63 protein-coding genes, 1 tRNA gene and 1 pseudogene are annotated in these 54,769 nt (G+C 43.8%); 35 read left to right on the forward strand and 30 right to left on the reverse strand.

Annotation, left to right across the window (positions count from 1 at the left end):
- Positions 1–254: 254 nt before the first annotated feature.
- From D1B31_RS05135 to D1B31_RS05150, 4 genes are all read right to left on the reverse strand, one after another.
- Positions 255–1,592, reverse strand: a complete 1,338-nt coding sequence (locus tag D1B31_RS05135; protein ID WP_118919685.1) for an MATE family efflux transporter — start codon at positions 1,590–1,592, stop codon at positions 255–257.
- A gap of 51 nt (positions 1,593–1,643) precedes the next feature.
- A complete protein-coding gene (pheA, locus tag D1B31_RS05140; protein WP_118919686.1) occupies positions 1,644–2,474 on the reverse strand; it encodes a prephenate dehydratase in 831 nt (276 codons plus the stop codon).
- A gap of 131 nt (positions 2,475–2,605) precedes the next feature.
- Entirely contained in the window at positions 2,606–2,827 is a 222-nt protein-coding gene (locus D1B31_RS05145; RefSeq protein ID WP_118919687.1) for a hypothetical protein, read from the reverse strand.
- Positions 2,828–2,852: 25 nt separating this feature from the next.
- Positions 2,853–3,701, reverse strand: coding sequence for a deoxyribonuclease IV (locus tag D1B31_RS05150; protein ID WP_118919688.1), 849 nt, complete (start codon positions 3,699–3,701; stop codon positions 2,853–2,855).
- A gap of 139 nt (positions 3,702–3,840) precedes the next feature.
- On the opposite strand from D1B31_RS05150, the gene D1B31_RS05155 reads away from it, so the two are divergent.
- On the forward strand, positions 3,841–4,131 hold the full coding sequence (locus D1B31_RS05155) for a hypothetical protein (RefSeq protein ID WP_118919689.1): 291 nt from the start codon (positions 3,841–3,843) through the stop codon (positions 4,129–4,131).
- Between the two features lie 117 nt (positions 4,132–4,248).
- On the opposite strand, the gene D1B31_RS05160 is transcribed toward D1B31_RS05155, so the two are convergent.
- The gene (locus D1B31_RS05160; protein ID WP_158587468.1) at positions 4,249–5,007 is read right to left on the reverse strand and encodes an NERD domain-containing protein; all 759 of its coding nucleotides are present in this window, start codon (positions 5,005–5,007) and stop codon (positions 4,249–4,251) included.
- 189 nt (positions 5,008–5,196) lie between these two features.
- Entirely contained in the window at positions 5,197–6,024 is an 828-nt protein-coding gene (locus D1B31_RS05165) for an undecaprenyl-diphosphate phosphatase (protein ID WP_118919690.1), read from the reverse strand.
- Positions 6,025–6,252: 228 nt separating this feature from the next.
- Between D1B31_RS05165 and D1B31_RS05170 the strand changes: the two genes are divergently transcribed.
- From D1B31_RS05170 to D1B31_RS05180, 3 genes are all read left to right on the forward strand, one after another.
- Positions 6,253–6,873, forward strand: a complete 621-nt coding sequence (locus D1B31_RS05170) for a hypothetical protein (RefSeq protein WP_118919691.1) — start codon at positions 6,253–6,255, stop codon at positions 6,871–6,873.
- Entirely contained in the window at positions 6,870–7,250 is a 381-nt protein-coding gene (locus tag D1B31_RS05175) for a DUF2500 domain-containing protein (RefSeq protein WP_338036454.1), read from the forward strand. The genes D1B31_RS05170 and D1B31_RS05175 overlap by 4 nt, the downstream gene beginning before the upstream one ends.
- Before the next feature lie 216 nt (positions 7,251–7,466).
- Positions 7,467–7,799 carry a replicative helicase loader/inhibitor gene (locus D1B31_RS05180; protein ID WP_118919692.1) on the forward strand — a complete coding sequence of 111 codons (333 nt, stop codon included), beginning with the start codon at positions 7,467–7,469 and terminating at the stop codon, positions 7,797–7,799.
- 196 nt (positions 7,800–7,995) lie between these two features.
- Here D1B31_RS05180 and D1B31_RS05185 read toward each other — a convergent pair whose 3' ends face one another.
- A complete protein-coding gene (locus D1B31_RS05185; protein WP_118919693.1) occupies positions 7,996–9,090 on the reverse strand; it encodes a DUF4236 domain-containing protein in 1,095 nt (364 codons plus the stop codon).
- Between the two features lie 103 nt (positions 9,091–9,193).
- On the opposite strand from D1B31_RS05185, the gene D1B31_RS05190 reads away from it, so the two are divergent.
- The 4 genes from D1B31_RS05190 (at position 9,194) to D1B31_RS05205 (ending at position 12,231) form a co-directional block, all read left to right on the forward strand.
- On the forward strand, positions 9,194–9,625 hold the full coding sequence (locus D1B31_RS05190) for a VanZ family protein (RefSeq protein ID WP_158587469.1): 432 nt from the start codon (positions 9,194–9,196) through the stop codon (positions 9,623–9,625).
- Positions 9,626–9,737: 112 nt separating this feature from the next.
- Positions 9,738–10,085, forward strand: a complete 348-nt coding sequence (locus D1B31_RS05195) for a PadR family transcriptional regulator (protein WP_118919695.1) — start codon at positions 9,738–9,740, stop codon at positions 10,083–10,085.
- Positions 10,066–10,701, forward strand: coding sequence for an HAAS signaling domain-containing protein (locus D1B31_RS05200; RefSeq protein WP_118919696.1), 636 nt, complete (start codon positions 10,066–10,068; stop codon positions 10,699–10,701). The genes D1B31_RS05195 and D1B31_RS05200 overlap by 20 nt, the downstream gene beginning before the upstream one ends.
- 69 nt (positions 10,702–10,770) lie before the next feature.
- Positions 10,771–12,231 (forward strand): DUF4153 domain-containing protein, encoded by a 1,461-nt coding sequence (locus tag D1B31_RS05205; protein WP_118919697.1) that lies wholly within the window; start codon positions 10,771–10,773, stop codon positions 12,229–12,231.
- Between the two features lie 45 nt (positions 12,232–12,276).
- On the opposite strand, the gene D1B31_RS05210 is transcribed toward D1B31_RS05205, so the two are convergent.
- The 4 genes from D1B31_RS05210 to D1B31_RS05225 form a co-directional block, all read right to left on the reverse strand.
- Positions 12,277–12,942, reverse strand: coding sequence for a DUF975 family protein (locus D1B31_RS05210; RefSeq protein WP_118919698.1), 666 nt, complete (start codon positions 12,940–12,942; stop codon positions 12,277–12,279).
- 182 nt (positions 12,943–13,124) lie between these two features.
- Positions 13,125–14,156 (reverse strand): LLM class flavin-dependent oxidoreductase, encoded by a 1,032-nt coding sequence (locus D1B31_RS05215; protein WP_118919699.1) that lies wholly within the window; start codon positions 14,154–14,156, stop codon positions 13,125–13,127.
- 349 nt (positions 14,157–14,505) lie between these two features.
- On the reverse strand, positions 14,506–15,033 hold the full coding sequence (locus D1B31_RS05220) for a MerR family transcriptional regulator (RefSeq protein ID WP_118919700.1): 528 nt from the start codon (positions 15,031–15,033) through the stop codon (positions 14,506–14,508).
- A 61-nt stretch (positions 15,034–15,094) separates the two neighbouring features.
- Positions 15,095–16,060: a MerR family transcriptional regulator gene (locus D1B31_RS05225; RefSeq protein WP_118919701.1), complete on the reverse strand. Its 966-nt coding sequence runs from the start codon at positions 16,058–16,060 to the stop codon at positions 15,095–15,097.
- A gap of 301 nt (positions 16,061–16,361) precedes the next feature.
- On the opposite strand from D1B31_RS05225, the gene D1B31_RS05230 reads away from it, so the two are divergent.
- On the forward strand, positions 16,362–16,799 hold the full coding sequence (locus tag D1B31_RS05230) for a ferritin family protein (RefSeq protein WP_118919702.1): 438 nt from the start codon (positions 16,362–16,364) through the stop codon (positions 16,797–16,799).
- A 75-nt stretch (positions 16,800–16,874) separates the two neighbouring features.
- Positions 16,875–17,363: a L,D-transpeptidase family protein gene (locus D1B31_RS05235; protein ID WP_118919703.1), complete on the forward strand. Its 489-nt coding sequence runs from the start codon at positions 16,875–16,877 to the stop codon at positions 17,361–17,363.
- A 122-nt stretch (positions 17,364–17,485) separates the two neighbouring features.
- Here the strand turns inward: D1B31_RS05235 and D1B31_RS05240 are convergent, their stop codons facing one another.
- A complete protein-coding gene (locus D1B31_RS05240; RefSeq protein ID WP_118919704.1) occupies positions 17,486–17,995 on the reverse strand; it encodes a DoxX family protein in 510 nt (169 codons plus the stop codon).
- A 183-nt stretch (positions 17,996–18,178) separates the two neighbouring features.
- Positions 18,179–18,376 (reverse strand): hypothetical protein, encoded by a 198-nt coding sequence (locus D1B31_RS24115; RefSeq protein WP_118919705.1) that lies wholly within the window; start codon positions 18,374–18,376, stop codon positions 18,179–18,181.
- Between the two features lie 72 nt (positions 18,377–18,448).
- On the opposite strand from D1B31_RS24115, the gene D1B31_RS05250 reads away from it, so the two are divergent.
- Complete coding sequence (locus D1B31_RS05250; RefSeq protein ID WP_118919706.1) at positions 18,449–19,213, forward strand: thermonuclease family protein; 765 nt, start codon at positions 18,449–18,451, stop codon at positions 19,211–19,213.
- Positions 19,214–19,286: 73 nt separating this feature from the next.
- Here the strand turns inward: D1B31_RS05250 and mntR are convergent, their stop codons facing one another.
- From mntR to D1B31_RS24120, 3 genes are all read right to left on the reverse strand, one after another.
- Complete coding sequence (gene mntR, locus D1B31_RS05255; protein WP_118919707.1) at positions 19,287–19,718, reverse strand: transcriptional regulator MntR; 432 nt, start codon at positions 19,716–19,718, stop codon at positions 19,287–19,289.
- A gap of 900 nt (positions 19,719–20,618) precedes the next feature.
- Complete coding sequence (locus tag D1B31_RS05260) at positions 20,619–22,457, reverse strand: M6 family metalloprotease domain-containing protein (protein WP_118919708.1); 1,839 nt, start codon at positions 22,455–22,457, stop codon at positions 20,619–20,621.
- Positions 22,458–22,846: 389 nt separating this feature from the next.
- Positions 22,847–22,990 (reverse strand): hypothetical protein, encoded by a 144-nt coding sequence (locus D1B31_RS24120; protein ID WP_158587470.1) that lies wholly within the window; start codon positions 22,988–22,990, stop codon positions 22,847–22,849.
- Positions 22,991–23,317: 327 nt separating this feature from the next.
- On the opposite strand from D1B31_RS24120, the gene D1B31_RS05265 reads away from it, so the two are divergent.
- Positions 23,318–24,253 carry an NAD(P)H-dependent flavin oxidoreductase gene (locus D1B31_RS05265; protein WP_192894740.1) on the forward strand — a complete coding sequence of 312 codons (936 nt, stop codon included), beginning with the start codon at positions 23,318–23,320 and terminating at the stop codon, positions 24,251–24,253.
- A gap of 86 nt (positions 24,254–24,339) precedes the next feature.
- The gene (locus D1B31_RS05270; RefSeq protein WP_118919710.1) at positions 24,340–25,011 is read left to right on the forward strand and encodes a hypothetical protein; all 672 of its coding nucleotides are present in this window, start codon (positions 24,340–24,342) and stop codon (positions 25,009–25,011) included.
- A 98-nt stretch (positions 25,012–25,109) separates the two neighbouring features.
- Here the strand turns inward: D1B31_RS05270 and D1B31_RS05275 are convergent, their stop codons facing one another.
- Both D1B31_RS05275 and D1B31_RS05280 read right to left on the reverse strand, forming a co-directional pair.
- Positions 25,110–25,244 (reverse strand): BA3454 family stress response protein, encoded by a 135-nt coding sequence (locus D1B31_RS05275; protein WP_118919711.1) that lies wholly within the window; start codon positions 25,242–25,244, stop codon positions 25,110–25,112.
- A 422-nt stretch (positions 25,245–25,666) separates the two neighbouring features.
- Positions 25,667–25,897 (reverse strand): hypothetical protein, encoded by a 231-nt coding sequence (locus tag D1B31_RS05280; protein ID WP_118919712.1) that lies wholly within the window; start codon positions 25,895–25,897, stop codon positions 25,667–25,669.
- A gap of 221 nt (positions 25,898–26,118) precedes the next feature.
- Here D1B31_RS05280 and D1B31_RS05285 point away from each other — a divergent pair, with 221 nt between their 5' ends.
- The 9 genes and pseudogenes from D1B31_RS05285 to D1B31_RS05325 all read left to right on the forward strand — a co-directional run bounded on the left by D1B31_RS05285 (position 26,119) and on the right by D1B31_RS05325 (position 32,811).
- Positions 26,119–26,847, forward strand: coding sequence for an SDR family NAD(P)-dependent oxidoreductase (locus tag D1B31_RS05285; protein WP_118919713.1), 729 nt, complete (start codon positions 26,119–26,121; stop codon positions 26,845–26,847).
- Positions 26,844–27,863: an S-adenosylmethionine:tRNA ribosyltransferase-isomerase gene (locus tag D1B31_RS05290; protein WP_118919714.1), complete on the forward strand. Its 1,020-nt coding sequence runs from the start codon at positions 26,844–26,846 to the stop codon at positions 27,861–27,863. Before D1B31_RS05285 ends, D1B31_RS05290 begins: the two co-directional genes overlap by 4 nt.
- 9 nt (positions 27,864–27,872) lie before the next feature.
- Positions 27,873–28,235 (forward strand): VOC family protein, encoded by a 363-nt coding sequence (locus D1B31_RS05295; RefSeq protein WP_118919715.1) that lies wholly within the window; start codon positions 27,873–27,875, stop codon positions 28,233–28,235.
- A 175-nt stretch (positions 28,236–28,410) separates the two neighbouring features.
- The gene (locus tag D1B31_RS05300) at positions 28,411–29,640 is read left to right on the forward strand and encodes an MFS transporter (RefSeq protein WP_118919716.1); all 1,230 of its coding nucleotides are present in this window, start codon (positions 28,411–28,413) and stop codon (positions 29,638–29,640) included.
- 16 nt (positions 29,641–29,656) lie between these two features.
- Positions 29,657–29,899 carry a DUF2164 domain-containing protein gene (locus tag D1B31_RS05305; protein ID WP_118919717.1) on the forward strand — a complete coding sequence of 81 codons (243 nt, stop codon included), beginning with the start codon at positions 29,657–29,659 and terminating at the stop codon, positions 29,897–29,899.
- A 9-nt stretch (positions 29,900–29,908) separates the two neighbouring features.
- Positions 29,909–30,006: pseudogene (locus tag D1B31_RS05310) on the forward strand (multidrug resistance efflux transporter family protein); the annotation flags it as partial.
- Between the two features lie 147 nt (positions 30,007–30,153).
- Entirely contained in the window at positions 30,154–31,074 is a 921-nt protein-coding gene (locus D1B31_RS05315; RefSeq protein ID WP_118919718.1) for an oxidoreductase, read from the forward strand.
- A 136-nt stretch (positions 31,075–31,210) separates the two neighbouring features.
- On the forward strand, positions 31,211–31,678 hold the full coding sequence (locus D1B31_RS05320) for a CBS domain-containing protein (protein ID WP_118919719.1): 468 nt from the start codon (positions 31,211–31,213) through the stop codon (positions 31,676–31,678).
- A gap of 44 nt (positions 31,679–31,722) precedes the next feature.
- Positions 31,723–32,811: a metallophosphoesterase gene (locus D1B31_RS05325; RefSeq protein WP_118919720.1), complete on the forward strand. Its 1,089-nt coding sequence runs from the start codon at positions 31,723–31,725 to the stop codon at positions 32,809–32,811.
- Between the two features lie 77 nt (positions 32,812–32,888).
- Here D1B31_RS05325 and D1B31_RS24125 read toward each other — a convergent pair whose 3' ends face one another.
- From D1B31_RS24125 to D1B31_RS05335, 3 genes are all read right to left on the reverse strand, one after another.
- Positions 32,889–33,047, reverse strand: coding sequence for a hypothetical protein (locus D1B31_RS24125; protein WP_158587471.1), 159 nt, complete (start codon positions 33,045–33,047; stop codon positions 32,889–32,891).
- Between the two features lie 72 nt (positions 33,048–33,119).
- On the reverse strand, positions 33,120–33,356 hold the full coding sequence (locus D1B31_RS05330; protein WP_118919721.1) for a transcriptional regulator SplA domain-containing protein: 237 nt from the start codon (positions 33,354–33,356) through the stop codon (positions 33,120–33,122).
- Positions 33,357–33,448: 92 nt separating this feature from the next.
- Positions 33,449–34,927: an alkaline phosphatase family protein gene (locus D1B31_RS05335; protein WP_118919972.1), complete on the reverse strand. Its 1,479-nt coding sequence runs from the start codon at positions 34,925–34,927 to the stop codon at positions 33,449–33,451.
- A gap of 192 nt (positions 34,928–35,119) precedes the next feature.
- Between D1B31_RS05335 and D1B31_RS05340 the strand changes: the two genes are divergently transcribed.
- Positions 35,120–35,866, forward strand: a complete 747-nt coding sequence (locus D1B31_RS05340) for an endonuclease/exonuclease/phosphatase family protein (RefSeq protein WP_118919973.1) — start codon at positions 35,120–35,122, stop codon at positions 35,864–35,866.
- 33 nt (positions 35,867–35,899) lie between these two features.
- The gene (locus D1B31_RS05345) at positions 35,900–36,457 is read left to right on the forward strand and encodes a YkoP family protein (RefSeq protein WP_118919722.1); all 558 of its coding nucleotides are present in this window, start codon (positions 35,900–35,902) and stop codon (positions 36,455–36,457) included.
- A 44-nt stretch (positions 36,458–36,501) separates the two neighbouring features.
- Here the strand turns inward: D1B31_RS05345 and D1B31_RS05350 are convergent, their stop codons facing one another.
- A complete protein-coding gene (locus D1B31_RS05350; RefSeq protein ID WP_118919723.1) occupies positions 36,502–37,344 on the reverse strand; it encodes a metallophosphoesterase in 843 nt (280 codons plus the stop codon).
- Between the two features lie 98 nt (positions 37,345–37,442).
- On the opposite strand from D1B31_RS05350, the gene D1B31_RS05355 reads away from it, so the two are divergent.
- Positions 37,443–38,612, forward strand: a complete 1,170-nt coding sequence (locus D1B31_RS05355; protein WP_118919724.1) for an MGDG synthase family glycosyltransferase — start codon at positions 37,443–37,445, stop codon at positions 38,610–38,612.
- Positions 38,613–38,760: 148 nt separating this feature from the next.
- Here D1B31_RS05355 and D1B31_RS05360 read toward each other — a convergent pair whose 3' ends face one another.
- Entirely contained in the window at positions 38,761–39,144 is a 384-nt protein-coding gene (locus D1B31_RS05360) for a RidA family protein (RefSeq protein WP_118919725.1), read from the reverse strand.
- 204 nt (positions 39,145–39,348) lie between these two features.
- On the opposite strand from D1B31_RS05360, the gene D1B31_RS05365 reads away from it, so the two are divergent.
- Both D1B31_RS05365 and D1B31_RS05370 read left to right on the forward strand, forming a co-directional pair.
- Complete coding sequence (locus D1B31_RS05365) at positions 39,349–40,002, forward strand: GntR family transcriptional regulator (protein ID WP_118919726.1); 654 nt, start codon at positions 39,349–39,351, stop codon at positions 40,000–40,002.
- 328 nt (positions 40,003–40,330) lie between these two features.
- Complete coding sequence (locus D1B31_RS05370; RefSeq protein ID WP_118919727.1) at positions 40,331–41,674, forward strand: serine hydroxymethyltransferase; 1,344 nt, start codon at positions 40,331–40,333, stop codon at positions 41,672–41,674.
- Between the two features lie 58 nt (positions 41,675–41,732).
- Here D1B31_RS05370 and D1B31_RS05375 read toward each other — a convergent pair.
- A tRNA-Arg gene (locus tag D1B31_RS05375) sits at positions 41,733–41,806 on the reverse strand.
- A gap of 360 nt (positions 41,807–42,166) precedes the next feature.
- The gene (locus tag D1B31_RS24585) at positions 42,167–42,307 is read right to left on the reverse strand and encodes a hypothetical protein (protein WP_192894732.1); all 141 of its coding nucleotides are present in this window, start codon (positions 42,305–42,307) and stop codon (positions 42,167–42,169) included.
- Between the two features lie 187 nt (positions 42,308–42,494).
- On the opposite strand from D1B31_RS24585, the gene D1B31_RS05385 reads away from it, so the two are divergent.
- Positions 42,495–43,379 carry a YitT family protein gene (locus D1B31_RS05385; RefSeq protein WP_118919729.1) on the forward strand — a complete coding sequence of 295 codons (885 nt, stop codon included), beginning with the start codon at positions 42,495–42,497 and terminating at the stop codon, positions 43,377–43,379.
- Positions 43,380–43,458: 79 nt separating this feature from the next.
- Here the strand turns inward: D1B31_RS05385 and D1B31_RS05390 are convergent, their stop codons facing one another.
- On the reverse strand, positions 43,459–44,121 hold the full coding sequence (locus D1B31_RS05390; protein WP_240035179.1) for an FMN-dependent NADH-azoreductase: 663 nt from the start codon (positions 44,119–44,121) through the stop codon (positions 43,459–43,461).
- Positions 44,122–44,287: 166 nt separating this feature from the next.
- On the opposite strand from D1B31_RS05390, the gene D1B31_RS05395 reads away from it, so the two are divergent.
- Positions 44,288–44,533 (forward strand): hypothetical protein, encoded by a 246-nt coding sequence (locus D1B31_RS05395; RefSeq protein WP_240035180.1) that lies wholly within the window; start codon positions 44,288–44,290, stop codon positions 44,531–44,533.
- A 33-nt stretch (positions 44,534–44,566) separates the two neighbouring features.
- Here D1B31_RS05395 and D1B31_RS05400 read toward each other — a convergent pair whose 3' ends face one another.
- Positions 44,567–45,349 (reverse strand): hypothetical protein, encoded by a 783-nt coding sequence (locus D1B31_RS05400; protein ID WP_118919731.1) that lies wholly within the window; start codon positions 45,347–45,349, stop codon positions 44,567–44,569.
- 170 nt (positions 45,350–45,519) lie between these two features.
- On the opposite strand from D1B31_RS05400, the gene D1B31_RS05405 reads away from it, so the two are divergent.
- Positions 45,520–46,710, forward strand: a complete 1,191-nt coding sequence (locus D1B31_RS05405; RefSeq protein WP_118919732.1) for an alanyl-tRNA editing protein — start codon at positions 45,520–45,522, stop codon at positions 46,708–46,710.
- Positions 46,711–46,897: 187 nt separating this feature from the next.
- Here the strand turns inward: D1B31_RS05405 and D1B31_RS05410 are convergent, their stop codons facing one another.
- On the reverse strand, positions 46,898–47,686 hold the full coding sequence (locus D1B31_RS05410; protein WP_118919733.1) for a TIGR00266 family protein: 789 nt from the start codon (positions 47,684–47,686) through the stop codon (positions 46,898–46,900).
- 179 nt (positions 47,687–47,865) lie between these two features.
- On the opposite strand from D1B31_RS05410, the gene D1B31_RS05415 reads away from it, so the two are divergent.
- Both D1B31_RS05415 and D1B31_RS24590 read left to right on the forward strand, forming a co-directional pair.
- Entirely contained in the window at positions 47,866–48,522 is a 657-nt protein-coding gene (locus tag D1B31_RS05415) for an exonuclease domain-containing protein (RefSeq protein WP_118919734.1), read from the forward strand.
- A 17-nt stretch (positions 48,523–48,539) separates the two neighbouring features.
- Positions 48,540–48,698: a hypothetical protein gene (locus tag D1B31_RS24590; RefSeq protein ID WP_192894733.1), complete on the forward strand. Its 159-nt coding sequence runs from the start codon at positions 48,540–48,542 to the stop codon at positions 48,696–48,698.
- A gap of 35 nt (positions 48,699–48,733) precedes the next feature.
- On the opposite strand, the gene D1B31_RS05420 is transcribed toward D1B31_RS24590, so the two are convergent.
- Positions 48,734–48,913, reverse strand: a complete 180-nt coding sequence (locus D1B31_RS05420; protein WP_118919735.1) for an H-type small acid-soluble spore protein — start codon at positions 48,911–48,913, stop codon at positions 48,734–48,736.
- A gap of 598 nt (positions 48,914–49,511) precedes the next feature.
- Between D1B31_RS05420 and D1B31_RS05425 the strand changes: the two genes are divergently transcribed.
- The 3 genes from D1B31_RS05425 (at position 49,512) to D1B31_RS05435 (ending at position 54,194) form a co-directional block, all read left to right on the forward strand.
- Positions 49,512–49,748: a group-specific protein gene (locus D1B31_RS05425; protein ID WP_118919736.1), complete on the forward strand. Its 237-nt coding sequence runs from the start codon at positions 49,512–49,514 to the stop codon at positions 49,746–49,748.
- Between the two features lie 130 nt (positions 49,749–49,878).
- Positions 49,879–51,825 carry a lipoteichoic acid synthase gene (gene ltaS / locus D1B31_RS05430; RefSeq protein WP_420846066.1) on the forward strand — a complete coding sequence of 649 codons (1,947 nt, stop codon included), beginning with the start codon at positions 49,879–49,881 and terminating at the stop codon, positions 51,823–51,825.
- An 89-nt stretch (positions 51,826–51,914) separates the two neighbouring features.
- A complete protein-coding gene (locus D1B31_RS05435) occupies positions 51,915–54,194 on the forward strand; it encodes an ATP-dependent DNA helicase (protein ID WP_118919737.1) in 2,280 nt (759 codons plus the stop codon).
- Positions 54,195–54,256: 62 nt separating this feature from the next.
- Here the strand turns inward: D1B31_RS05435 and D1B31_RS05440 are convergent, their stop codons facing one another.
- Positions 54,257–54,727: a hypothetical protein gene (locus D1B31_RS05440; protein WP_118919738.1), complete on the reverse strand. Its 471-nt coding sequence runs from the start codon at positions 54,725–54,727 to the stop codon at positions 54,257–54,259.
- Positions 54,728–54,769 lie beyond the last annotated feature (42 nt).

Genomic DNA, 54,769 nt, shown 5'->3' on the forward strand with positions numbered 1-54,769 from the left:
GTAAGTATCCTGTCATTTAACCAAAAAAAATAATCCACCCTTGAGTTAACGGCTCCGGTGGATTATCTCTTTCACCCAATTGCCGGCCCCCTTAAAGGGACCTTTCTATTGGTTGACCGGGCATGCTGCGAACATGGCCGGTCTTTTTTAGTTTATGTTCATCTTCTTTTCCATTATACCATGAAATCTTCAAAAGAAAACATGGGAAAGCGTTCCCGCCATGATCAAATCTTTTGTGAAGTTGGCAAATTGGGTTATGCAACCTGGCTGCCCGCTTTTGTCATCGTGATGTTGTTCCAGTTCGTCCGGTAATATCTCGCCATCAGAATGAGGCCGAATACGGATAAATAGGTGTAAAGAGCGATCCATGCCCCGTAACTTGACAGGTTGAAAACAAAAACCAAGAGATACGTAAGCGGAATAAAGAAACCCCATGCCAGAGCGAGTGAGGCTCTCATCAGGAAGGTGGTATCGCCAATTCCGCGCAGGCCTCCTGAATAAAAGCTGAAAAACCCATCAAACAGCTGGAGGAATGCCGAGATCATAATCAGCTTTGCCGTAAGCTGATAGACGAGCGGGTCATTTGTATAAATCCGAGCCAATGGCTCTGCAAAAATGAATTCTGTTGTCCCAAGCAAAAGGATAAACAGGCTGCCCATGATGGCGGTCTGGGTTCCCATGCTCTTAGCGGTTGACGGGTACCTGCGCCCGATTTCCTGGCCGACGAGAATTGTTGCAGTTGAACCGAAAGCCGCAGCGGGCATAAAGCCAAAGCTCATGATGCTCAAGGCTATTTCATTCGCGGCAAGCGCGTGCGTGCCAAGCCTTGTAACAAAAGCAGTAAATACAAACATCGCCATACTTTTTGAAAACTCCTGCATGCCGAGTTTGAAGCTTTCAATTGAAATGAATTTAGCCTCAATGAACCGAAGAACAGGTTTGAGAGACGGCTTTACCGTTTTGATAAAGGCATAAGCAGTGAACAGCAAGCCGATCACCTCACCAATAAATAGCGCCCAAGCCGCTCCCGTCAAGCCTAGTTCAGGAAAGCCGAGTTTTCCGTACGTAAGCGAATACGTAAAGAAAATCATTGCCGCATTGGCCAAAAGGGAGGCGAACATTGGTGTGCGGGTATTGCCGATTCCACGGAAAAAGCCATGGATGGTGAAGCTGAAGATCGAAAAAACAATAGCAAAGAAGCGGATTTGTAGATAGCCGTTTCCTTCAGCTATCATTTCAGATGAGCTGCCGAGAACTTTGAAAATTGCTTCCGTGGCAAAAAAGCCAGCAAGGATAATCAGAACCCCGGCCGCTCCACCGAGCAATAACGCAATAAACGTCCGTTCCACTCCCTTTTCCATTTCCCCGGAACCATAGCTTTGCGCAACAAGGTAATTGACCGTATGGCCAATCCCGGAGCAAAGCGCCCATACGTTGTACATAACAATGTTTGAAACACCGACAATCGCAATCGCGAGCGCTCCAAGGTTTCCGACCATAATCAGATTAATGGTTCCGGTCACCGTCATGGAAGCGAACGAAGCAATCGATGGGATTGCCAATAGTAATATTGTTTTCCAGTTTTTTAACATTCAGTTTCTCCTAAGTTGTTTAAATGGTCTTTTTGCAAAATTGGAACCCGTTTATAATCGGGTAGTGTTATAGCTTCCGAGAACTTGCACTTCGTGGCCGAACGCCCTTAATATTTTCAGTGCTTTGCTCGTTCTTTCTGCGTCCTGTCCGGTTTCCGCCTCGAGGAAGAAATGGTATGTGCCAAGCCGCTTCTTCGTTGGGCGGGATTCGATCCATGTCAGGTTGATGGAAAGGGCTGAAAATACATTCAAAATCGAGGATAAGACGCCGGACTGGTCCAATGCAGGAGCAATCAGCAGCATGATTTTATCCCGTTTGTGAAAAGGCAGAAATTCTGCGCTTCTTTTGCCGACAACGATGAAGCGGGTATGGTTTTCGCCATTATCCTGTACCGAGTTGTTTGCAATTTGTAAATCGAAAAGTCTTGCCGCTGCGCTGGATGCAATCGCACCGGCATCAAGGCGGCCTTGTTCCTTCAACGCCCTTGCGGCGGAAGAGGTGCTGTCGAATTCCTTCGTTTTCACTGCCGCTTTCCTTATGTAATCCTTGCACTGGGCAAGGGCGGGGGAAATCGACCAGACCTCGCGGATCTCGCTGACTTTTGCTCCTTCATTGACAAGGAGCTTGAGGGATACTGGGAAAACGACTTCTTCTTCAATAAAAAGATTATTCGCCAATAGTCCGTCGGCTGTTATATTGATCGTTCCTTCAATTGAATTTTCAATCGGGACAATGCCTTTTTCAACCTTCCGATCGCCGACCGCCTCCAGCACTTCAAGGATGGAGTCACATAGTTGCCAGTCGGCTTCGCCATTTTTAAAGGTTTTAAAAGCTGCTTCTTCTGAAAAACTACCGTGCGGTCCTAAATATGCTACTTTCATCTATATACACTCCTTTTGCCATGCTATTAAGTATACACAAAGGACTGGTCAGGTCTAGACTTTTTCTGATCTTTGCAAAAGAAAGTGAAAACCAGGCATGTCTCTATGCCCGGTTTCTGATTAATACCATGTTATTCCAATATTACTCCGTCCTGGTAGCCCGCCATGAAGCTGCCGAGCGTTTCCTCCAGGTTTTCATTGTCTTCGGGGATTTGAATGATAACCTCATTTCGTCTTTCAACAGCGGTAATACTCACATTTTCGTACCGATTTATTTCTAGCTGAAGCTTTAGCGCTTCGGCGATCTCTTCGGCACTGTAATCATTTTGTATTAAATAACGGACATTTCTCATGTTTTTACAGCCTCCTCATTTTGTCTTAGGTAGTTTTTGCAGGAGGCAGTCGATCTAACCGTTTTAAAGTTGTCATTTCTTCCTCGTGGGATATTCCGAGGTCGGACGGTGTTTCCAGAATGAAGGGGATGTCACTGAATGCTGCAATGATGCTTTCCATCTGCTTGGGCATGATGTGCCCGCCTTTATAGATATTTGCGTGCCGGTCCCTTCGTGAACCGAACGGATGCATTGAATTATTCAAGTGGATGGCTGTTAAGTTAGCTGCATAGCCAAGTTCAACGGCCTTTTGCTTAAATACATAGGTGTCTTCACCATTCCACATGCCGCTAGCAAAAGCATGGCATGTATCCAGGCAAAAACCTATTTTCTCGGGGTATTCGCATAGATTTCTCACTTGTACCGATTCTTCGAGCGTTGTTCCGAGCGCGGCCTCCTTGCCTGCATTGTTCTCTAGCAAAAGGAGGCAATCACCATCCCATTGTGAAAGAATTGTATTCAGCATTTCAAGCATGAGGTGATAGCTGGCCAGCGGGGCATTTTCAGCCGTCCTGCTTCCAAAATGGACGACGATCCCGGCAGAACCGCACGCATCTGCAATCGCGAGGTCATTTAATATAGAAGCTATGTTTATCTCTTTTTTTGCCGGAGGAGGGGTGATGCTCGTTGGATAAGGTGTATGGGCAATCGTGAATAGACTGTTTGTATGGCAAAATTCCCTGCACGCGGCGGCATCATTTTTATCAAATTCCTTCACTGACAGGCTGCGCGCGTTCTTCGGGAAATACTGGAAAGCCTGCGCGCCGATTTTATTCGCGTATTTGGCGGCAGCGAGATAACCGTCCCTAATGCTGACATGGCAGCCGAATGTCATTTTGATCACTTCCTGGCGTTTTGGATTTAGCGTTTGGTTGCTCGGTTGCATTTATCCATGTTTTGTTTAAACGGGATAAATAGCATATTTAGCGGGCAAAATACGTTCGGATTCAATTTACAGGAAAAGAGGACAGGAAATGAAAGAGATTTTGCAAGAGGTAAAAGCGGAATTGGAGAACGCGTTCGACCATCCTGAGAGGCACAGCCTGGATGAAAGCATAGCGAAACTGCAGTCGGCCCTTGAGCAAAACGGCGATAAAGGAACGATGATCCAGGATGCCATTACAGCGCTGACACAGGCAAAGAATGCAGCGGCTGAACTGGAGCATGCCGGCACCGAATCAGCTTCATCCGGATTTGGCGAGGCGTTCAACGCCCTCGATCAGGCAATCGAGTCATACGTAGTTCCGAATAACGATCCGTTTTAATGGAGTCGAAAAAAGCAACCGATGCTGGTTGCTTTTTCTATTACATTAGAAATGGTTTATCTAGACCAGAAAAGTATATTATAAAAAAGAAATTGTCGAGTTTACACGAAGCAACTCTTAGGCAATAAACCTGCATTTCGGATAATTGGCGCAGCCTTTAAAAGAACCGTTCTTTCCACTTCTGGTGACAAGACCGCCGCCGCATCGGGGGCATATATTGTTGGCGATTTGCAGCTTTTTTTCTGCTAAATTTCCTTTTATATGGCGCACATGCTGTCTGCTTTGTTCCTTCCGTGCACGCCAGTCTTTTAGCTGCAATTTTACCAGCATGAGTTTGATTTTCTCTTTACGAAAATTTGTGAGTGTGTTTTCGCCAGACTTTGTTTCAATTAGTCTAAGGAGATTCCAGATTGAAACAACATCCGCGTTTTTAAAAGGCTCTTTAAATTTCAAATTAGCCTTTTTGCAAAAAACAACCACTGAATAAAATGGAATATCGGCCGCAGCGTCTCCAAGATGTTCCTGAATTGCTTTGATATGACCGTAATTTTGCCAGACAGGGTTAGGAAAATTGTTTTTATGCTTAAAGTTGATCCTTGTCCAGGTCGGGCTGTTTTCCGAGCCCATGATCCAACCCTCGAAGTTTTTCGTCTCAATGACAAAAATGCCCTTGCTGCTGATGAGGATATGGTCCACCTGGCTAGTCTGGCCATTCTTCATTGGTATGTACAGATCATCGAGATGAATATAGGAGCTTTGGTCAAGTGTTTTTAGTCGTTTGCTGACCTGTTTTTCACCATGCCAGCCTTTAAAAGAAGAAGGGTTGGAGATTAAGTTTACGAATGCATCGAACAATTCAGCCAGAAAAGACCCCACACGAACATCCCCCACCAAAACAAATGATGGGACTATTATACCATAATTCGCCAATTTATTTCGGGAAAAGTTTACAAATTTCTCGAGTTTATCACGGGACAATATTCTCAGCAATATCATTGTTCTACCCTAAATAACATAAAGGACTCCCAATACATGGAAGTCCTTTATTGCGCGTAAACTATTTCATTAAAAATACAACACATAAATAAGGATTGCTACCACAATCCTGTAGATTGCGAACGGGACAAGCTTGATTCGGTTGATGAGCTTCAGGAAGAACCGAATGGAAATGAGCGCAAAAACGAATGCGGCGATAAACCCGACGATAAAGAATGGCAGAGCGTCAAGGCTGAAGTGTTCCCAGTTTTTCAAGAGCGAAATACCGCTCGCTCCCATCATAATTGGAACGGCCATAATAAATGTAAAGTCAGATGCCGCTCGGTGGCTCATTCCAAGCAAAACGCCGCCCGCAATCGTTGACCCAGAACGCGAGAAACCAGGCCATAGGCCAAAGCATTGGAAGAGGCCGATTCCGAACGCCTGCTTGTAGCTAACCCTGTCAACGGTTTCGGCTTTAGGCGTTTTCGGACGGACAAAGTCGGCAATAATCATGAGAATAGCCCCAAGAACGAGGCCGACAACAACCGTTCTGACTGAAAAGAGATGCTCGTCAATATAATCCTCGAACAACAATCCAGTAATTCCAGCCGGCAAAAGTCCGACGAAAATTTTAAGCAGGCTTAAGGATTCTCCCGTTTCTTTGTCTGTTTCCTTTTTTGCAAGGCCGAGAAGACCCAAAATCCTGTCCTTAAATACAATGACGACCGCAAGAATCGATCCGAGCTGGATAACAACCTTAAACGTATTGGCGACTGGCGCCGAAAAGAGATCTTTCGAATGAAGCAGCAAGTCATCAACAATAATCATGTGACCCGTGGAGGAGACCGGGGCAAACTCGGTGAGCCCTTCTACAATCCCAAGGATCAGTGCAACAAATAATTCCCAAATAATCATATCTAAACTCCAATTCTAGCTGATATTCAATTGCCTAAGTATAAATAATAACGAAAAATTTGTCGGACGACAAGGAAAATCGGGTTATAGGATTCATTCTGTTTACAGAATACCATTATGTTAACCCAATTTAAAAATCAGAAAATAGATTCACCTTGCAATTTTGATATGGTAAAGTAATTTTAGGGGATAATTTAGAAACGTTTTCCAACTTAGGGGGTCTCATTTATGTTGTTATGGTACATAGCTTTATTTTTTATTGCACTCATTTTAGGTTTATTGGATGTATCACCAGCGTTTACTTTTTTGGTTATTGCTGTGTACATCATTCTATCAATTCCGTATGTCATTCCAATCATTTGGAGCAGGGATACAGAAAAAATGATGAATTATTTAAAAAAATCCCGGAATGCTTATTATAAATTCCTTTATCAGTTCTTAAATGGCGACGAAGAAGAAGCTGAAAAAATCGCCCAAGGAATGCGGGAAGGCAGAATGAAAGATATGGCGCTCGTCATGCTTCATATTCATCAGAAGAAACACAGAGAAGCTAAGCTAATTTTGAAAAAAATGAAGGATGGCCTTTTCAAAAATTATTATTTGGCAGCTGTCTTATTTGAAGAGGGAGATATGGATGGCTACGATTTGTATAAGAAAAAGGTAACGGACGCCGACTATAGAAAATGGCTTGAAATTGAGGAGGCAGTCAGAAAGGGGAACAGAACTGAAGGGTTAAAGATGCTTGATGAACAAATTGCGAGGCTTCGAGGGATGAAGCTCCTGTCCGCGGTTCATTACAGGAATGAATTCCTAAAAAACTCGATTAGCCAGGGGGAGGGTAAGGAATGATGGAAGCTGGTTTCGACATGTTTGATATGATGTCCGTCATTGTACCTGTATTTTTCGTTATCATAATTGGTATTTTTATCTTTTCTATAAGCAAAGGGATTTCGGAATGGTCGAATAATAATAAGCAGCCGCGTCTAAGCGTAAATGCGAAAGTTGTTTCAAAACGGACGAAGGTTAGTGGAGGCATGAATGATCATTCATCTAGTACACATTATTTTACGACGTTCGAGGTGGAAAGCGGGGATCGTCTGGAATTCAATGTAAGCGGTTACGAATATGGCCAGCTTGCGGAAGGGGACGCGGGCGAATTAACTTTTCAGGGGACAAGGTACCTTGGCTTCAATCGAAACAAAGCACAGATTGTACCGAATGAATAAGTGGCGTTTCGTCTACCCAGGAACATGGTTTTCTGTAAGTTTTTGTTTTAAATAAAGACCTGTTCATTTCATCGTCGGTATGGAAATTCTTAATAAAATAGACTATACTGAATAGTAAGAATACACAAGAAGAAAACGCAGCCGCTGTAGAAAAAGATCAACTCGCATTTGCTTATGGTTCAATAAAGGCACGGAAAATAAGGGAGGTAAGATTGGATGGAGAAGCAGGAACTGTTGAAAATCCTAGTGCTGATCGAATCTGTCTATCCTGAGTTTACGGTCAAAAATGAAACAGTTGAGAACTGGTTTGCTGTATGCCGGGATATGGATTACTCCCAAGTTCTAAAGAATCTGACCAACCACATGAGAAGAAGTCCGTATCCGCCTTTGATGGCGGAAATTGCCGCTTACACGTTTGACGATTATGCCGCCGAAAGCAAAAACATGGTTTTAGAAGAAGAAGGCTGGACTCAGGTGAAATACAATAGCCCCTTGGCGAACCAATCGCCGCATATGCCATGGCAAAATGAATATTTTGCTGGATTATAAAAGACAAAAGCCCATTTCCACGGGCTTTTTATATTGTACCGATAACTTGGTTTGAGATTTGAAGATGTGGATATTCTGCCGTCGTTGTCACAGGCACTCGACGCAGTGAAAAATTTGGCATAAAAGTAGCAAGCCTCCGCCGCTAATGGATGGAGGCTTTTTTTCTACTGTTTCATGAGCCAAATAACTCCGCCAATTAGGAAAGAATCGGCTCTACCTCTTCGAAACCTTTTGTTTTCTTAAAGCTCATCTTATGTGGGAAATTAGCCAGCGCTTCAGAAGGATCTAGTAAACTGAAGTTAAGCATGTCCATTGTGCTTCGGTCGTAATGGACGGACAGAATTAGCACCTTCTCCATATGGCCTGTTGCATGATTCAAATTTTCATCATAGGCATGAACATACACATTTTTAACTGGAAGCAGGGCAAACATATCCCTTGCAATCCGAAGCGCGCAGCTGCACACATAATCTTGAATCAAATCATAATACATTGTTTTGGTCATGTTCTTTTCAGATAGTTTCCCTGTTTTTGTTAAGGTGAGCACTTTCTCTGGGATGACCTCGGTTGCATGCACATCAAAGCTAATATGCATTTCGTCAGGGCGGTCTGTGCCAAATTCAAAGCCGCTGCCAAATTCTACGAGGTCATCAAGAGGCCCAAATTCATCAACTACTTCAAAATAGGCATCAATATCACCCTGAAGGATTCTCTTGGCGATGGAAGTCATCCTTTTCCACCGGTCAACCGTTTCACGATCTTCATTTTTCGCCGCTTCAACTGCTGCAACGAGTTCAGCTCTTCTTTTCTTATCCCAGCCAAAAAGCCGTTCGAAAAACCCCGGCTTGTATGCCGAAAGCCTTGCTGCAGCTTCAGTTTGCAAGGGACCAGGCAGAGTGCTATCGAATGGTATCGAGGTGCTAGCAACCTCTAGCCATTCAATAGCATCATCGCATTCATGATGAATCGAAGTAAGGAGGGCCAGTTTGTTGTTAAATAATTCGACCTCAAGCCTTACCTGTTCCTGTGCCTCCAATTTCTGCATTTCCCGTTCCTGCTTGGCCAATTCACTTCTTTTTCTGTATGCATCTGATTTATATGTACGGCCACCGCTCGACTTGGAGTAAGACAACCCGCTTCCAGGGATGCCGACTGTTGAAGTTCGCCTGCCGCTGCTGTTGATGGAATAGCGGAGTCCAGGGACACCGGCACTGACCCCAACCCCTTTTTTGCCAACTGTCATTCTAACTCCCGGCGCAATTTTAAAGCTTTTTCGAAAGCGCAAGCTCATGCCTCTAACCTCCCAAAATAATCAATAATTTCATTATCACACGCTTAAAAATGTTTTACAATTGGAGAGAAGGTTTAGGGAAGAGGTGCCCGCATTGACCATTATGAAAAAACTAATCAATTTATTGTTGTTCATTGTTTATCTATCCGTCTTATTTTATCTTTTATTTTTCTCCGCCTATCGGAATGGTGTGCAAGGAATTGTCGATTACAATTTCGTTCCATTTAAAACAATCACACGCTATTTTACTTATTCCTTCCGGCTTGCCCCAACGGTGGTGACAGATGAGTTTTTTGGAAATATCCTGGCGTTTATGCCATTTGGTTTTTACCTGCCGGTTCTTTTTTCAAAAATTAAATCTGTAGGCAAAGTAGCATTCTTTTCCTTCATTCTGTCGTTATGTGTCGAGTCCGCTCAATTTTACTTCCGTGTTGGAGTTTTTGATGTCGACGACCTTATTCTTAATTCCTTGGGAGGGATAATAGGATATAGTATCTGGGTTCTTTTTAACAGGGGACGAAAGCGCCTGAGTTAGTCCGAAAAAACGATTTTTAAAGTAAACTAAAAATTTTCTTTTCCTGCTTTACAACAAGCCCAAGTCGTTGTAGTATTTCTATATACCTAACAAATCTAGGTAGGTGATAAAATTGTTTAACCGAGAGCTTGTCAAAGGAAGTACATCTTTATTAATACTTCAGCTGCTTGATAGCCGTGATATGTATGGGTATGAGCTTGTGAAGGAACTTGAAGTGAGGAGTGGAAATGGCTTCACTGTCAAGGAAGGAACCCTCTATCCCGCGCTCCATAAGCTAGAAAAGCAAGGATATATTGAATACTATTGGCAGGAGCAGGAGAAGGGGCCAGCGCGGAAGTATTACCAGATTACTTCCGGGGGCCGGGATTTGTTAAAAGAAAAAACCCGTGAATGGCAGGACTTTGTTCAGGTTATGAACAGAGTGATAGGGAGAACCGATCATGGAACGGCTGAAGAATGAATTTTTGACAGAATTGGCCCGGAGGCTTGGCAATTGTACAGAAAAAGATTCCATCCTCCGGGACTATGAAGCACATTTGGATGAGTTGCTGATCGAATTGTTTCCAGCAGATGAAGAGGATGCCCGAGATGCGGTCTATTCCAGACTTGGTACTCCGGAAGAAATCGCCGAATTATGGAAAGAGGAACTTTCTGTAACCCCAAGTAATATGAAGTGGCTGTTTGTCCTATTGAACGTGGTGCTATTTGCAGGCGGTGGCGCCCTGACAGCCGCCCATAACCTGCTTGAATGGAAATGGCTTAGCTTAATTTGGCAATACCTGACATCCATCCCTTTCATGATTGCTTTCGTGTACATATTTTTCTGGGCGCTGCTTGGATATGAAATTGGCCGGAGCTTTGGCCATAAAGGCCGAAACCTCGTCAAAAGGACATTCCTGATCGCGCTCATCCCAAATTTGTGCTTAATGGTGCTTACACTATTCGGAATCATCCCGCACCAATGGTTTCATCCGCTTTTAACAAAAACATTTATTGCTGCCTGTATCCTGTTAACCGCCCTGCTTTATCCGGTGTGCCTATTTGGCTACCATTGGGGAAAAAAGTCTTCGGTCTAGGCTTTTTTTTACCACCATACCTAGTAATTCTATATACCATGACAAACTATGTAAGTGGAGGACGACTGAATGGAAGTAAGAATGCGAATAGAAGACTGGCTGTTTTTGCTCCTTTGCATTGGGCTTGGCATTTTGGCTGAAGAAACGTTTACAAGAGGGGAAGTAGGTATTTCACATTTTATATTTATCGCAGCGTTTTACGCCATTTTCTTTTGGCGGTTCCGCGGGTTTCCGTACAGGAATCAGCGGCTAGGTTGGCTCGTTCTTGGTGCGGTCTGGCTGCTTTCGGCAAGTTATTCCCTGTACGATATGGAGTTTTTTCAAGCTTTAAATATTTTAGCCATTCCCGCCCTGGTCATTTTCCATATTTCCCTCATCACTGGGCCAAAGCATCTGGAGTGGGCAAAACCAGTTTTCCTGGTCTCTATTATGAGAAGAATAGGCGAGAGTATCGCATATAATGCTGCTTTCGCAAGACTTTCATCCCGTCTCGCCCTGCATCGCACAAAGAGTAAGAATGCGGCTATTATTAAAAAGGTTTTCATCGGGATTGGCGTTTCGATTCCTGTCCTTGCTGTCGTTCTGAATCTGCTCATTTCGGCGGATTCAGAATTCGAAAGAATCGTAACTGGTTTTCCGGCCTGGTTCAGGATAAGTGGAGAATCCATTTTCAGGATTCTGTTCACTCTGTTTTCCACATTTGCCATTTTCGGTTTCCTTCAGGTCCATTTGAAAAAGAGGTACGAAATTAAGCCAGCAGAAGGAAAAGAGGCTGGAAAAGGAATCGATCCAGTCATTCTATTGACCGTCCTGTTCCTGCTGGATGCCGTGTATGTTTTGTTTGTTGGCGTCCAGTTTACGTATTTCTTCAGCGGAACACTGAGTGATGGCTATACATTTGCGGAGTATGCCAGACGCGGATTCTTTGAACTCGTTTTCGTATCGGTGATTAATTTATCCGTGACGGTTTTCGTTCTTTCTTTTGCAAAAAATCCCGCCAGTATCATGAAACGGCTCATCCAAGCCTCGTTATCAATACTCGTTCTTTCAAGCGGCATCATCCTTTCCTCGGCCTTTATGAGGCTGATGATGTATGAAGAAGCCTACGGGTATACGTTCCTAAGGGTGTTGATCCATTCTTTCATGATTTTCCTGTTGATTATTTTCTGTTATACGCTCGCAAAAATTTGGCTTGATCGCCTGTCATTGTTCCACTTTTATTTCATCGCAGCAATTGTGTACTATACAGCCATCAACATCATTCATATTGATCAAATCGTTGTTGACAGGAATATGGAACGGTTCGAGCAAACCGGCAAAATTGATTTGCAATACCTTGCCTATATGTCTGATACCGGAATCCTTGCATTGAGCGAATTGTATAAGGAACAGCCGAACCTCTCTGGGTTGAAGGAGCTGTTAAACGAGAGAAAAAGCCAAGTAGAAGCGGCCGGCGAACGCCACTGGCAATCGTACAATTTAACAAGAGAGAAAGCGAAGAAAGCGGTATTAGGTTTAAACCTCGAGTAGATAACAAAATCCCTGCCACTTATTATTCGGGCAGGGATTTTGTCATTAAATTTGAGTGGTTTCCATGTTTTTTTCCTCAATAAGAGACTGATAGAACGAAGCCAGGGTTGCTGTGAAATAAGGAGCGAGCCAGATAAATCCGATTCCAAATGTCAACAGCGCCAGAAAACTCCAGCCAATAAAGCTGAGAGTCATTAAAAAATACTTGCCCTTATAGCCATCCATCAATTGGCGGCTCTGGGTGATCGCATCATTAATGACGATGTTCGGATTATCCTTTAGAATAAAATAAGCCTGGGAATAAGCAATCCCTTTAATGATTCCGGGAACGATCAAGAGAAGAGCCCAGAGAATTGTATAAATCGTTGTCAGCAGGTACAGGCCAACTGTCTTGAGATACAATGGACCGGAAAATACATTGAACAGTCTGCCAACTGGAACAGTTTGGCCTCGGCGCATGTCAAGCATAGCCCAGTAAAAGCTGTAAAGGATTGGGCTCAATGCGATTGATAGTATCCAGGATAATGTCTGTGCATGGACTGGCGCATTATCAGCAGAGAACCATTCACTGAACCCACCGGTAGCGATTATTTCGGCAATTACCGGTATGAAGGAATAAAGGCCGAAAGAAATAATTCCGAGTAGAATGGCAACTCCCCAATGTCCTCTAAGTGATGCCAAGGCATCTTTTTTCAAACTACTAATCTTCAAGATGAAGTTCCCCCTATGTGTATGATAATTACCTAGTTTAGTATACAGGAATTTTGCAAAAAAGATTCACTTAGTTTGAAATATTTTTGTAACATAATTGTAAACTATTACACAGGCATGAATGAAATATAGAACAAGCCTGCCAAGAGGTTGGCAGGCTCGTTTCCCGGCGAAAGCCGAATTTAGTTTTCTTCGTTTAGTTTCTTCATAATCTTCCCAGCAAGTTCAAAGGATTTCAGCCTTTCCTCGTGGTCGAAAATCTGGGCGTTGATGATGACTTCGTCCGCTTCTGTTTCAATTAGGAAGGACTGCAGCCTATCTTTTACCTGTTCCTTTGTCCCCGTTATGGTCGAAGAAAGCCGTCCCTCGAGAAGGGTGAGTTCATACGGGCTTGCAATCGAATTCATATTTTCCACGGGAGGCTGCAGCTTCCCGGGCCTGTTCCTTAAAAGTGAAAGGAATTGCTGTTGCATTGAGGTGGCTAGAAATTCCGCTTTTTCCTTCGTGTCAGACGCGACAATATTGACTCCAACCATGCTGTATGGCTCATTCAGCACCTCGGACGGCTGGAAGCTTTGCCGGTAAATCTTCAAGGCGGCCAAAGTGTTTTCCGGTGCAAAATGGCTTGCGAACGCAAAAGGCAGCCCAAGCTGTCCGGCAAGTCTTGCGCTGAAGCCGCTTGATCCGAGCAGCCAGATGGGTATATTCAAACCCTCACCAGGAATGGCCCTTACATGGATGACGCCTTCACGCCTGGAAGGATCGAAGTACGCTCTCAGCTCCTCTACCTGATTCGGAAAATCGTCTGCACTCGTCCGCCAGTCCCTTCGTAGCGCAGAAGCTGTAAGCTGGTCAGTACCCGGCGCCCGGCCAAGGCCAAGATCGATTCGGCCTGGAAACAAGGACTCCAACGTCCCGAATTGTTCCGCAATAACTAACGGGGAATGGTTCGGAAGCATAATGCCGCCAGAACCAACCCGGATTGAAGTTGTATGCGAGGCAACATGGCCGATGACAACGGATGTTGCCGAACTTGCGATACCTGGCATGTTATGATGCTCGGCAAGCCAGTAGCGGTGGTATCCCCATTTCTCCGCATGCCTTGCCAAGTCAACTGTATTTTGCAATGATTCCTTTGCAGTTCCGCCTTCAAGAACAGGGGAAAGATCCAGAACGGAAAACCGGACTTTTTTTCTGTTTGTATTTATGGTCATGTTTTTCACTTCTTTCAATAAATCTTGATACGTTAATTGTATCAATGAAGGGCTTTTTCGCAAAAGAGGAAGGCTTGGAAGCGAATTCCACCATCGAAGAACGGAACATTTAGTGGGTTGGGGGCGTTATTCAGGAGGAAGAGGAAAATTAGTAACAAAAGGTCGACTCTTTGTCCCAAGTCCGGGCATCTTGGGACAGACCCAAAGCATAAAGGTGAATCTTTGTCCCAAGCCAGTGCATCTTGGGACAAACCCAACGCATAAAGATAAAGCTCTGTCCCAAGCTAAGGCATCTCGGGACAGAGCCAAGGCAATTCGCCTAACTCTGTCCGAAGTACACCCCAAAATGCTAAAAACCAAAAAACGTTCCAAAAACCTTCTTCTTCTTTTTTCGCTTCCCTGGCGATGAAGGGATGTCGGCATTATCAAAAAGTGCGCTCTCAGCAACTTGCTCATTTGTTCCTTGTCGGGGTTCCATTTTTTCAATTGCTGCAGCTAGTTCAGCCACCTGGTTTTGCAATTCTTCAATCTCTTTTCGGTGTTGGATTAATTGATAAGAGGTGACGGAATCGGCTTTGCTGTCAATCCGCCGTTCCATGTCGGAAAACATCATCATCAATTTTTCAATGTCAGGACTTGCTTCAACCGCTTTGACAGTTCCTTTGCGCGGCGACTTGGCTTGATACGGTGCTATTTCCTGCAGCAGGGCACCGTTATGGATCTGATCCCGGATTTTCTCCAGAATAGGGATATCATCTTCCGAAAAAGTATAGTGTCCGCGCTCGTTCCGTTCCATCGGCAAATTCAGTTGTTTTACCCAGCGCTGGACGGTGCTTGTCGACACGCCTAGGAGCTTGGCAACTTCGCTTGAATTCATTTTCTTTTTCCCCCATTCAACAAATTTTTCTATCTAAGACAACCAGCGCTGGCAAAATTGCTTAGCGCCAGAGTTTCCACCATTTTTTCTCTTGTGCCGCTGCTGCATCTTTGAAGCTTGAGATGATTTCCTGGAGTAGTTCTTCGCGCCTGTCCATTTCCTGGCTGTGGATCATTCTTTCCATATGCAGGGTATCCATATAAAATTCTCGGTCCTTTATTAGAGTTTCGTTAAAACTTTCCACGACATTCTCCGTTACAATATTTGTGTCGGACATCGATTTGACGAGGGCTTTCATTTCTTTTGAAGACCGTTCGGAAGCTTGAGCCATCCGTTTCGTAATGGTTGCGAATTGTTCGGAACTAGCTTTTGAAACATGCGAAATGCTGTTTGAAAGGAATCTTGCCGTTTCGGAGGCTTGTTCCGAAGCTCTCGAAACTTGTGAAGCTAGCTCTTCCACTTCAGCAAGTGTTCGCTCGCTTGACTTATATATAGAATCTGAAAGGCTTTTAACTGTATGAAATGAACCCTTCGAAACCTCTTTTTTAAGATCTTCGAGCAGCTCTTTTCTAACCGTTCCACGGATTTCCTCTTTGACGTCAGCGAGAAAATCCTTTTTATATGCTTCCAATGCTCCATAAAAGGCCTCCATATCAAAAGCTTGCTGTACGGGGGGTTCTGCCGATTGAAGAACCGGTTCATTGTTGGCAGGGACCGGAGAAGCAGTGTTGATTACTTTACGTGTGGGTTCGATTGTTTCGGAAGCTGCTTCCGAACTTTGCTTGAAATGCTCTTCAATTAATTTACGAATCATTTCCTTGCCAAGGTTTTTTTCCCTCATTTGTTTTATTTTCAGCAGCAGGCTAATTTCGGTTTCTGTATAAAATCGGGATCCCTGCCTCGTACGCGGAATGACGACCAGTCCGCCCAAATCATGTTCCCATTGGCGCAATGTTCCCGGAGGCACATTTAAGCGCTTTGATACTTCCCGGATTGTATAGGCTTTAATCACTTGTCCATCTTTCATGTGTAAGCATCCTTTCTCAACTGGGATTTTCGGTAAAAAACAGAAAGAGAAGAAACATATAAAAAGAATACAAGATTAAGTTTAGCTGAAAATATTCCAAATTCCTGCTTCCTGACAAAAGCTATCAAAACTAGTGTGAATATGCGCCAACCAAACAAATTTCCCGGTAGACTGCTATTTTTGCAAAATCAACCCGAAAGGTGGAGTTAAAAACCTCACAAATCTTTGCCAAAGCCATAATTCACCCACTTTGTTTGTTGCCCATAAACTGTAACGAATGAAAAAACGGGAGGGGAATGGTATGTATCCGTATGGGTATCCGGAAGAAAATTATCGACAGCAGCATCAGTTGGTTGCTGATTTGGCGAAAGCGGTCAACGGTGAATATTCCGCGGTTCAATGTTATGAACAATTGGCTCGGATGGCTCCGAACCAATCGATTCGGGAACAGATTAATGAAATTCGCAATGATGAAATGAGGCATTACCGGGAGTTTGTCCGTTTTTATACTTCCCTTACAGGGAGGCGGCCCAATGTCCAGATTAATGAAGGGTGTCCGCAGACCTACAGAGAAGGGCTTGATTTTGCTTTCAGGGATGAACAGGAAACAGTTGACTTTTATTTGGATATTGCCGAAAGAGCCACCACTCAGGAAATGAGGAAAGCCTTTAAAAGAGCCTCCGCTGATGAGCAGAGTCATGCAGTTTGGTTTTTGTACTTTATGACGGCACACCGGTAAAAGAAATTGAATCAACGGCTTGACAGGCACAGCTGCCCAAGGAGTGAATATGCTGTCAAAAAGGGCGGGATCAACATGGTCCATATAGTGAAGCCGGGAGAAACCCTGGCGATTATTGCGATGAATTACCGGGTCAGCCTCCGAAGATTGCAGAGGGCCAATCCAGGGGTAGGGAGGGTGCACCCCGGCCAGCATCTTCTGATTCCTGGTTTGCCCCATCATTCTTCGATACCTTATCATATCGAGGTGTCTGTAAAAAAAAGGACGTTAGCTTTGTACAAGGGTGGAAAGTTTTCGAAAATCTTTCCAATTGCCGTTGGGAAAATGCTAACCGGAACCCCGACTGGAGAGTATGTCATTGTGAACCGTGAGCCCAATCCCGGCGGCCCTTTCGGAGTTATGTGGCTCTCGCTATCAAGGGCGGGATATGGCATCCATGGAACCAACAATCCTTCTTCAATCGGAAAAGCCGTCTCGCACGGCTGTATCCGGATGCATAACAAGGATGTATTGGAACTGGCATCGATTGTGCCCAATGGCACGAAAGTCATCATTCGCAACTAACTTAGGAGAAAATTTGAAGTGGGAGGAGAACATAAATAAAACCCCTTCAGGAAAACAAGCCCGGGGGAGGTGGGCTATTTTCCCAGAAGGGGTTTTTTATAGTATTGACTGCTTTTTTTTGTTTATGCAAGATTTTTTGCTGTTTCTTTACTCTTGAACACTGTTTTGCGAATGAATGGGATGACCCAGCGGTCTAAACCATAACGGCCAGCATTGTACCCGGCGAACAGAATGATCGCGCCAAGGAAAATGTCTGTCGGGTTATGGGAGACAGTGCCCGCAAGCATAAAGCTGAAGTTCATTACAAGGCCAAAGAACATGGCCGCAGTAGTCAAACAGCCGAGAATAAGTCCAAGCCCGACAAGGAATTCGCCAAGCGGAATGATCGTATTGAAAATGTCCGCATTGGGGATTGCAAAGCTATTCAGGAAATCTACATACCAGCCGTAAACTGCTGCACCGTCCGGGCCTTTCACAGGGTTTGCTACCGCGCCTTTCAAAAATCCAGATGCGTCAAAGCCGCCAGTTAATTTATGATAGCCTGCAGTCAACCAAGAATAACCAAGATAAAGACGAAGAACCGTAAGAATGCCAGCTGCGATTTTGTTGTTTCTTAAAAAGTTTACAATCATTTTATTTCACTCCTTGTGGGTTATTAATCTTTCTATGGTTAAAATATATCATTTAATTTTTTCGATGAGTGAGTTTTGTCACCCATTTCACAAAGCTGTAAAAATGTTTTGAACAAATTATGACTAGCAAGAAATGACTAGTTGCTTAGCCGTTAAGTACTACCTAAACCATCTTTGGAATAGTCATGTTTGGGTAGAGGATTGCTTCCGTTTCTTAAACAAGCAGGAAAGGTCTGATTTTGCTACTATATAGGTTGAAATAGATATTTTCTTTTTAAGGTGAATCTTGGTTGATTTGCGCTTCAGGCACTTCGCTTTCTGCGGGGTCCCCACCTTGCCGCCGCATCCCGCAGGAGTCTTCGTGCCTTCCGCTTCAATCAACCATCTTCCTTGCCTAATTTATTAAAAAATTAATTTCAACCAATATAGAAACGTTAGAAATGTGAGGTCATTATGAGAAACAAGAGAATACAAAGCCTTATTTTGCTCCTGCTCAGTTTGTTTTTGATAGCGGGGTGCACGGTTTCAAAGCAGTCGCCAGAAACAGGAAAGGTTCCAGCAGCGCTGGAACCAGTGAACGGGCGCATCCCCGCAGAGGTCATAAGGAATGTGGACGGGGATACCGTTGTTATTAAACTTGAAGGAAGGGAAGAAACGGTCAGGCTGCTATGTGTAGATACGCCCGAAACCCAGCATCCTCGATTGGGCGTCCAGCCATTCGGCCCGGAAGCCTCCGATTTTGCAAAAAAGGTCTTGCATCCGGGCAAGAAAATTGAGGTCGAGCCGGGAGTGAATTGGGGCAGGGACAAGTATGGAAGATTGCTTGCCTACATCTATGTCGAAGGCGAAATGTTCAACGAAATGCTTCTTGAAAAAGGCTTGGCAAGAGTCGCTTATGTTTATCCGCCAAACACTAAATATGTCGATCAGTTTTACGAAATTCAGGATCAGGCGAAAAAAGCAGAGGCGGGGATTTGGTCGATCGAGAATTACTCGACGGAGGATGGGTTTCAATCCGAAGCAGCACAAAAGCCTGGCGCAGTAAAGAACGGAGGAGGGAAACAAACTGCCTGCTTCGGCAAAATTAAAGGCAATCCCAACTCAAAAATATATCATGTTCCAGGCGGTTCATACTATCATACAAAAATTAAGGAGATTATTTGGTTTTGCTCAGAAAAAGAGGCAGAGAAGGCGGGCTACCGGAAATCGAAAAGGTGACGCTTGGCTTTTGAATGCGCCTAGGCAATAGGCCCGACACAAATAAGCAAGCTGGTGCTTAGCCAGCTTGTTTTTAAGTTTCATTTTCACTTTCAGTCTTTTCCTGGATTTCTTTCAGTCTGGAGAGAAGCGTGGGATCGCCCTGGAGTAGCTGGACTAGGTCGCCAATCCGGTCGATTGCGTTCCAGCTTAAATGATGTTCAATCCCTTCAACATCATCATAAATATTTTCCTCTTCCACTCCAATCAAGTTTAAAAAAAGCTCAAGCAAGTCATGCCTGTAAACAAGCCGCTTGCCAATTTTTTTGCCTTTCGGCGTCAAGGTGAGGCCCCGGTATTTTTCATAAATAAGATAATTATCTTTATCAAGCTTTTGAACCATTTTTGTGACAGCTGAGGGCTGTACAGACAAATTGCCCGCGATATCCGATACTCGCGCATAGCCTTTCTGTTCAATCAGCAAATAAATCTGTTCTATGTAATCTTCCATGCTCGGTGTAGGCATCTTCTTCCCACTTTCATACACATACTATCTATTATTATATAAGACTGTATTGGCTGTTACAAGGATTCGGCCGGCGGTGACTGATTAAAGAACAAAACCCATTTAGTTTTCAATCAACACCAACTTGAGTGAAACCCGCTAAGGTTGTCACGCAAAGAACGGATGAGTGACAATAATCAGCGAAAAATCAGCTTGGTTGTCACGCAAAGCATGGTTGAGTGACAACAATCAGGTAAAACCCGCTACGGTTGTCACGCAAAGCATGGATGAGTGACAACAATCAAGAAAAAACCGCTTAGGTTGTCACGCAAAGCACGGATGAGTGACAACAATCAGGAAAAACCCGCTACGGTTGTCACGCAAAGCATGGATGAGTGACAACAATCTGGAAAAACCCGCTAAGATTGTCACGCAAAGCATGGATGAGTGACAACAATCAGCGAAAAATCAGCTTGGTTGTCACGCAAAGCATGGTTGAGTGACAACAATCAAGAAAAAACCGCTTAGGTTGTCACGCAAAGCACGGATGAGTGACAACAATCTGGAAAAACCCGCTACGGTTGTCACGCAAAGCACGGATGAGTGACAACAATCTGGAAAAACTCGCTTAGGTTGTCACACATAGCACGGATGAGTGACAACAATCTGGAAAAACTCGCTTAGGTTGTCACGCAAAGCACGGATGAGTGACAACAATCAAGAAAAACCCGCTAAGCTTGTCACGCAAAGCACGGATGAGTGACAACAATCAAGAAAAACCCGCTTAGGTTGTCACGCAAAGCACGAATGAGTGACAACAATCAAGAAAAACCCGCTAAGGTTGTCACGCAACACGGCTTGAGCGGTAAACGACAAAAAAACCGGGTCCCAGAAAATATGGGACCCGGCATTATACAACACTTATTTTTTTGAGCTGTCGGCATTGTAGAAGAACTTGGCGGTAATGGAACCGTCGGCATTCTGCTTAATATCTGTTACATGGATTCCGGAATCAGCAGGAGTATTGCTTAAGCCTTTCCAGAAGTAGTAGGAGCCAGTGTGGACATTTCCGGAAACAGGAGTCAGCTTGTCGCCGGTTTTGAAGAAGTCACCGGAATCTCCGCGGTTCACATTCTTTTCAAGGTCGTACTTGCCATCTTTCTGGAGAACAGACAGGCCGTAATGCGTCACAACTGTTCCGTCGCTTGCTTTTTCGGACTGATTGTATTGGAAGCGCTTGTTCATCCAGTTTTCGACGTTGTTCGGGCGGAACCCGGCTGTCTGGTACAGGCTAATGATATTTTCGTCCACATGCCATGCCAAGAGGCCTTGGGAATCCTTGCCCTGGCGGATCAGTCCTTCGTTAAAGCCGCTTTGCTGAACGTTTTCGAATAGGAAGTATTCCGTTCCATTGGAACCAGGAACGTCCATTTTCACAATCGCATTGTCCTCATTCGCTTTATCAACAGGCGGAAGGGTGATTGTCTGAACGCCATCTTCAGGTTTCACTTCTTTCGGATTAACCCACCCTAGGAATACCTTCGAGAATGGATCGAAGTGGGTAGGCGAGTTGCCGGAGAATTGTGGAGCATCCGGATAACGCATCCAGGAACCGCCAGACATCATCGAATAGTTACCGGTACCTTCAGACGAATAAACTGTGTCATAGAAGTCAGGCAAGCCAAGGGCATGGCCGAATTCGTGCGCATAAACACCAGTCTGGGCAGGGAATGGACCGTCTTTTAGTTCGTCCTTGTACGTATCTGTCGCTGCATCGTAACCGGCGACGTTTCCGCCGATACCGGGCTGAATGTTGTAGTTGTTCACAATCACGCCGTCATACGTCATGTCTTCTGCAATTGTCTTATTCATCCATTCTGCCTGTGGCATACTTGCATGAACATCAGCCGGTTTGCCAGTTTCGTAGTACTTGCCATAATAAAGCGCGCTCAGCAAGTTCCACTTATGGGACCACCATTGAGCAGGATCACGGCTAAACTCAGCACCGGTGCCTTCATGAACGATAAATACATTTGGCACTTCACCATTTTCATCCGCATACTTGGAGAAATCGATTTGGTCGTCAGCAGCTTTCAACAGGTCACGGACAAACTCACCTGTACGCGCGTCACCATTCACATTGCCAAGAACATACTCCCCATTCTCAGCATAGGTGCCATCCTGGTCAAGATAGTAGGAAGCACCTTTTGGCATCTCAATCCATTCCAGTGCGGCATTCTCAAGGTGGACAAGGTTTGTTTTGCCATAGGAAGATTCCTTATAAACATTCTGCATCGTTTTGTTTGTTGGCGCCTTTACGCCATTATGCTCGGCATATTTCGCAAAATAGGGGAGCTCATACGGATTGTACTCCGTGCCAAAAATTAGATCCTCATAGTATTTACCTGGAACCTGGCCTTTCAAGTCGCCCTTTGGCTCATCCTCGTCCTTATATTTTGCCAGGAGAACGAGTACAGGAATATCGCCGCTCGCTTTTTTATAAGCCACATGATTGTCGCCGGCCTGATTGAACTTCTTGCCATTGGCAATCTTCTCGGCCGGATCCGATTTGGAAACCTCGAACCCTTCCTTTTTGGCCCTGTCAGCGAGCTCAGGGGAGGCACTCGTATAATGAGCAAGACTTAATTGATATGTATTATCTGAATTCGCCTCAGTCCCGCTTGGCGCCTGAAAGCCGGCGAAACCAATGCTGCCGGCCAATGTCAATGCCAGCGCTGATTTTGAAAGAACCTTTAACAAAAACACCACTCCTTTACTTTGATACTCAAAATATATCAGAATAGTTTGTAAACATACATCCGACTTTTACATCAATTTCAAAAATTAGAAAAAATGAAACATTTCACAAAATAGACACAAAAGTGAAACTATTCTACTGATAAAAAGTTTATTTTTGGAAAAAGATTGGAATGATATGGGTTAAAAGAACTACAAGAAGAGGGGGAATGCAGAAAAAATATAGGGTTAAAAAAGGGGAGTTTCATCAAACACGAAAAAAGGTGCAAACAATCCTGTTCGCACCTTTCTTCTTATTCCGCTACTAGCGGAACCATTCCCTTTGTCCCGAAAACTTCAGGACTTACAACTTCCACGGCTTAGGTAACAATTTGCACGGGGTCTAATCGATTTTAAATATATCGGTTATAGACGAGTGTGCCTTTCGACACCTCTGCAAATGTCCCTTCACCACTTGCAAGCCCAAGAACTAACCTTTGAGTCGCTGTTACTTTCAATGCGTACCAGTCCCTCCTGTTTTGTTTTTGGTCTTGCATTATCTATATACCTCGTACACACCTGATTAAACGATATTTTTAAAAAACCCTACTGGCAAAATGAACCATGTTTGCGAAAAGAAAACAATTACTCAGGGACGCAGATGCCTGCAAAGATTCAGAGTGTAAATAGGGAAAACAGTCTCAGTTCAAATTCATTTTTGCCGAAAAAGGAAGGCTGAAAACAAAATGTTATCAGCTATTAGTATCTGGTGATAATTATCACAGTATTTTCATTTTCACAGGTATACAATAGAAAAAAGGCTTCTATTTTGAATAAAGAAAAGAGGAATTAACTTGAAACTTCCACAATTAAAAATCGGCCATATGGTTTCAAAATACCCAATTATCCAAGGTGGGATGGGCGTCGGCATATCGTTAAGCGGTCTAGCTTCTGCGGTGGCAGCTGTTGGAGGGATCGGAATCATTTCCGGAACCGGCATCACAACCGATGAACTCCGTTTCCATATTAGAAGGGCGCGCGAGCTGTCAAAAGGCAAAGGCTATATTGGCGTGAATGTTTTATTTGCTGTGAATGATTTTGCTGAACAAATGAAAGCCGCTCTTGAAGAAAAGGTCGACTTTATTATTTCTGGCGCCGGCATTTCCCGGGATATGTATGCATGGGGGAAAGAAGCCGGTATTCCCGTGTTGAGTATCGTTTCATCCGCAAAACTTGCCAGGCTGTCACAAAGGCTCGGCGCTTCCGCTGTTGTAGTCGAAGGGTTTGAAGCGGGGGGCCATTTAGGGACAGACCGTCCAATGTTCGATATTTTGCCTGAAGTTGTCGAGGCCGTTACGATTCCGGTCATTGCCGCGGGCGGCATTTTGACTGGAGCGGATGTTGCAAAAGCAATCAGTCTCGGTGCATCCGGGGTCCAAATGGGAACACGGTTTGTCGCAAGTGAAGAATGCGATGCCCCGCTTGCGTTTAAGCAAAAATATGTGGAAGCGAAACAAGAAGACATTGTCCTTGTCAAAACAACCGTCGGACTAGAGGGACGGGCGATCCGCAACACTTTCACTGAGATTATTAAGGATGACGGAAAGTTTAAGGTCGCAAAATGCCTTGATTGCCTGAAGTCATGTTCGTACCGTTTTTGCACGATGGATTCGCTCCTTCGTTCATTAAAGGGTGATGTTGATATGGGCCTCGTCTTCGCCGGTGCCCGTGTGGCGGAAATTAAAGATATTTTGCCAGTGAGCGACATCATTGGCAAAATTGCCAAAGAGTATCATTTGGCAACAGAACAAGCAGTTTAATGTACGTTGCTTCATAAATCTGCCAACTCATTATTCGTCTTTATGTGGCATACTAACCCGGAAAACAGCTGAAGGGAAGGATGCTTATGTCAATGGAATGGTTTGATCGGGTTAGCTCGGAACTGCAGGAACACCTGGAGTCGATTTGTGAGAAATATGACCAGGCAGGGCAGATGTCAGTCGAACGCAGTTCTAGGCACCCGCGAATTGAATTTTTTGTTGAGACTGACGAAGAAGGCGGGCGTGATTATTTTTGCACGCTTTTCTTTGACCCGCATAATGAAGAATTTTATATTGAAGGCTATGACCTTGACCTTGAGCAGCCGGCAAGAACGATTTTGCCCGATATAGACAACATCATTGATGCCGTCCATGAAAGCTTCCATGAGTATATGAACGGTGATGATGAATATGAAGACAATGGACTCGAAGACATTGATGATTTGGTCGATGATGACGATGTTACTGTCATTGCGTATTCGGACGATGAGATATATGAGGAAATCGATGTTGAGTGGGAAACGCCTGAAGTGACGGCATTCCAAATTGACGATGAAGTAGAAGTCACCTACCAATTCGGAGTCGTTCATGGAACTGGTGACGGGGTCCTGCGCCGGGTAAACCGATTATGGACAGAGGAAGATGAACTCGTTAAGGATGAAACAAATTTCATCTTTACTAAAGAAGAGGCGGGCACAATCATCGCGATGATTGCCAGCCATATGGATGCAATGAAGGGGTACGAACTCGACGAATAGCCGTGCAAAATAATAGACGGAGCTGATACTTGGTCTTGGAAGGACTAAGATCAGCTCCGTCTATGGTTTATTTCCATCTGAATTGGCCATGTTCGATATTATTGGGCCCATTGTTTCATTACTTGCTCAAGGGCCTGCCGTTGAATTTCCTCATCACTGGCCTGGGGGGTTGTAATCACATTCGTCATGTAATTTTTCCCGAGGTATTCCACTTTTACGTTTACCTGTACCATTTGTACCATCCTTTCTCACTCAACATACTTTTCTGCAATAACTTCATCTACGATTTATTTACCAACTTTGCATTAGTGGTAAACAACCAACACTTTCCAGTTTATTCGCACAAACAGCATTTATGCCTATGCAGATTGGTGGATTACTTATTTATGACGGATGTTTTGTAAAAAAGTTACAGGGTTTTATAATTTTTTTTTGCGAAGGAGGGAGGCTTTGCAGTGTAGATGAGGTTTATGGGACAGTAAAGCTGCAAACTCCCGGTTTACTGTCTCAAATCTGGCGTTTACGGGACAGTAAAGCCCCAATCTTGCAGTTGATTGTCTCGAATCTAGAATCACGGAGACACTAAAACCTCAAACTCCTAGAGTGCAGTCTCTTAACCAGGCCAAAGAAAAGCCCCCAATTCGGGAGCCACCATTTACGCTTCAACGAGTAGATTCTCTTCCACAAACTTCTGCAAATCCTTTTTCTTAACAGACCGCTTTTTAAACATTGCTTCTGCCGTTTCGACGAGGTGGAGCATGTCAGTGTCCGCCTTTAGTTCACGGAGGTCCGTTTCCCCGTTCAGCAGATCGACTGCCCTAGCCTTCACATTTGAATCATCAGTGGCATGATAAAGAATAAACGCAATACTAGTTACCTTATCCATTTCATCGGCCTCCACTCATAAATTCCTTCACCCTTAGTAGTTTCGCCAAAAAATGTTATTTTCCTTCATTTTTTTGCAAAAAATCTCCAGAAACGATTTTCTTCTCTCAAACTAAAGTCGTAGAAAAAATCAAGCTTCTTTCCGAGGAAACGCTTTCTCCAAACCGATACGATAGAGCCATAGAAACCAACAATAAGCGATTCATGAAAGGGGAAATAAAAATGAACAAGGTGATTATGATTACCGGGGCATCACGAGGATTGGGAAAGGCACTTACGCTTGCTTTCGCTCGGCTGGGGGCAAAGCTGTCCATTTGTGCACGAAACGAAACTGCACTCGAAGAAGTGAAAAATGAGGCCATAAAAGCGGGTGCTGCCGATGTTCTAGCTGTCCAGGCGGATGTTTCCGTCTCGCGCGACGTAGAAAGGTTTGTTGCTCTAACAGAAGAACGGTTCAATCATATTGATGTCCTCATTAATAATGCTTCCATTCTTGGTCCTAGTCCGATGCCGCTGCTTCTCGATTTTCCGGAGCAGGACTTTGAAGAGGTCATAAGAACCAATACATTGAGCCTCTTTCTTGTGACCCGCCGCGTTCTCCCTGTGATGCTGCAAAGGAACAGCGGATCCATTATCAATGTCACTTCGGAGGCTGGAAACACCGGCTATGCCGGCTGGGGAGCATATGGGATTTCAAAGTTTGCCGTGGAAGGTATGACCGAAACATGGGCAGATGAACTGAGTGAAACGGGCGTAAGGGTGAACATGGTCGATCCTGGCGAAATGGATACGGAAATGCACCGGCTGGCCGTGCCGGACTGTGATTATGAACTTGCCGATCCAAATGATGTCGTTCCCGTGTTTCTTTTCCTTGCCTCCGATGAAGCAGCTAACGTCAATGGTGAACGACTTTCAGCACAAGAATTTAATGAAGGGGAACGGAAAGCATGATTGCCGGAAGCATTGCATTCCATCTGCCACTATCACTCAACGCTTCGGCACCGCCGGAACGAAGAGGTGTGCGCCGGGACCATGTCAGAATGATGGTCTTATCAAAAGAAACCGGCCATGCCTGCCATGACCAGTTTTATCATCTGGATCGCTATTTAGCTAGTGGCGATGTCCTTGTCCTGAACAATTCGCGGACAATACCAGCCATCCTTAAAGGGAGGGCTGCATCGACAAGCCTAGAACTGGAAATCAGACTCGCCCGAAAAATCGATGACAGGCGCTGGCATGCGCTTCTCGTCAGCACGGAAGGAGTAAAAGAAGGGGAGACAATCGTATTTTCGGCTCAACTTCAAGGGGTTGTTGAAAAAACCACTCCTGATTCTCCTCTTTCTATGATTCGCTTTTCAAAATCAGGCACAAGCTTATTCAATGAAATTTATTCGATCGGTGAGCCGGTCAGGTATGAATATATAGAAGACCCTTGGGACCTTGATTATTATCAAACGGTGTTCGCTTCCCATCCCGGATCTGTTGAAATGCCGTCAGCCGGTAGGGCGTTCACATGGGAAATGCTCTTTAAATTGCGGAAAAAAGGCGTGAAAATTACATTTATTCAACTCCATACTGGATTAAGCTATTTTCTGAATGACCGCTGGGATCATCATCCTTCAAAAAATACAGAACAATATATTGTCCCCACCGAATCGTGGAACGAGATTATTTCAGCAAAACTGTCCGGCAAAAGAGTCATTGCAGCGGGAACGACAGTTGTGCGAGCACTGGAAACGGCAATAGAAACGAACGAGTTGAGTGGCTGGACAAATTTATACATCCATCCCGGTTATCAACTAAAGGTGGCAGACGGAATCTTAACCGGCCTTCACGAACCAGAAGCAAGCCATCTTGCCATGCTGTCCGCTTTCATTTCTCAAGAAAAACTATGTCAAGCTTATCAGGAGGCTGTGGAAGAAAAGTATCTTTGGCACGAGTTTGGCGATATGAATCTGATTTTATGAGGTGAAACGATGTTCAAATTTCATCACTACGCCATAGAGGCTGCAAACATAAAGGAAGTACTGGACTTTTATCAAAACGTCATGGGGTTTCGGGTGGAAAATAAGGTTCATTTTGACGGGAAAAAGGTTTTGTTTTTAAAGCTCGGGGATTTCCGTCTTGAACTGGTGGAGGATGAAGCTGCGGAGGGAGCCGGCAATATGCATTTATGCTTTGAGATTGATCGGCTCCATCAGGCAATGCAAAGGATGGAGGCGGCGGGGCTTTCAACGATGGAAGGGCCGTATGAGCTTGAAAACGGCTGGCGGACCGTCTTTTATACCGGACCGGCCGGGGAAACGCTTGAGCTGCTGGAGGGAAAGGTGTTGAAATGAGTATGGGAAGCCGATTCCAATGGGACTCGGCTTTTTCTGTGCTTTACAAAGAAGCGCTTCTTTTGCTAAAGTTGGAGAATGCAGATTTTTATGAAAATAATATTTTGGAGGGCAGCCCCATGTGAGCAAATCCTCGTTTTTTATAAATAAAAAATAAATAAAGCGAGGGATCACTATGTCGTTACGGGATGGGCGCGCGAAGTCTTTCCGGTTTCTTTGGGGCGGCCAGATTGTGGCGAATCTTGGCGATGTTGTTTATATCGTCAGTGTCATTAAGCTTGTTTATTCGTTAACTGGTTCGGTCACGTATATGACTTTCGTGCCGTTTACGATAACCTTTTCTGGGTTAATTAGCGGCATGGCTGCACCGATCATCATTAATAAGTATAATCTGAAACACATCCTTTATTATTCACAAATGGGCAAGACCTTCCTGCTGCTCGCGCTGACGATTAGCTCCATCACCAGCTCTACATGGCTATTGCCCGCTGTATTCGTGTTAATTGCGCTGATTTCATTCCTGGATGGATTTGCATCGCCGGCAAGAAATGCAATGATTCCATTTCTTGTTGAGGATGAGAAATTGGTTAAAACAAACAGCCTTGTATCGATTTCAGACCAAATTACCTTGCTCGTCTCTTGGCCAATCGGAAGCATCCTTCTCGTTGCCTGGGGTGTAACCCCTATTCTGTGGATGACTTTTGCGCTTTATACAGCCTCCACCTTGTGCATGGGGCTCATTCAAACGGTTCCTGGCAACAGAAATGAGGCATACCAGCAGCCTATTGAAGCCATCAAGGAAGGCTGGAAGGTGATTTGGAAATCGCCCCAGCTACGGACCATTTCGACCATGAATGTTCTCGAATCGCTCGGGAATGGAGTATGGGTCGCGGCGATCCTGCTTGTGTATGTCAATGAAGTGTTGCATAAAGGGGAGCAGTGGTGGGGATTTATTAACGGCGCTTTTTTTGCCGGGATGTTCCTTGGCGGACTAGTCATTTACCGCTTTTCTGATAAGCTTGAAGCCAATCTTGGACGTTCAATCTCCTGGGCGGCTGGCATCATCATGGGCCTCACTTTTTGGTTTGGCACAACAAGCAGCCCATTAACAGCTTTGGTCATCTGCCTGTTATTCGGATTTCCACAAATGGCCAGGGACGTTGCCGAAACAACGGTCTTTCAGAGGAGTGCCGAAACAAGCCTGCTTGCAAAAGTGTATTCTGCAAGAGGGACGATGATTTATGCCGCGTTCGGACTGTCATCCATCTTGATGGGAATGGTTGCCGAGCATTTTGGAGTCAGGGCTTCCTATCTGCTTGCGACTGTTTTGTTTCTGGCGTCCTTCATCGTTTCCATCCTGAATAAAGCCCACCTGGAAGGGGGCCGGCGAAAAACCGCCGAATAGAAAGAGAGGTACTAAAATGTTCATTCAGTTTTCAAAACAGCAAAAAGAACAGCTCATTGGCGAGATACAGGAGTTTTTTCTGAAAGAAAGAAGCGAAGAGCTGGGCAATCTCGAGTCCGAAGCCATTCTCGAGTTTTTCAAAAGCAAGCTCGGACCATATTATTTTAATGAGGGCATCAAGCACTCAAGGAAAGTTGCAGAGGAAAAAATGGCGCAGCTGGAAGAAGAACTATATTCGCTTGAAAGGCCAATCAGATAGGGGAACGAGCCGATTTGCTTTGCCGCCGCTATTCACCCGAATGGCTCATCGCCGGCACATGGCTCGTAACGATTGTTTCAGGCTCGCTTCTGGCGCCGTTGTTTTATGGCAAACGATTGAGTAATTTCTCTTTTTGGCAAAAAAAGATACAAGTTTCCGTTGTACATTCAGTTCGGCCCCTCTCGAGCAGAGAGGGGTTTATTGCATTCAATAAATCGTTTAGTTTATAGACCAATTTAGAAAGGAAGAGGAAGATGAGCAACGGCTGGACAAAAAATGATATCCCCGACTTGACTGGAAAAAGAGTGGTCATAACTGGCGGGAACAGCGGAATTGGGTTCGAGGCGGCGCATGTCCTTGCAGAAAGAGGCGCTGAGGTCATCCTTGCCTCGAGGAATAAAGGCAGGGCAGAAGCGGCCGTTTCTAAACTTTCTTCAGTCTTACCCAATACACGAATCTCTGTTATGGAGCTTAATTTAAGTGATTTGGCATCAGTCCGCGCGTTTGCAACGGAACTTTGTGGCGCCTATCCATCTTTGGATATCCTAATCAACAACGCGGGAATCATGATGCCGCCTTATGGCCGGACAAAGGATGGTTTTGAAGCGCAGTTTGGGACGAATCATCTCGGCCATTTTGCTTTGACGGGACTTTTGTTGAACCTGTTGAAAAAAACTGCTGATTCGAGGGCTGTGACAATCAGCAGCCTTGCCGCGCATAACGCCACAATCTATTTTGACAACCTTGATGGCTCCAAGTGGTACAAGCCTTATAAATTTTACGGGCAGAGCAAGCTTGCGAATATGCTGTTTGGCAAGGAGCTTGATTACAAGTTCAAAGAGTACGGGTTGGCTGTGAGAAGCATCGTCTGCCATCCGGGCATCACCCATACGAACCTCGCTTCAAGGAACTCCGGTAAAGATATGAACCGACTTTTCCAATTCATATCAGGGGCATTTACGCAGCCAACCGAAATGGGGGCGCTGCCTACACTGTATGCCGCAACAGAGCCAGGCCTGTCAGGCGGGGAATACATCGGCCCGGATGGGAAAAAGAAGCGGAGGGGCAATCCGATGATCGATCCGGTCATCGACAGAATTTTTGATAAAGAGGCAGCCTCAAGGCTATGGTCTGTTTCAGAGGATTTGACGGGTATTACCTTCGATTTCAGCTGAACTTTTGAAAAAAGACTCCCTCAAGATCTTGTATTGACAGCATTTTTCGCGTTAGTGTCCGGCATTTGACATGAACTAGCAAAATTGAAATACTTAAAACATGGTATAACTTTATACAAAGGCTGGTGTGGCAATAATGAAAGTGAAAGAGTTTATGATAACGGATGTAATTAGCGCATCACCTGACATGACGCTCGCGGAGGTCATGGCCCTGTTTGTAGATAAGAAGGTTGGCGGAGTGCCAATTTGTGGGGAAGATGGCGAGCTGCTTGGCATGGTGACTGATGGTGATATTTTAAGGGCGATTCAGCCGATCGACCGGCAAATTTTCGACTTTCTTCTTTATATGGAATATGCCGAAGAGAAAGATGTGAAAAGCAGGCTCGACGACTCAGCAGACAGGACCATCATTTCAATCGCAAAGAAGAAAAATCTTGTGACTGTGTCACCAGAGGACAAAATGGATAAGGCGGTTAAGCTGCTCTCACAGCACCATTTCAAAAAACTGCCCGTCATCGATAAAAACAACCGTGTAGTCGGCGTTATCAGCCGAGGGGACGTTATTCGAAAAATCCAGGCTACGATCCTTAAAGATTTGTCATAATTCAATCAATCGCTTCTACTAATTAGTAAAGGAAAATGCTTTATATGTCTTGGACTGTCGTAGCAGCCATTTCGGCTGCCCTTTTGATTTATTCACTCATTTGTTTTTACATTGGCTATAACGGCTGGGCCTGGCTAAGGTTAAACCGGCCGCTCGCAAAGTACAAGTATCTATACGTCGCACTAATCATATTTCTGTCCCTGTCACTGTTTGCGGGAAGATTCATTCCAATTCCCTTTCTTAGCCTGATTGGTGGCTATTGGATGGTGATTGTCGGCTACAGCCTGATTCTTTTGCCCGTTATTAACCTCGTTGTCTTTTTGTTCAAAAGAAAAGGCATTTATTGGATTGGCGTAGGCGTAATTGCGTTTTATGTGATTATTTTTACCTTCGGAACGTATAATGCTTGGAGTCCTGTTGTCCGTTCTTACGACGTGCAAATCGATAAACCAGCTGAAAGAGGCCAGTTGAAAATCTTAATGGCGTCCGATTTTCATTTGGGTTCCATTGTCGGGAAAAAGCACCTTGACCGGTTTATCGCAATTGCAAATAAAGAGAAACCTGACATCATCTTGATTCCCGGCGATTTAATTGACGATTACATAAAGCCATTTTTAAAGGAGAATATGGGGGAGAGCCTAAATAAACTTCATGCTCCGATGGGCGTATTCGCTGTCTTAGGAAACCATGATTATTATGGGGGAGACAAAGAACAAATTGTGCAGGAAATGGAGAAAGCGGGAATTACAGTCCTTCAGGACGAAGTGATTCTCGTTGATGGCGAACTGACGCTTGTTGGGAGGAAAGACCCTACAGACCGAAGCAGGGCGGCTCTTCCATCGTTTATGGCCGCTGCGGACCTCTCCAAACCTGTCATCATGTTGGACCACCAGCCAATCGCCTTTGATGAAGCGGGGGAGAACGGGGTGGATTTGCTCGTGTCCGGCCACACTCACCGCGGACAGGTTGCTCCGGCCCAGTACATTACGAAAAGAATTTATGAGAATGACTGGGGATATTTGCAAAAAGGGAGTCTCCACTCTGTTGTTTCATCCGGATTCGGTACATGGGGGCCGGCACTAAGGATTGGCACAAGAGCTGAAGCCTTGATCATAAATGTGAAGTTTAAATAGGAGTAGAGGCTGTCTAATGGCAGCCTCTGCCTGTTTTTTTGCAGAGAAAACGCCATCTGAATGGCGTTTTAGAAAAACTATCGGTTATTGTTTTTCCGGCCTTGCTGCTGGCCATTGTTCTGGTTTTCACCTGTCACAGTGTCGACTACATTTTCAATCGCTTGACCAATTCTATCCATAACCCCACCATTATTCTCGCGGTTATTGTTTCCTTGTCGGTTTTTTTGGTTGTCCATACAATCACCTCCCGTTTTAGGATGTGTGTAAAGCTGACAATTATTCACGCTTTTCATCCAAGGGTCCATCTCTTAACTGTAATGGTCGTTAAATGCTTGCTCTGCGGCTTTTTCGGATGCAAAGAGTGCATCGTTATCCTCAATGACATGGAACGTTTCATTCAAGAACAAAGCGAGAGCATTCGGATCCTTAGGATGTTGGACGATTTCAGCAGGGCGGATATTGGCAACCGTAGGGGTATGTGGGTTGTTATAAATAACATATACCTCATCACCGGCTTTGACGTCTTTTGGATCAATCATCTCCATTTGTATTCCCTCCACAAAATTGATTGGCTTGGTTTATTTTTAGCAAATAAGCCAGCCGCTATGCTCCTGAACATCATAACGGACAAACAGCGTTAGTGAAGCAAGGTTAAGATCCATTTCTTTAAATCGACAATTCGCTGATGCTCGGGAAGGAAACGGGTTCCCGTTACAATCATGGGGACAAGCGAGTCCTGGGCGTGAAGTCCGCCATGGCCCGCACCGCCTAGATGCACTGGCGAGCCTTCTCCGGCAAATTCATACCCCGGTCTTGCACTGGCGACGAGAAATTCACCTTCATGAGAGTGGAGGCTGCTGTACAATCTGGCGAGCACATCCGGGAAATCTCCGTAATGAATCTGGTTTTCGTTCATCTTTATATTCAGTATGTCTCCATTTCCTTTAATGAACCAGCTCTGCCCGTATTCGTCCATGAAAGTCCCGCCTCGTTTAAACCTCACTTCACCTTCCACTCCTGCAGAAATCGCGATAATATCGTTGCCATCCTTCCAGGCAATTACCTCAACTCTCTTATCCTTATAAAGTGTTTTGGCCAATGCACGAAGCGGTGCGCCTTCCAAATCAAGTGAATACACGTACGCACTCCGGTCATTCACAGCAAGCACGATTTGGTCTCCATGAAAAGGGCCTTTTCCAGCTCTCATTATTTGAAAGTTTCTTAAAATTCCTCTTAGGTCAATGACTGCCTGCTGCCGTTTTTCATGGACCCAGGCCTGGCCGTTGTCACCCATGACAATCAAAATCACTTCTTCTAAGACTGACTCCCAGTCTCCGAATGAATTGAGTATGGCTTGGATTTGTTGGTCGGATTTTTGGATTCCGATCAAATCCATGCGTCCTTTTTTATGAATCCGTTGATCAAGGTCAGGGAGGTAAACGATAGAAAAGGGAGGAAGGCTATTTGTATTGATGATATGCGCAAACTGCTGTACGGAAGAGGCATCGTTTACTCCTGCCTTTTGCCAGAAGTGCTGGTTCCGGTTTGAGGGATGTATTTTCGATAATCTTCCATATGAAAAAATCCGGGGGGCAAGGACAGGGCGCTTTGTATTCAATTTTGTAAACCTGGAAAGGAATTTCGGCAACTGAAAGTAATGCTCCGAATGACCACGGAAAACCAGGGCATTAATCGAAGCGGTCGCCTTCCCTAACATTTCGGCTTCCTCGTGGATTGTACTCACTTCCCGGCTTATATGAGATTCGTTCAAATTGTAAAGTAAATCATCAATGGCCTGGCTTAAACCAAGTTTCCAAAGCTCTCTATAATGTGTTCCGTAATTCACCAGCCTGTTTTCATTTTTATTGAACCAGACGAGTCCTGGTATTTTATGTTCATTGCAATATGTGCCAGTCAAAAGCGTAGTATCAACATTTACGGACATCGTAGGGAAAGGGGCAACAATTTGCGGCAAATAACTGCCAGTTTCACAGAGAAACTTAAGAGCAGGTGCTTTTCCGCTCGCAATTGCTTCCTGAAGGGGGGCATCCATTAGCGTATCTACAATAATCAATATTATTGGTTTGCTTGTCTCAATTTCTCTGCCCAATTTCATTTCCAAGTTTTATTCTCCTAACAAGACATTTTCTTAGCATTTAATATGTACAGAAAAACCATTTCATAGCCTTACAGCGACAATAAATGGAACTAGGAAAAAATAGTCGTCCTTCATAAAGCCCTTCTAATAGGAAAAGCTAAAAAAGAATTAGAGCGGGAACTGGAAGGTGCGGTTGTGAAATTTAAAGCAATGTCTTTTAACATTCATCATGGCATAGGCACGGACAAGCGTCTTGACTTACAACGAATCGCCAAACTGATCGAAAGCGCCGGACCCGATATCATTGGCCTTAATGAAGTGGACCGATTTTTTTCTGAAAGAAGCCAATTCATGGACCAAGCGAAATGGCTGGCAAAGGAATTAGGGATGGAATATGCATATGGTGCAGCCCTCACAATAGAATCTCCGGACGGGGGAAAGAAGCGACAATTTGGCAATGCCCTCCTTACTCGTTTTCCAATCCAATCTCATCGAAACCATCCTTTTGATTTTTTGCCGAAAGTCATAGAGGACCGCGCTTTATTAGAGGTAAACGTCCGGGTTGATAACAAGGAGTTAGCAGTGTTTGTGACTCATCTTAGTTTGGCGCCTTTTCAGCATAAAAAGCAGGCAGCGTTTATTCTTGGCAAAATCGCGAAAGTAAACGCTCCGGCATTCATAATGGGGGATTGGAATATGACTCCTTCCTCCAGGGCATGGAGAACGGTAACAGCCAGTCTCAATGACGTATGGAGTGAAACAAACAAGGACGGACGTGGTGGAACGTTCCCTTCCAGGCGTCCATTCAGGCGACTGGATTACATTTTTGCCAACGCTTATGTCGAAACCCATGAATGTGAGGTCATAAACGAGGAACCAACCGCTTCAGATCACTTGCCTGTTTTGGCAAACCTATCGATTAGGGAAAGAAGAAACGATTTGCCAGCAGGACAATGAACATTTTTTATTTTGAAAAAAGGGTGTCTAACAATGAAGCAATATATCGTATCCGCATGGGACCTTTTGGATCCGTTCTACTACAGATGCACCAGGCTAACTTACCTGGAGAACCATGACAATATATTCCGGGTGCGCCTGACAAGGTATAAAGGAAGGGAGCTAATCCTTTCAGACGGAGTGAGAATCAGTAAGAATGATCTTCTTGTCAAAATACATTTGCACAATGTCCGGCTTCTAAAAGAAATATATCCATTAAGAAGTGAAATTCGCAAAGCCAAAATGATTTATCAGCATGTGCATCAGTCATTACCGGGAATAGAAGGCTATGTGCGTTCGCATAAACGGTCTGCGGAAATAAAAGGGATTATTGGTATCACGACATTATGTACCGGGAGTGAGCGTTTAGGCTTTGAGGTTTTTGACATCCTTCATCCTGCCTATAAACTGCTTAAGTGGACGGCATTTCTGCCAATTACATTTTTGTCCGCGAATGGTTCGACACTCAGGAAAATGAGCCGGATGCCACCTCCTGGATATCTCGTCATGTCGAAGGATAAACTGCACAGGCTATACAAACAATCCTTTTAAAACCGATAAAAAAAGACTGCCAACTCTGAGGGTTGACAGTCTTTCTAAACAGCTGGATTTGAAGCTGTTTCTTCGGTTACGAGTGAAAGCTTGTGCAGGGTAATTTCCGGCCTGCTGCCAACACGGATATTCACTCCAGTCTGTCCAAGGCCTTCATTGATATAAAAAGGTTTTCCATCATGGGTGTGCAAACCTTTGATCATATTCATTCTGACGAGCTTGCCCATTTTCACAAGATGGTAGGCTTTCGGGTAGCAAATCTGCCCGCCGTGAAAATGCCCTGAAAGCAAATAGTCAAAGTAAAATTCTTTCATATGCAGGACAAGGTTAGGGTCATGGGTTAATACAAGCTTTACTCCTTGATTAACGCTTGCATATGACGAACCGAGGTCGCTCCTTCGGGTGCTGAAATCATCAATTCCAATAATATTGACTGGAATCCCCTTTATGTTGATTTTCCTGTTTTCATTGCGAAGAATCGTGACCCCATGCTGCTCTAGGGTGTGAATCAGCTTTTGCAGATTTTCACCACGGAGGACATAATCATGGTTGCCAAGAACAGCATACATGCCATACTCCGCATTTAACTTCCGCAAAGCTTTTAAATAGGGAGGAAGCTTCGGAATAGTCCTCTTTCGGTCGAGGAAATCACCGGTTAACGCGATTAAGTCGATCTTCTCACCTTTAAGCTTTTCGTAAAGCTCGTCAGGGGAAATCGAAATATTCTCAAGATGAAGATCGGATAGTTGAAGAATGTTCAACACTTTATCTGATGAATCCTCACCAATCTTTATTTTGTTCACTAGAACGTCTTTCGTATTTTTATATGCACGGCTGAATGCCCAACCAAGTGCCATCAGGGCAAAAGCCAAAAAAAGAAATGTCATAACGTTTCACCCCCGTCCTTCATTATACAGGGAAATTGATACCTAACCCTATAGCAATTGATGGAACTCGTACCATAATGGCAGTCAGAGGTGTACACATGGAAGAAACAATACCGGCTAGAAAAATATTATTTATGCCATTTTTAAAAATCCCATCCGGCCATTACCAGGCTGCGAAGGCGATTATAGACGGAATTTATTTAGAAGATGAGGCGATACAGTGTGAAACCGTCGACATATTGTCTTACAGCCTCGGTCCTATCGAGCGAATCGTTTCCGGCGTTTATCTTGAATGGATTAAACGATTTCCTGGAATTTATAGCCGTGTTTATCGTATGAATGTTTATACGAACCTGGCAAAAACAAAACGGTTCAGGCTCTACGAAAGCATTTTCCTCCGTCACATCCGCCGGCTTCTGAACGAACAAAAGCCTAACTTCATTGTCTGTACCCACGGGCTGCCATCTTATCTTCTCAATCAGCTGAAGAAGAATGGAGAGGTTACAGTTCCCGTCATGAATGTGTATACAGACTTTTTTATTCATCAAGTGTGGGGGATAGAAACGATTGATTACCACCTAGTTCCGACAATGGAAGTGAAAAGTTTTTTACTTAACAGGGGAGTAAGGGAGGAGCGGATCTATCTAACGGGCATCCCAATTCATCCTAAAATTCCTAAAGCATTCGCTGACGGAACGAAAAGCCCCTCACTTCCACTTTCCGTACTTGTGACTGGCGGAAACCTTGGGGTAGGCTCAATTGAACAGCTTGTCTTATCGATCGGGAAGACTGGGCGTATTCATTATTCAGTCCTGTGCGGGAAGAATATTTCCCTTTTGCAAAAGATAAAAGCGATGCAAAACCCCCATGTTAAACCGCTTGGATACATAGAGTGCCGGGAGAAGATGAACAAACTGTACGAGGAGAATGATGCCGTTTTGACAAAGCCGGGAGGTGTCACGTTAAGCGAATGCCTGTTTAAACGGAAGCCGGTGTTTATTTATCATTCGCTTCCCGGGCAGGAGGAGATTAATTTGCAGGCACTTGAAAAGCATGGGCTCGTTGTCCCGCTGTATGCTCATACAACCAAAAGCTCAGCTATTGAGGAGAAAATTTTAGCATTTTTTAGCGATGAGAATGAGCAAAAGAATCATATGGAAAAACTCGAATCATATTTAATGATGATGACAAAAAGAGAGCCTTGGGAAATTGTGAGGGGGCTGCTGGGAGGGACAGTAAAAAACGGAGGCGGGCCGACACAATCCTAAAACAAGGACCTTTAGCTTTCTTCGCAATGCATATCGATCTGCACCTAAAAAGAGAATCTCCGCCCGCTCTCCATAACTCTTGAGTGGAAGCCTTTTTCATCTGAAATTCTACCTGTTAAATGTAAATTATACGGGTAGACGCTCCATTTTAATTTGTTCTTTTTGCAATCATTTCGATTTCAACATCCGCTCCAAGCGGCAGTCCTAAAACAGCTACACATGTTCTAGCAGGATATGGTTCGGAAAACATCGTTGCATATATTTCGTTCATTTCGGCAAAATGTTTCATATCCGTTAGAAAGACATTTACTTTTACGACATCATCTGGTGTGAGGCCGGCCGCTTCCAGTGCATTAAATAAATGCTCAAAGCACAGCTTTGTTTGGTCCCCGATGTTACTTGCCTTTTTGTCTTCTGCTATAGAATTCATTGCGGTTTGTCCTGAAAAGTAAACGAAATCACCTGCGTCTACCGCATGTGAATAAGGACCGGATGCTGATGCGCTTTTTGCTTGATACGTTCTTCTTGCCATTGTTCTTCCTCCTATGTATGTACGTTGTTGTTTTTCTCCACCTGCTTTAGTGACTAGGTAAGGTCTTTCACTTGACGGTGAAAATCCATTGTAGGCCATTCTACGAAATAAAACAAAGCAAAAACACTGCGGCAATAAGAGTTTAAGGTTATTATCGACGTTTTGTAAATTGACAGTCATAACCAGAATCGATATATTGGTTTTATGAGAACAATAAAAACGATTGAACGCCCACCCTTAAGGGATCAAGTGTATGAGGCATTAAAAAAAGCGATTGTTACATTGGAATTAGAACCAGGTCAACGGATTAAAGATAAAGACCTCGCCTTGGAATTTGGTGTTAGCAGAACACCTGTTAGGGAAGCGTTAAAAAAGCTTGAGGATGAAGGCCTTGTTGAATCATTGCCGGGTTCCCAAACCCGTATTACTGAAATTCAATTGGAGGAGGCGAAAAACGCATTTACAGTTGTTGCAGCCTTGCATGGATTAGCTGCACGCCTTGCAGTCCCGAACATGGCAGAAGAGGATGTTCAATTAATGGAAGAAAGCAACGGCCAATTAAAAAAGGCGTTAGAGAATAAAGATGTGTTACATGCGGTTGAAGCAGACGATCGATTTCACGAAGTTATTTTATCAGCTTCTGGAAATCATGAAATAGGATTGGCTTTAGAGCGCATCATGCCTAAAGTTCGTAGACTGGAATTTTCAAAATTCAGCTCGCTTGATGGAATGAAATCGATTGAGCAGCATAATAAAATCATTTCAGCCTGCCGGACCAAAAATCAAAACCTAGCCAGCTCTCTTGTTGAGGAGAATTGGCTAAGTTTAGGAAGGCTCCTTGTTGGAGATTCAGATTAAAACTTTTGTGGAGTATAACAGCCGTTATACTCTTTTTTTTAAAAAAAGTTGTCGAATGAACTGTTTAAGCAAAATGTGGTACGAGCCCAAGAGTTGTAATTAAGAGAAGAAGAGTAAAAGTAAAGAAAGTTGTTAGAATAGTTTAAATAATACGCAAAATAGTTTGACCGATTATTTAATATGCGATATATTGGTTTATAGGTAACGCCCAGTTTTCTTTTGCTCAATCACCCAAGAGAAACATGAAGGAATCTAACAATGGAGAATTGGCCAGTTAGAAAGTCGTGTTTATTGTAAATGTTTTAAATTTAAATTTAGGAGGAGAACAATGACTTTACTTACCACAAAGACTGAAAATGTTGATGTTCATGACTCTAAAGTTCTGGATTGGGCAAAGGATATTATTGATAAGAGTTCTTCTGCGAGGTTGATTCAGAGAGAAATTATTAATGCGGTTGATCGAAATGCGATTTGGAGAGGACAGGAGTGTTTAAACTTATTGGCTCCTGAAGCACCAACAAGCCCTACCGTCCGCCAATTATTAGCTTCAGAAGTGGGGACAAGGGCGGCGGAAGGCCACATAGGGCCGACACAAAGATGGTTTTCCGGAACGAAATATATCGATGAAATTGAATCTCTATGTGTTGAGCTTTTGAAAAAGGTATTTAACAGCAATTATGCGGATCATCGCCTTGTTGCCAGTATGATTGGAAATATGGCAGTCTATGCTGCTCTAACAAAGCCAGGGGACAATATTCTAACGATTGCCCAGCCATTTGGCGGCCATTCAAGCAACCGCTATGACGGGCCTGCAGGAATTCGCGGATTGAATATTTACGATGTTCCGATGGATCCTGTTGATTTGGTTGTGGATATAGATGAATTTGCAAAAGTAGCAAGAGAGGTAAAACCTAAGCTTGTTACCCTTGGAGCCTCAATGACGCTCTTCCCATTTCCATTAAAAGAAATGTCTGAGATTGTAAGTGAATGGGGAGGGAAAATCTTTTTTGATGGAGCTCATCAGCTAGGACTTATTGGAGGCGGACAATTTCAAGATCCATTAAATGAAGGGGCTTGTGTCATGACGGGCTCGGCCGGTAAAACGTTCAGCGGCCCTCAGAGCGGAATTATTGTTTGGAATGATCCAGAATTGACGAAGCCTATTTGCAATACGATTTTCCCGGCCCTTGCCGCAACGCATCAAGTAAACCGGGTTGCTGCATTAGCTGCTTCAGCTGCAGAATTTTTAGCATTCGGGAAAGAGTATATGGCACAAATTGTAGTGAACGCCAAGGCATTGGCTAAGGCATTGCATGATAGAGGTTTAACTGTGCTCGGCGCGCATAAAGGCTTTACGGAAACTCATCAAGTTATAGTTGATGTGAAACGTTTTGGCGGGGGCTTGGATGTGGCTCATAAATTGGCCGAAGCGAATATCATTACAAATAAGAATCTCATTCCGAGTGATAAACCTGAAGACTGGGATTACCCAAGCGGGCTGCGTATTGGAACAATTGAAATAACACGGTTAGGCATGAAGGAAGCTGAGATGGAAATCATCGCCGACTATATTGTCAGGGTCCTGGAAGGAAGGGACACGGCGGAAAATGTTCGCAAACGGGTAATTGAAATGCGCTCAGGCTATCAAAAAATTCATTATTGCTTTGACTAAAGCTTGAATCAACAACAATTTAAAAAAAAGAACCCTTGCGATTGCAAGGGTTTTTTAGCGTCCCAGAAAGGATTCGAACCTCCGACCTACAGTTTAGGAAACTGTTGCTCTATCCTACTGAGCTACTGGGACATGATAAAATTTAATATGAAGTTTCGTTAACACAAAGTGTTCGCAATATCCCACCCCTGCCTCAGGAAGTGAATTCAAGGTGCGGCTCGGCAGGTGCGCTGAAGAATATTCATGGAAGCTTATTCCGGCGTACTGAGCTACTGGGACATGATTAGAAAGTATTAAGCCTAACGTTATGGCACAAAAATTATTATAGCCTCTCTTATGCAAAACGTCAAATGAAATTTGAAGAATTTATAGTTATTTTTTTTTGAAAGATAGCTCTTGTGATTTTACACTAGAATCGCTGTTGGCTATAGCCATTTCACCAGCAAGTAAACAAAAAGGGGAAGGACTGGGAAAGGCAGTCCTTCAACGCTATTAGAAATAATTTTTGTACACTTCCGTATTCTGGCCGCAGACGGCACAATGGTATTCGATTTCCAATGAGTCCTCGAGGGCAAGATGCTCTGTTTCCTGCTTGCAATTTTCGCAGTACCTAATTTCTCTTTCACTTTCCATGATCCCGCCTCCTTTTAAAGTACTCATTACTGTTATCACCCATTTTCCAAAGATTAAACCATACATTTTGGAAACTCCAGCCGAATGCATGTACCCGCCTAAAAACTTTGTTATTTTTGGCATTTGCCCGGGTGGGACGGGTATTGTTACTGTATAATGAAAATAGGCAAAGAAAGGAGGTCAATGGATGGTAGATTTGGTACAAGTAAAACCAACACATAAACGCCTGACCAAGGTACAGGTTCTGGTGCGGGCTGTTGGAATATTCATCGGGGCTGTTCTGACAGCGGTAGGGCTGGAAATCTTTCTAGTCCCGAATAACGTTATTGATGGCGGTATTGTCGGTGTCTCCATCATGCTATCCCACGTAACAGGCACTAGCCTCGGTTTGTTTATTTTTATCCTCAACATTCCATTCTTTTATCTTGGGTACAAACAAATTGGCAAAACATTTGCCATATCCACGATTTTTGGAATCGCTGTTTTATCGGTCTTCACCGCACTTTTCCATCCAGTTCCCGCGTTCACGGATGATATCCTGCTTGCCTCAGTTTTTGGCGGCATGGCGCTCGGTATAGGGGTCGGACTTGTCATTCGTTACGGGGGAGCTTTGGATGGAACAGAAATCCTCGCCATTTTGATTACAAAAAAAACACCGTTTTCCGTTGGTGAGATTATTATGTTTTTCAATGTTTTCATTCTTGGTACCGCCGGATTTGTTTTCAGCTGGGACCGGGCCATGTATTCAATCCTTGCGTACGTTATCGCCTTCAAGACAATTGATGTCGTTGTCGAAGGCCTGGAAGAATCGAAATCAGCCTGGATCATCAGTGAACATTACCAAGAAATTGGCGACGCGATTCTTAACCGTCTTGGCCGGGGGGTTACTTATCTAGAAGGGGAGGGCGCTTACTCCGGTGATAATAAAAAAGTCATTTTCTGCGTCATTACCCGTTTGGAAGAAGCCAAGTTAAAAGACATTGTCCAGGGATACGACAGCACAGCGTTCCTCGCACTCGCCGATATCTCCGAAGTACGCGGCGGCCGTTTTAAAAAGAGGGATATCCATTAACCTAAAGGTCCTGTTTCAAGTGATTTTTTCTTTTGGAAAATAGCCAAAGCCAGCCTCGACATCACGAGGCTGGCTTATTTTATACTTCAACAGGTATACGTGCCATTTCTTTAGCGGCAGCGATGGCCCTGGTTTTCGCATCGGCAACAATTTCGGGCACTTTTTGCGGGAAGGCATCCAGGCCCTCAGCGATAACTGAATCAAGCACCTCAATCCCGAGGAAGCGAAGGGCGATTTTTAAATAACGGTCACCAGATTCAAGAGCTTCCATTGGCATCCCCGTATAAAGGCCGCCTCTCGTCTGGATATGGATTGCGGTTTTTCCAGTAAGCAATCCTTTCGGGCCGTTTGCAGTGTGGACGAATGTTTTTCCAGTGACAAAAAGATTGTCAAGGAAGGTTTTCAAAACCGCAGGAGAGCTTAAATTCCATAGGGGTGAAACGAATACATAATAATCATAGTCAATGAATTCATCTGCAAGCTTATGCATTTTAAGGATTTTCTCTTTTTCCGTTTCGGTCAACTCATCAAATGACTTTCCGTATCCGGCCAGTTTTCCGCGGGCTGAAATCAGGTCCGCATCCATCCGGGCCATATCAAAATCAAACAAATCGATTTTCAGGATTTCGGTATCAGGCTGGGATGCTAGGAAGGAGGCAAGAAACGCCTCGCCAATTTGCATCCCTTTAGATTTCCCGGCACCTTTGGGGTTTGCAGAAATGTAAAGTAATTTTGCCATCATCAACCATCCATTCTATACTAATTTTCCCATCTCCATTATAATGGATTCCTTTTGCTCAATGATGAGCAAATCATGACGATTGCGTGACCTATTTTTATCAATTTGGCGAAAATTATACTTTTTTAGAGGGAAAAATTGTATAATAAGGTTAGATGAAAATCATTTTATGATTTATAGACAACGGATTGTTTATATCATAAAAAGAGGTGAATTTATGCTGATCTGGATTATTCTTATCTTTTCGGCTGTGCTGATCGGAGTTGGTTTCCTGGCTGATTGGTGGTACAAGAAAAATGGAATTCAGGTAACAGATCCAAAGGAAAATGAAGCGAATGTGAGTGGAATGGAAAGGGCTTATGTGGAGTCGCATATGAATCATATGCGAGATGAAATGAACAGCCACGGAATGTAGAAATTCCCCCGGTAAACGCAACCGGGGGAATTTTTATTCTTCGATTTTCACTAAATGATATCCGTGTTTTCGCCATAAATATTTAATTCCTTGTTTATAAGACTGAAACGTTTTAACACCGAGGTCAATCCTGTTTTGGACAATGGCTTTGGCCAAATCCGGGCGAATTCCAATATAAATTGGTTCGACTCCCATTAAATGAAGGGATTTAACCATAAGCTTCAGCCTGTAGGCAATCGTTGGATCGAATTCACTCGTGACGCCTGTAAAATCAAATAGGACAGATTCTTTATCGTATTCGGAGCAGTAGGCGAGGACTTTATTTTCCATCCTGGCAACCCGATCGCCGTTTAATTTACCGAGTATCGGCACAAGGATCATATTATCGAGAGTCATTGGAATAACTGGAATGTCCAGTTCTGCTAAGAGCTCCTGGCCTTCTTTTAATGCAGCCTCATATTCTGTGACATCTTTCCATGTTAGAAGAAACCCGATTGGAACGCCATTATCGCCCTCCAGTCTATCCACGACAATTTGTGCTGTAAAAGTCTTAAACAAAGTTATCTGGGCTGAATGGGGAAAAGGTCCATTTCTAAGAATTTCGGTCTGCCTATCACCATGAAACCGAAACAAGCTTTGGCCAATAAATGCATCGGGGTTTTCAATACCTACGTAAGGACCAATTTTTTGGAGCAGACTTTTCGCACAATCGTTAATATAAACAATTTCAAAAGCCGCGTTAGCAATCAAAATATTTTCTCTAATCTTATTTAATAATTGATGTGTATTGTAATCGGCCAAGAAACGATGTGGCATTGAATCCCCCCTTTGGCTTGTCTGTTTTTTTAAAGTATACAGTAGAATACCAGCATTAACAATTGGGAAAAGAGGTTAATCATGGAAGATTCCAAGGTAAAAGCATTTTGGTTATTGTTATAATAGTTCCATAAGTTTAAATTCATTTTTCAAATAAAGGCGGAGTTGTTATGTCAGAAAAATTATTTTATCAAAACCCTTATCTCACAAAATTCACTTCTTCACTTGTCAAGCAGGAGCAAGATGAAAGAGGAAACTGGATTGCTGTTTTGAGAGAAACGGCTTTCTACCCGACAGGGGGTGGCCAGCCTCATGACACCGGCACATTGAATGGAGTCAAAGTGATTGGAGTCGAGGAGGAAGATGGCGAAGTCCGCCACTTTCTGGATGAGAGGATTGAGGGAGCAGAAATCAGTATTCACGGGGAAATCGACTGGGACAGACGGTTTGATCATATGCAGCAGCATACCGGCCAACATATCCTCTCAGCCGCCTTCGACAATTTATTTGGATACAAAACGGTCGGGTTCCATCTTGGCCGGGAAGAATCGACGATTGACCTTGAAACAACAGGTCTTGAGGAATCACAAATCCTTGAAGCAGAAAAGATAGCAAACCGAATCGTGCTCGAAAATCGTCCAATCGAAACGAGATGGGTGACAAAAGAAGAAGCAACACTTCTCCCATTACGAAAACAATTATCTGTCAATGAAGACATCCGCCTAGTCATCATCCCGGATTTCGACTACAACGGGTGTGGAGGCACACACCCATCCTCAACTGGACAAGCGGGGTTGATAAAGGTGCTTGGGACGGAAAAAGAGAAGAAAAAAACGCGAGTCACTTTTACTGCTGGTGAAAGGTCCTTTGAACAGTTTTCAAAAAAACAGCAGGTTGTTGCAAAATTAACTCCGCTCCTTAATGCTCCACAGGAGGGATTGGAAAAGGCAGTACTTCGTCTTTTAGAGGCAAAAGAGCAGCTGGAAAAACAGCTTGAGGAAGTGAAGGATACGTTGATTGAATTCGAAGCAAAAGAATTACGGGCGAAGTCGAAGAAAGACGAATATACTGTGGCCGCGGTGTTTAAAGAAAGGCCGATTCAGGAAATGCAGAAACTTGCGCGCTTGGTCGTGAATGATGAAATCGAATCCAGGGTTATTTTTGTATCAGAAACCGACAGAAAACTGCAAATCGTATGTGCAAAAGGGAAAGTTGCGGAAGGGAATATGAAAGAATTGCTTGGCAAAACTCTCCTCAAAATAAACGGCAGGGGAGGCGGGAGTGAATTTTTTGCCCAGGGAGGCGGAGAAGCCGTAGTTGGCGGCCAAAAGCTGCTTGAAGAAATGTTTGAAAACATATAAGAAAAAGGCGCCTGTCAAGTGACAGGCGCCTTTTTTCGCGTATTGAGGCGGAGAACCATGCGCCACATTCGCATGTTCCTGAAAGGAGTGTTCCCCGACTTACACAATTCAGCTCATCGCTCAATTAGTCTACCACGGAAGCTGCCGGAATACAAGCAGGAAATTAGCACCAAAAACCTGAACGCTATTAGCGGCCATCAAGCATATTGAAAAGTCCTTTTGCCAGGCTTCCTTCATCCTTGGCACCGCTGCTCTGCGGCATTGCTGCAAAGACGCGGCTCGCCAAACGGCTGAAAGGGAGTGACTGGACCCAAACAGAGCCTGGTCCCCTCAATGTAGCAAAGAAGAGTCCCTCACCGCCAAAAAGCGCGGTTTTTACGCCCTTAACGAATTCGATATCATAATCTACTCCTGAGGTCATCGCAACAAGACACCCAGTGTCAACTCTTAGCACTTCACCAGGCTGAAGGTCCTTTTTATGTATCGTTCCCCCGGCGTGGACAAAAGCCATTCCGTCACCTTCAAGCTTTTGCATGATGAAGCCTTCTCCGCCAAAGAATCCGGCGCCAATCCTCCGTTGGAATTCAATCCCGATCGTAACGCCTTTAGCTGCTGCAAGGAATGCATCCTTTTGGCAGATAATCCTCCCGCCAAGTTCGCTCAAATCCATTGGGATAATTTTGCCGGGATAAGGGGAGGCAAAGGAAACATGGCGCTTTCCGGTCCCCACATTGGTGAATGTTGTCATAAATAGGCTTTCCCCTGTCAGTATTCGCTTACCTGCGGAAAAAAGCTTGTCCATTAATCCGCCGCCGGCTGAAGCACCGTCCCCAAAAATGGTTTCCATCGAAATGCCATCTTCCATCATCATCAGGCCGCCAGCTTCTGCAATCACGGTTTCTCGGGGATCGAGTTCGACTTCTACAAACTGCATATCATCCCCGTAAATCTTGTAATCAATTTCGTGGTTATTCATGTAAATTTCCCTCCTTAAAAAATTTCCTTTTTTCAAGTATAATCGAAATTGTGAGTAAATGGTTCAGATTTCATATGATTAAGCGGAAAAATATTCCTGTGTCAATCTTTATAGGAAACAGGGTACACGTACATAGACTGTTCGTTTTGCGTGAGTGAATCTCTGGGAGGGGATAAATAATGTCCATTAGATTAAAAACCGGTTTACTGGCAGATACAGAGACAACCGGCTTAAAACCAGGTTCAGATGAAATCTTTGAACTTGGTCTGATCTTGTTTTCTTATAATGAAGAAACAGGAGAAATTGTCGATACACTTGAAGAAGCAGAATTTTTAAGGGAGCCGCTTTCAGCAGCAGCACTCAGAAATTACCCCGGTGCATATAGAGTCCATGGAATCCCATTCGATCACGTTGCCGGAAAGGTATTTGATGACAGTAAAATAAAAAAGATGTTCAGCTACTCTGATACAATCCTTGCGCACAACGCTTCATTTGACAGAAGTTTTCTTTATCACATGTATCCTGAAGTAAATGATTTAAAGTGGTACTGTACGATGAGGAATATCCCATGGAAAAAGTACGGGTTTCAGAGCGGAAGCCTTCTTTCCCTCCTGAAAGCACATGGCATTTCAGGAACCCAGCAGCATAGGGCAATGGATGATATTATCCAGCTAATGGCATTGTTAAAACAGCCAAATCATGAAGGATTTCCATACTTAAGGGAAGTCATGCAGAAAAAGCCAATGAAGAAATATGAACCTTCCGCCCGGGCATCCGGTTACAGGAACTGGCAATCGTCCAAACCGATGAAAACCGTCCCCTTTGAGCAAAATTAAAGCAAGGAGGGAATACGATGCCAAGAGGAAAGGAATTAGAACAGCTGCCAATGTCGACGGTCGCACCTGGTGCCGGTAAAGATAGGGGTCCGTTTGCCAGGGACTCTTTAACGGGAATAAACGGAAATGAACAACCTCGTCCATCATCCATCAAGGGCGGGAAAACTGGAAAATAAAAAACAGCCCTGCCTTAAGAAGGCGGGGCATACTCTTACTGTTCTTTCAGTTCCTTTATATCAATGACTGTCCTTTCCTCAAGCGGACCTCTTAAATGGACTGTTGCCATTTGGCCATCTTCATGGAGACCATCGATCCAAACGGAAGCGCCGTTATACGTTACCTCAATGTCGGCAGAGGATGAAAGGATTTGCCTGACTCGGTTTACGTCCATTGTTAATCCTCCTTTTTATATGTAATCTATGTTATTTTTCTCATTGCAAAAAAATATATCCTATAATAATGTGTTTTTTCCTTCAACTGTTCGGCGAATGATTTCTTTTCAGTTTTTCATTGATGGAAAAAAAGCCTTGAGAACCACTTCTTTTTACCCATGTTTCTTCTATTATATATGTCGGTTTGAATGCGCTGTCATTCATGAGTGTTATACCTAAATAATTCAGCCAATTCTTTCCCTTTTGAGCTGATATTCCTTTTTGCTTTTTTGTTTTGGCTTATGGAGGTATACTATATATTCAGGCATTGCGAAGCAAAAGCTCCAAACAGCAAAACTAGTTGAAAAGTTAAAAGGGCTTTAAAGTATGATAAAAGACCCTCCTATATCGCAAGCAACCATGCTATGCTAACGATAATTGGTTTTAAAGTATCTCAAATTGGGGTATTTATATGCAACCGATCTAGACACCTCATGTTCATTGCTTCTGCGCTACTAGGACCTTTCTGTTATTCCTTTTTTCATGTTGCATGAAAAGAAGCTAGCAAATAAACATTTAATGATTGAAAATCATACACCACTAAAAGGAGGAAGCAACTTGGGAAAATGCAATCTTGATCACTCACTTGAGGATGTTTTAAAAAAATTTGAAACCCAAAAGGACTTTTTACCGTCTAATATACGTGAAGGTTTTTTGGCCAGGCTTGGGTCCAGCCGGAATCAGGAAACGTTGAATGAAATTTTTCACCTGCTAAAAAAATATGATCTTGCAACCGAGGAAGAAAGGGCGGCAAGGGATAGCGAACTTGAGCGCATTTTGTTGGAAAAAGAATGAAAAGGACGTTAAATATCGGTGGTTATCGCCATTAAATGGCATTGTTCATGTTTTCACTTTTCCCGGTAATGTGTTATAGTAGTCTAGGTTCGTTTACCTGTCTTTTTCGGTAAGTGAGAGGAGAATCTACATGATGCAAAGAAAACTTACAGGAGACTGGAAGAACAAAAAATATTCTTTTTTCTTCCTGGCAGTCATCCTCTTTTGGCTAAAAACGTATTTTGCCTATCAAATTGAATTTAAACTTGGGATTGATAACAGCTTGCAGAAATTCCTTCTGTTCATCAATCCAGTCAGTTCCGCACTGCTCTTTTTCGGGCTTGCTCTTTTATTCCGCAAAAAGATCCAGTTTACACTGATTACAATCATTAACTTCATTCTTTCGTTTTTGCTATACGCAAATATTGTGTACTACAGGTTCTTTAATGATTTCATTACGATCCCTGTATTGATGCAGACAAAAACGAATGCCGGGCAGCTCGGTGACAGTGCGCTGTCACTCATGTCGTTCTCGGATATTTTTTATTTCACAGACACGATCTTGCTTGCTGTCCTTGCAGTAAAAGCATTTGGTAAGTTTAGAGACACTGGAAGGCGTTCGTTCCGCCTGGCCATGCTTTTTGCGGTTACAGTTTTTCTCTTTAACCTCGGGCTAGCTGAAAAAGACCGCCCTCAGCTGCTTAGCCGCTCTTTTGACCGTGCTTACCTTGTGAAATACCTTGGAGTTAATAACTTTACCATTTATGATGCGGTCCAAAACATTAAATCATCAAGTCAGCGCGCACTTGCTGACAGCAGTGACATTACCGAAATCGAAAACTACAGGAACGCGAACTACTCCGAGCCAAATCCGAAATATTTCGGCAAGGCTAAGGGCATGAATGTCGTTTATATTTCACTTGAGTCATTGCAGAGCTTTATCATTGACTATAAGTTGGATGGGCAGGAAGTGACACCATTCCTGAATTCCCTGGTCAAGGACCCGAACACATTTTACTTTGGAAATGTATTCCACCAGACAGGGCAGGGAAAGACTTCCGATGCTGAATTCTTGATGGAAAATTCACTTTATCCAATGTCCCAAGGCGCTGTCTTTATTAACAAAGCACAAAATACGTTCCATGCAACGCCAGCGATTTTGAAAGGCCATGGTTATACTTCCGCGGTATTCCACGGAAACTATAAAACCTTCTGGAACAGGAACGTCATGTACAAGGCGCTCGGATATGACAAATTCTTCGATGCTGAATACTACACAATGAAAGATGAAGAGACGAAAAACTATGGAATGAAGGATAAACCATTCTTTAAAGAGTCCATTCCATTGCTTGCAAGCTTAAAGCAGCCGTTTTACACAAAATTCATTACGCTTTCCAACCATTTTCCTTTCGAAATGGATGAAGGCGATACGGTATTTCCAAAGGGTACAACCGGCAATGATGTAGTGGACCACTACTTCCAATCTGCCAACTACATGGACGAAGCCATTGAACAATTCTTCAATGATCTAAAGGCAAGCGGGCTTTATGACAATACAATGATCGTCATGTACGGAGATCACTACGGCATTTCTGAAAATCATAACAAGGCGATGAGCCAAGTCATGGGAGAGGAAATTACACCATTTGTCAACGCCCAACTGCAAAGGGTACCTGTATTCATCCACGTCCCAGGAGTCAAAGCCGAAAAGGTTGATAAATTCGGCGGACAAATCGATGTAAGGCCGACTGCCCTGCATCTGCTAGGAATCGATACGAAAGATTTCCTTGAGTTTGGCTCAGACCTTCTGTCACCAAATCACCACGAAGTTGTTGGATTTAGAAATGGTGATTTCGTGTCACCTGAAGTAACACAGGTAAATGAGAAATGTTACGATTCAGCAACAGGAGAACTGGTCGACGACGAAGCGATTTGCACTGAGAAAGCGGAGCGAATTAAAACCGAGCTCGAAATGTCCGATGAAATTGTCTTGAAGGACCTTTTGAGATTCTATACTCCTGACGACTATACTCCAATCGACCCGAAGGATTACGAATATATTAAAACAGATGGTCCAGTAGTGGATACACAGGAATAAGACTAGGGAGCGAAGAATTGAATTCTTCGCTCTTTTTTTATTCTCCTATGTTAAAATAAAAGAACATACATTCGGATAGGAGGCTTAGGATGGAGACGGTCAAAATACCTGCGAGAGCTCTTGCGGAATACGTTTATAAGAGTGGCAGCTTGGAATCGGGGTTTAAAACAGCTGCCTCCATGACTGAAGGAACAAAAGCCCATCAACATATTCAGACTCAATATAAGGAAGGGGACCAAAAGGAAGTTCCGCTTAGTTTAGTGGTGCAAGTTGAGGGAATCAATTTCCTTCTCGAGGGAAGGTGCGACGGCCTGCTGCAAGAAGACTCAATAACAGTTATTGATGAAATCAAATCCACTTCTGGCAGCCTCGATCACATAGAAGCCGATTCCTATCCTGTCCATTGGGCTCAGGCAAAGTGCTATGCATACATGACGGCTGTGAAGAATGACCTAGAATTTATCAATGTCAGGCTTACTTATGTTCAAAGAGATACTTACTTGAAAAAACACTTCACATTATCTTTTTCCAAATTAGAGTTGGAGGAAAATGTACTCCGTATGCTAGAGGTTTATGCGCCTTTTGCAAAAATGAAGCTTCATCAAAAACGGCTTAGAACTGAGAGTGCCAAGTCACTTGAGTTTCCTTTTACAAGCTTCAGGCCCGGGCAAAAATTGCTTGCTGGCTCCGTTTTTCGTTCCATTCGGGAGGGAGACGGAAATTTGTATGTGAATGCACCAACTGGAATCGGAAAGACAATTTCCACTCTCTACCCGGCCATAAAAGCTATAGGGGAAGAATACATAGAACATATTTTTTATATTACAGCTAGAACGACAACGCGGAAAGCTGCTGAGGAGGCTATTAGCCTTATGATTCAAGACGGCCTGCATGTTTCATCCGTGACATTGACTGCCAAAGAAAAAATCTGTTTTAAAGAACAAGGGTGCTGTCCAGGTGAAGGCTGTTTATACGCAGAAGGATATTATGACAGGATTAACGAAGCGATTCTTGATATAAAGGAAAATGAAAAATTGATGAAACGGGAAGTCATTGAGGAATATGCGAGAAAACATCGTTTATGCCCTTTTGAGTTTTCACTTGATCTTGCTTACTTATCAGATATTATTATTTGTGATTACAACTATATTTATGACCCGCGCATTTCTCTGAAAAGGCTCGTGGATGAAAAAAAGAAAAAATCAGTCCTTCTAGTTGATGAAGCTCATAACCTCCCTGACCGGGCCAGGGAAATGTTTTCGGCTTCACTCAGTAAGAAAACTTTCCTTCAATTGAAAAGAACGTATCAAAAAACAAATCCTGTCCTATCTAAAGCAGCTTCCTTAGTTAATAAGTTCTTCATCGATGCAAAAAAAATGGCGATAGGAAATCAAGAAATTCTTTTCGGAGAGATACCAGAAACACTGACTGAAGTGATTAAAGGATTTAGTGAACAAGCAGAGAACGAGATTTTATCGAATGTACAGAACGCTGACGAACTTCTTGAAGCCTACTATGCCAGCCAGAATTTTTTGAAAGCAGCGAGTTTATTCAATAAATGTTTCAAACTGTATGGGCACTTTGAGAAAGGGGATATGATTGTAAAAATCTTTTGCCTCGATCCATCAGAGTTTGTAAAAAAAGCAGGGAAGGGCTATCGAACAAAAGTCTTCTTTTCGGCAACACTTGTACCAAAGGATTATTTTATGGAAATGCTCGGCTCTGAAGATGAAGATCGTTTCGTTTCCATTCCGTCACCTTTCCATAAAGAACAAATAGACATGTTCATTAGCCCATTATCGACAAGATACCGTGACAGGGAGTCCTCCTATAGCCTGATAGCCGAAACAATTCAACTGTTAGTGAAAGAACGGCCGGGCAACTTTTTTTGCTTTTTTCCGTCCTATTTGTTTATGGAAAAAGTCCACAGCTTATTTTGTGAGGAGGAAGGTGTGACTGTTATGATGCAGACTTCCCAGATGAGCGAAGAAGAACGCGACTCTTTTCTTTCGCATTTCAAGGCAAGATCGAAAAGAAGTTTGGTAGGATTTGCAGTAATGGGAGGGATCTTTTCCGAAGGAGTTGATCTTCCTGGAGACAGGCTTACAGGAGTTATCATTACAGGAGTCGGGCTGCCCCAAATTTCGTTTGAACGAGATTTGCTAAAGGGATATTATTCTGCGGCAGGAAGACCAGGTTATGACTATGCCTATACTTTTCCGGGCATGAATAAAGTCTTACAGGCAGGCGGCAGGCTCATCCGATCCGAAGAGGACTGCGGCACAATTCTGCTCATCGATGACCGTTTTTTGCAAAATAAATACCTGGCCCTATTTCCTGAAGAGTGGAGAGAGTTTACGATCATTTGAAAATTTTATACAAAAGGGGCTGGCGCCAATACAGGCTGCCAGCCTCTTTCATTGGAAAGCATTTAATCTTTCCTGAATCCTTCTTCGGCCATGTATTCCTCGACTTCACGGTATGTTCCAAAGCTTTCCTCAAGGTTCACACCGTAGTAAACGTTCCAAAGTTCATCCTCGTTTACAACCTTCAGCACGGTATCATTTTTGCCCAGCCAGCGTTCCGGTGCCCCCTGGTCATCAGATATGATTGTCTCGGGCTTTGTTTCGGACAGCTGGGAAATGGATTTTCTAATGATCGTCTGCAATTCCTCGGCAGTAAAGTCCCTTATGTTCACCAAGCCCCTGTCATCCGTTTCGTAACCAGTCAATCCCGCTCCGTATACAAAACCATTCCCGTTTGGATGCAGGTGATAGACGACATTCTTTTTGTCCGTGACGCTTTCTTCGAATTGAAAATTCACACGGCCGAGCGAAACATTCTTTCTTGTAAGTTCTTCGAACGCTTCAATAATTTTAAGTTTTTCTTCAAAGGATAACATATGTGCCTCCACATCATTCAATATCATCTAAGTATAGCAAGA

This window comes from Neobacillus notoginsengisoli, assembly GCF_003515685.1.
Taxonomy (GTDB): Bacteria; Bacillota; Bacilli; order Bacillales; family Cytobacillaceae; genus Bacillus_D; species Bacillus_D notoginsengisoli.

What these genes read in the sequence shown, in the direction of transcription:
- D1B31_RS05320 (WP_118919719.1), top strand. Translation starts at nt 31,211, where the DNA reads ATGAAAGTGAAAGAGTTTATGATAACGGATGTAATTAGCGCATCACCT.
- D1B31_RS05415 (WP_118919734.1), top strand. Translation starts at nt 47,866, where the DNA reads ATGTCCATTAGATTAAAAACCGGTTTACTGGCAGATACAGAGACAACC.
- D1B31_RS05360 (WP_118919725.1), bottom strand. Translation starts at nt 39,144, where the DNA reads ATGGCAAGAAGAACGTATCAAGCAAAAAGCGCATCAGCATCCGGTCCT.
- D1B31_RS05190 (WP_158587469.1), top strand. Translation starts at nt 9,194, where the DNA reads ATGAAAAAACTAATCAATTTATTGTTGTTCATTGTTTATCTATCCGTC.
- D1B31_RS05165 (WP_118919690.1), bottom strand. Translation starts at nt 6,024, where the DNA reads ATGATTATTTGGGAATTATTTGTTGCACTGATCCTTGGGATTGTAGAA.
- D1B31_RS05420 (WP_118919735.1), bottom strand. Translation starts at nt 48,913, where the DNA reads ATGGACGTAAACCGAGTCAGGCAAATCCTTTCATCCTCTGCCGACATT.
- D1B31_RS05305 (WP_118919717.1), top strand. Translation starts at nt 29,657, where the DNA reads ATGTTCATTCAGTTTTCAAAACAGCAAAAAGAACAGCTCATTGGCGAG.
- D1B31_RS05340 (WP_118919973.1), top strand. Translation starts at nt 35,120, where the DNA reads ATGTCTTTTAACATTCATCATGGCATAGGCACGGACAAGCGTCTTGAC.
- D1B31_RS05400 (WP_118919731.1), bottom strand. Translation starts at nt 45,349, where the DNA reads ATGCCACATCGTTTCTTGGCCGATTACAATACACATCAATTATTAAAT.
- D1B31_RS05215 (WP_118919699.1), bottom strand. Translation starts at nt 14,156, where the DNA reads ATGACCATAAATACAAACAGAAAAAAAGTCCGGTTTTCCGTTCTGGAT.
- D1B31_RS05275 (WP_118919711.1), bottom strand. Translation starts at nt 25,244, where the DNA reads ATGGTACAGGTAAACGTAAAAGTGGAATACCTCGGGAAAAATTACATG.
- D1B31_RS05155 (WP_118919689.1), top strand. Translation starts at nt 3,841, where the DNA reads ATGAAAGAGATTTTGCAAGAGGTAAAAGCGGAATTGGAGAACGCGTTC.
- D1B31_RS05410 (WP_118919733.1), bottom strand. Translation starts at nt 47,686, where the DNA reads ATGAATAACCACGAAATTGATTACAAGATTTACGGGGATGATATGCAG.
- D1B31_RS05345 (WP_118919722.1), top strand. Translation starts at nt 35,900, where the DNA reads ATGAAGCAATATATCGTATCCGCATGGGACCTTTTGGATCCGTTCTAC.
- D1B31_RS05200 (WP_118919696.1), top strand. Translation starts at nt 10,066, where the DNA reads ATGGAACGGCTGAAGAATGAATTTTTGACAGAATTGGCCCGGAGGCTT.
- D1B31_RS05395 (WP_240035180.1), top strand. Translation starts at nt 44,288, where the DNA reads ATGATTTATAGACAACGGATTGTTTATATCATAAAAAGAGGTGAATTT.
- D1B31_RS05355 (WP_118919724.1), top strand. Translation starts at nt 37,443, where the DNA reads ATGGAAGAAACAATACCGGCTAGAAAAATATTATTTATGCCATTTTTA.
- D1B31_RS05370 (WP_118919727.1), top strand. Translation starts at nt 40,331, where the DNA reads ATGACTTTACTTACCACAAAGACTGAAAATGTTGATGTTCATGACTCT.
- D1B31_RS05385 (WP_118919729.1), top strand. Translation starts at nt 42,495, where the DNA reads ATGGTAGATTTGGTACAAGTAAAACCAACACATAAACGCCTGACCAAG.
- D1B31_RS05265 (WP_192894740.1), top strand. Translation starts at nt 23,318, where the DNA reads ATGGTTTCAAAATACCCAATTATCCAAGGTGGGATGGGCGTCGGCATA.
- D1B31_RS24125 (WP_158587471.1), bottom strand. Translation starts at nt 33,047, where the DNA reads ATGGACAACCAAAAAAACCGACAAGGAAACAATAACCGCGAGAATAAT.
- D1B31_RS05180 (WP_118919692.1), top strand. Translation starts at nt 7,467, where the DNA reads ATGGAGAAGCAGGAACTGTTGAAAATCCTAGTGCTGATCGAATCTGTC.
- D1B31_RS05230 (WP_118919702.1), top strand. Translation starts at nt 16,362, where the DNA reads ATGTATCCGTATGGGTATCCGGAAGAAAATTATCGACAGCAGCATCAG.
- D1B31_RS05175 (WP_338036454.1), top strand. Translation starts at nt 6,870, where the DNA reads ATGATGGAAGCTGGTTTCGACATGTTTGATATGATGTCCGTCATTGTA.
- D1B31_RS05440 (WP_118919738.1), bottom strand. Translation starts at nt 54,727, where the DNA reads ATGTTATCCTTTGAAGAAAAACTTAAAATTATTGAAGCGTTCGAAGAA.
- D1B31_RS05240 (WP_118919704.1), bottom strand. Translation starts at nt 17,995, where the DNA reads ATGATTGTAAACTTTTTAAGAAACAACAAAATCGCAGCTGGCATTCTT.
- D1B31_RS05135 (WP_118919685.1), bottom strand. Translation starts at nt 1,592, where the DNA reads ATGTTAAAAAACTGGAAAACAATATTACTATTGGCAATCCCATCGATT.
- D1B31_RS05325 (WP_118919720.1), top strand. Translation starts at nt 31,723, where the DNA reads ATGTCTTGGACTGTCGTAGCAGCCATTTCGGCTGCCCTTTTGATTTAT.
- D1B31_RS05250 (WP_118919706.1), top strand. Translation starts at nt 18,449, where the DNA reads ATGAGAAACAAGAGAATACAAAGCCTTATTTTGCTCCTGCTCAGTTTG.
- D1B31_RS05235 (WP_118919703.1), top strand. Translation starts at nt 16,875, where the DNA reads ATGGTCCATATAGTGAAGCCGGGAGAAACCCTGGCGATTATTGCGATG.
- D1B31_RS24590 (WP_192894733.1), top strand. Translation starts at nt 48,540, where the DNA reads ATGCCAAGAGGAAAGGAATTAGAACAGCTGCCAATGTCGACGGTCGCA.
- D1B31_RS05225 (WP_118919701.1), bottom strand. Translation starts at nt 16,060, where the DNA reads ATGAAAGATGGACAAGTGATTAAAGCCTATACAATCCGGGAAGTATCA.
- D1B31_RS05290 (WP_118919714.1), top strand. Translation starts at nt 26,844, where the DNA reads ATGATTGCCGGAAGCATTGCATTCCATCTGCCACTATCACTCAACGCT.
- D1B31_RS05220 (WP_118919700.1), bottom strand. Translation starts at nt 15,033, where the DNA reads ATGAATTCAAGCGAAGTTGCCAAGCTCCTAGGCGTGTCGACAAGCACC.
- D1B31_RS05435 (WP_118919737.1), top strand. Translation starts at nt 51,915, where the DNA reads ATGGAGACGGTCAAAATACCTGCGAGAGCTCTTGCGGAATACGTTTAT.
- D1B31_RS05205 (WP_118919697.1), top strand. Translation starts at nt 10,771, where the DNA reads ATGGAAGTAAGAATGCGAATAGAAGACTGGCTGTTTTTGCTCCTTTGC.
- D1B31_RS05270 (WP_118919710.1), top strand. Translation starts at nt 24,340, where the DNA reads ATGTCAATGGAATGGTTTGATCGGGTTAGCTCGGAACTGCAGGAACAC.
- ltaS (WP_420846066.1), top strand. Translation starts at nt 49,879, where the DNA reads ATGATGCAAAGAAAACTTACAGGAGACTGGAAGAACAAAAAATATTCT.
- D1B31_RS05145 (WP_118919687.1), bottom strand. Translation starts at nt 2,827, where the DNA reads ATGAGAAATGTCCGTTATTTAATACAAAATGATTACAGTGCCGAAGAG.
- D1B31_RS24585 (WP_192894732.1), bottom strand. Translation starts at nt 42,307, where the DNA reads ATGGAAAGTGAAAGAGAAATTAGGTACTGCGAAAATTGCAAGCAGGAA.
- D1B31_RS05300 (WP_118919716.1), top strand. Translation starts at nt 28,411, where the DNA reads ATGTCGTTACGGGATGGGCGCGCGAAGTCTTTCCGGTTTCTTTGGGGC.
- D1B31_RS05405 (WP_118919732.1), top strand. Translation starts at nt 45,520, where the DNA reads ATGTCAGAAAAATTATTTTATCAAAACCCTTATCTCACAAAATTCACT.
- D1B31_RS05170 (WP_118919691.1), top strand. Translation starts at nt 6,253, where the DNA reads ATGTTGTTATGGTACATAGCTTTATTTTTTATTGCACTCATTTTAGGT.
- D1B31_RS05295 (WP_118919715.1), top strand. Translation starts at nt 27,873, where the DNA reads ATGTTCAAATTTCATCACTACGCCATAGAGGCTGCAAACATAAAGGAA.
- D1B31_RS05390 (WP_240035179.1), bottom strand. Translation starts at nt 44,121, where the DNA reads ATGATGGCAAAATTACTTTACATTTCTGCAAACCCCAAAGGTGCCGGG.
- D1B31_RS05150 (WP_118919688.1), bottom strand. Translation starts at nt 3,701, where the DNA reads ATGACATTCGGCTGCCATGTCAGCATTAGGGACGGTTATCTCGCTGCC.
- D1B31_RS05350 (WP_118919723.1), bottom strand. Translation starts at nt 37,344, where the DNA reads ATGACATTTCTTTTTTTGGCTTTTGCCCTGATGGCACTTGGTTGGGCA.
- D1B31_RS05185 (WP_118919693.1), bottom strand. Translation starts at nt 9,090, where the DNA reads ATGAGCTTGCGCTTTCGAAAAAGCTTTAAAATTGCGCCGGGAGTTAGA.
- D1B31_RS05285 (WP_118919713.1), top strand. Translation starts at nt 26,119, where the DNA reads ATGAACAAGGTGATTATGATTACCGGGGCATCACGAGGATTGGGAAAG.
- mntR (WP_118919707.1), bottom strand. Translation starts at nt 19,718, where the DNA reads ATGCCTACACCGAGCATGGAAGATTACATAGAACAGATTTATTTGCTG.
- D1B31_RS05335 (WP_118919972.1), bottom strand. Translation starts at nt 34,927, where the DNA reads ATGAAATTGGGCAGAGAAATTGAGACAAGCAAACCAATAATATTGATT.
- D1B31_RS05365 (WP_118919726.1), top strand. Translation starts at nt 39,349, where the DNA reads ATGAGAACAATAAAAACGATTGAACGCCCACCCTTAAGGGATCAAGTG.
- D1B31_RS24120 (WP_158587470.1), bottom strand. Translation starts at nt 22,990, where the DNA reads ATGCAAGACCAAAAACAAAACAGGAGGGACTGGTACGCATTGAAAGTA.
- pheA (WP_118919686.1), bottom strand. Translation starts at nt 2,474, where the DNA reads ATGAAAGTAGCATATTTAGGACCGCACGGTAGTTTTTCAGAAGAAGCA.
- D1B31_RS05330 (WP_118919721.1), bottom strand. Translation starts at nt 33,356, where the DNA reads ATGGAGATGATTGATCCAAAAGACGTCAAAGCCGGTGATGAGGTATAT.
- D1B31_RS05315 (WP_118919718.1), top strand. Translation starts at nt 30,154, where the DNA reads ATGAGCAACGGCTGGACAAAAAATGATATCCCCGACTTGACTGGAAAA.
- D1B31_RS05280 (WP_118919712.1), bottom strand. Translation starts at nt 25,897, where the DNA reads ATGGATAAGGTAACTAGTATTGCGTTTATTCTTTATCATGCCACTGAT.